The sequence below is a fragment of the Nonomuraea sp. NPDC002799 genome, from assembly GCF_053592075.1.
This window is the reverse complement of the sequence record NZ_JBSFVA010000058.1, coordinates 1-43,908: the sequence shown is the minus strand read 5'-3', so window position 1 is coordinate 43,908 and position 43,908 is coordinate 1. Positions and strand designations below refer to the sequence as shown.

Here is a 43,908-nt window from a genome sequence, read left to right as displayed (position 1 = left end):
AAGGCGTGACTGACGGTGAGTTGGCGGGTGCGCACGCCGCGTGCGGCGAAGTGCTCGCCGATGGCCAGGACGTCGTGGGTGTCGCCGGAGATGACCACGGATGTGGTGGTGTTGACGGCGGCGAGGGCGACGGTCGGGCTGAGGTGGGGCCGGATGTCGTGCTCGGTGGTGTTGATGGCGAGCATGGCGCCGCCGGGGGGCAGGGTTTGCATGAGGTGGGCGCGTGCGGTGATGAGGGTGCAGGCGTCGCTCAGGGTGAGGGCCCCGGCGATGTGGGCGGCGGTGATCTCACCGATGGAGTGGCCTGCCAAATAGTCGGGGGTGAGGCCGTGCTGCTGGAGCAGGTGGTAGAGCGCGGTTTGGTGGGCGAAGAGGGCGGGTTGGGTGTGGCCGGTTTGGTGGAGTTGTTCGGGGTCTTCGGCCCACATGATGTCGCGGAGCGGGAAGTCGAAGTGGTCGCAGACGTCGTCGAGCGCGCGGGCGAACACCGGATGGTGCGCATACAGCTCGCGGCCCATGCCGGGGTGCTGGGCGCCTTGCCCGGTGAACAGGTACGCGACCTTGCCGCCGTCGCCGGTGGTGATCGGCGCCTCACCGTTGGCCAGCGCTGCTAAGCCGGTGAGGTAGTCCTGGCGGGTGGATGCGGTGACGGCGGCGCGGTAGCCGAACTGCGAACGCCTGAACAACGTGTGGGCGACGTCGCCGAGATGAAGGTCCGGCTGCGCTTGGACACGGTCGGCGAGATGGCGGGCTTGGGCGCGCAGGGCGTCACTCGTTTTCGCGGACAGCAGCCACGGTAGTGGCTGGGGTGTTGAGGGCGTGGCGGGCTCGGGCGGCTTGGTGGGTTCTGGTTCGGGTGGTTGTTCCAGGATGAGGTGGGCGTTGGTGCCGCTGATGCCGAAGGAGGAGATTGCGGCGCGGCGGGGGTGTCCGTTGGGTTGCCATGGCTGGGCTTGGGTGAGCAGGTTGACGGCGCCAGAGGTCCAGTCGATGTGGGGGCTGGGCTGATCGGCGTGCAGCGTCCGGGGCAGGGTGCCGTGCCGCATCGCCATGAGCATTTTGATGATGCCGGCCACACCTGCGGCGGCTTGGGTGTGGCCGATGTTGGACTTGATCGAGCCGAGCCACAACGGCTGGTCGCGGTCCTGGCCGTAGGTGGCGAGGATGGCCTGCGCTTCGATGGGGTCGCCCAGGGTGGTGCCGGTGCCGTGCGCCTCCACCACGTCCACGTCGGACGGGGTCAGCCGGGCGCTGGCCAGGGCCCGCTGGATGACACGCTGCTGGGCCGGACCGTTCGGAGCCGACAATTGGCTGCTGGTCCCGTCCTGGTTGACGGCGCTGCCCCGGATGAGGCCGAGGATGGTGTGGCCGTTGCTCCGGGCGTCCGACAGCCGTTCCAGCAGCAGGATCCCGGCGCCTTCACTCCAGCCGGTGCCGTCGGCGAGCTGGGAGAACGACTTGCAGCGGCCGTCCGGCGACAGCCCGCGCTGGCGGCTGAACTCCACGAACACGCCGGGCGTGGCCATCACGGTCACACCGCCGGCGAGCGCCAGTGAGCACTCGCCGTTGCGCAGGGCCTGGGCGGCGAGGTGGACGGTGACCAGGGAGGACGAACACGCGGTGTCGACGGTGACGGCGGGCCCGCGCAAGCCGAACGTGTAGGCGATGCGGCCGGAGGCGATGCTCGACGCGCTGCCGAGGCCGAGGAACCCCTCCAGCTCGGCGGGCGGATTCGTCATCCCCATGCCGTAGTCGTCGTACATCGTGCCGATGAAGACGGCGGTGTCGCTGTCCCGGACCGACCGTATGTCCAGTCCGGCGTTCTCGAGCGTCTCCCAGGTCGTCTCCAGCAGCAGCCGGTGTTGCGGATCCATCGCGGCGGCCTCACGCGGATTGATCCCGAAGAAAGCAGCGTCGAATTCGCCGGCGTCGTAAAGAAAACCGCCGCGAGTTGAATACGTATGACCGGGCCTGTCCGGGTCCGGGTGGTAGATGTCCGTGCTCCATCCCCGGTTCTCGGGGAAATCGGAGATGGCGTCGACGCCGCCGGCGACCAGCTCCCAGAGTTGCTCCGGCGATCGCACTCCGCCGGGGTAACGGCAGCCCATGCCGACCACCGCGATCGGCTCGTCGCGCTGTTCGCGTATGGCTTGAAGTTGTTGTCTGGTTTCGTAGAGGTCAGCCGCCACGCGCTTGAGGTAAGTGCGCAACCTGTCCTGATCCGTCACCGCGATCAACTCCTCATAACAGCCGGCGTCGGCAGGGTAAAAGCGGGGGCTAATAAGCGCCTTACCCGGTCCTAAAGCGGACGGCTCGGCAGGCGCTTCAGAACGGCTTTAGGGCACCTTAAGCGGTCTGTTAGGCGCTGCCCTGATGCTCGTCATGTCCCGGTCGGCGGCACGAACGCGTTACGCCGGAGCACGTTGCTCACTTGGTCTGGATTGCGTCGGGCGAGTAGAGAGGTTTCGATGCTGAGGCGAGCATGATCCGCTACGCTCGGTGCGCGACAGAGAGGTCCGACAAGGGAGCGGGTGAGTCAGATGAAAGACTACGGGACACGCAAGTGGTGGGTAATCGGCATGCTGTCGCTGGCCATCCTCATCACCGGTCTCGATATGACCGTGCTGAATCTGGCGCTGCCGACACTGGCTGCCGAACTGGGCGCGTCCATTGGGCAGTTGCAATGGATCGTCAACGCTTATGTGCTCGTGGAAGCGTCACTGTTGTTACCTATCGGCCTGCTCGGTGACAGACTGGGCCGTAAGAAAGTCTTGCTGATCGCACTGGCGTTGTTCGGGGTGGCTTCGTTATTCGCCGCCTATGCCACTTCCGCGGGTGCGTTGATCACCGCCCGCGCGGTGCTCGGCCTCGGTGCCGCGGCGCTGGTTCCGCTGCCCTTCGCCATGGTTCCGGTGATGTTCACCGAAGCGGAGCGGCCGAAGGCGATCGGGCTGCTGACGTTGATCACCACCGTGGCCTTCCCCCTCGGGCCGATCGTGGGCGGCTGGCTGCTCTCGCACTTCTGGTGGGGATCGGTGTTCCTGATCAATGTGCCGGTCGTCATCGTGACCCTGGTGACGCTGATCCTGCTGATGCCCGAGTCACGCAGCGAGCATCGCCCGCGGATCGACTTCGTGGGCATGCTGATCTCCAGCGCCGGTCTGGCGATCGTGACGTTCGGCGTGATCCAGGCGGGCGAACGCGGCTGGGGCGACCCGCTCGCGCTCACGGTCATCGTGGCCGGCCTGCTGACGCTCGCGGCTTTCGTCGGGTGGGAACGGCGCATCAGCAGGCGCGGCCAGCCCCTGATCGAGCTCGGGCTGTTCCGCTCCGCCAGCTTCACCTGGGGCACGATCCTGACGATCACCGTGTTCTTCGCCATCTTCGGCCTGCTCTTCACACTGCCGCAGTACTTCCAGGAGATCCAGGGCACCGACCCGATGGGCGCCGGGTTGCGCCTGCTCCCGGTCATCGGCGGGCTCGCGCTCGGCACCCTGCTGGCCGGGTTCCTGGCCCGCGCCATCGGCTCGAAGTTCACCGTGGCGGCCGGCTTCGTGTTGATGGCCGTCGGATTCGTGCTCGCGGCGATGACCGGCCTGGACACCGGATACGGCTATGTCGCCCTGTGGTCGGTGATCATCGGCGCCGGATTCGGCGTAGTGATCACCACGGCGATGGACGCGGCACTCGGCGAGTTGTCGGCCGAGCGCAGCGGTGTGGGATCCGCGCTGATCCAGGCGATGCAGCGGGTGGGCAGCGCGTTCGGCGTGGCGATCCTCGGCTCCGTCCTCAACGGCGTGTACCGCAACTCCGTCGATGTCGGCGGGCTGCCGCCCGCGGCCGCGGAGGCCGTGAAGGAGAGCCTGGCCAGTGGTGTGGCGGTGGCTCAGGAGCAGGGCTCGGCGGCGCTGCTGAGGTCGGCGTCCGCGGCCTTCGTCGACGGCATGACGACGTCGTTTCTGCTGGTCGGCGCGGTCTCGCTGGCCGGCATCGTGCTCGCGGTCGTTTTTCTGCCGCACCGAGTAGTCAAGACCCAGCCCCCGGAGTCCGTAGCCACGACCACGATCGGTCCGCATACGGAGTAACCGGCAAGCAGATCAGGGAGAAGCACGCCTATGCCTGAGATGTCCCAGGAGACGGTAGCCCTCGTGGAGGGGTCCTCTCTAGCCGAGATCCGCAACCTGGACTTCGACGATGTCATGGACTACGTCCACAAGGACCTCAAGAAACTGCCGGACTACATCGACCTGTATCGGCGCTACTACCGTCAGCGGTGGGACGTCTACGACCTCGACTTCAGCCAGGACGTCGTGGACTGGAACACCCGGATGCCGCAGGACGAGCGCGACGCGTTCGCGGCCATCGCGGCCGGGTTCCACCACGGTGAGCGGCAGGTCGAGGTCGAACTGCCGGTCTTCATGCTGGCGGGCAGCGAGGAGGCCAAGATCTACCTCGCCACCCAGATCGAGGACGAGGCCCGGCACACGGTGTTCTTCGACCGGTTCTACCGCGAGGTCGTCAAGCTGCCCGGCGAATCGGTCCAGGATCTGCTCGACTCGTCGTTCGAGTTCGTCTCGGAGACCTTCGTCGGCCCGTTCGGGCTCCTGGCCTACCTGGCGGACGACCTCAGGCGCGATCCGGAGGACCCGGTTCGCCGGGTCCGCTACGGCACGGCGTACTTCCTGTGGACCGAAGGGGTTCTGGCGCTGACGGTCATGAAGGTCACGCTGACCTACTGCCGCCGGCGCGGCTACCTTCCCGGCTACTACACGGGTTTCACCGCGTCCTGCCGGGACGAGGCGCGGCATGTGCAGTTCGGCATGCGGTTCCTGCGTGACTCCGTACAGGAGGATCCTCGGCTGCTCCGCGAGATCCACGACACGCTGCGCGCGGAGCTGAGCGTCAACGGCGCGGCGAGCAGGCCCGTCCCGCTGGAGCCGCTCGGCTGGTCACCGCCGGACGTGCAGCAGGTGATGATGCGGCAACTGCGGATGAAGTTGTCGGATGTGGGGATCGGCCTGCCGCCCGACATCGAGGCCATGGTGTCCAGGATCCAGCCGGAACTGGCGGGAGGCTGACGATGAGCGTGACAACCCAGAACACGACCTTGCGGTTCTTCGGCGAGGAGTGGGCGGAGGCGGCCCGCAAGGCGGTGGACGACGGCCCGGACGAGGCGGAACGCGCGACGAAGCTGCCGACCTACTGGGCGTGGATCGAGCGGGCGCGTACGTCCTATTCGTACTCCTGGGCGCTCGGCGTCCGCGGCAGGCCGGAAGATCTCGACGGACCGTCCTATCTGTACCTGAGATGGCAGGACGGCCGGTGCGCCGAGGCGTCGATCATCGGATCGGGCGAACCGGTCGCGGCCGACTACGTGCTGGTGGGCGACTTCGCCGTCTGGCAGGGTCTGCTGGCGGGTGAACGCGATCCGCAGCGGCTGGTCATGTACCGGCAGCTGAAGCTGCAGGAGGGCAGCAACACCCTGCTGTTCTTCCGGGGTGTGTACTTCTTCGTCGAGTCGGTCGGTTTGATCGGCCGGATACCCGCCCACTTCTGACACCGCACGCCTCTGCGGTCGCCGGACGGCCTGCCGGCGTCACTGTGTGTCGTGATGTCGCTGCTCTTCGTGGCTTTAGGGATGGGTAAGCCCGGCGTAAGAGACGTCGGCCACTCTCCCTGGAGAGGTTCCACGGAACAACGGGTGAGGAGAAACACCGTGCAGCAGACGCCCAGGAAGTCCGACGGCTCCCACTTACCTTCGCTGACCGGAATGCGATTCGCCGCAGCGTTTCTGGTCTTCTTGTCGCACGCCTTCGTGGTGGAGGCGCTGCTGGGCGATCCGGCGCTGACCATGGCGATCTACTTTCCCGGTCTGGCGCTCGGATTCGCCGGCGTCGGCTTCTTCTTCGTGCTGAGCGGTTTCGTGCTGGCCTGGTCGGCCGTCGAGAGTGACTCGCCACGGAGTTTCCTGCGCAGGCGCTTCGTCAAGATCGCTCCCAACCATCTGGTCGCCTGGGCGGCCGCGGTGCTGCTGGCCGCGTGGGCGGGCGAACAGGCCGGTCTCTGGACCAACGTCGCGAGCTTCTTCCTGGTGCACGCCTGGGTGCCGGGGATGACCGCGATCAACGGGCCGACCTGGTCGCTGAGCGTCGAGGTGGTGTTCTACCTGGCGTTGCCGTGGCTGTTGCCGGTGGTGCGGCGCATCCGCCCGCAACGGTTGTGGTGGTACGCGGGCGTGGTGGTCGCGGCCATCGTGGCGGTCCCGTTCCTCGCGCAGCTCATCCTGCCCTCGGAGCCCAGCTTCCAGGGCGCCCCCATGTCGCTGGTGCAGAACTGGTTCGTCTACATGTTGCCGCTGACCCGGGGCCTCGACTTCACGCTCGGGCTGCTGATGGCCAGGATCGTCAGGCACGGCCTGATGGTGCGCGTGCCGCTGAGCGCGGCGCTGCTCGTTCTGGCCGCCGGTTTCACGTCGCAGGTGCTGCTGATGCCGACCATCCACAGCCTGGTCGCGCCCGTGGTCGTGCCGCTCACCCTCGTGGTGGCCGCGGCCGCCGACGCCGACCTGCGCGGGACCTCGTCGCTGTTCCGGCACCGCGCCATGATCTGGCTGGGCGAGATCTCCTACGCGTTCTTCGTGGTGCACTATCTGGTCCTGCACTTCGGGCACCGGCTGATCGGCGTCGGGACGAAGTGGGACACCGCGACCGGGCTCGCCCTCATCGGGGGGTCGCTGATCGTCACGACGGGGATCGCCTGGCTGCTGCACGTGAGCGTCGAACGGCCCTGCATGCGGCGCTGGAGCCGGCCACGCCGCAAGTCCGTCCCGCTCGACAGGCCCTCCGCCGCCACCGCCTAGCAAGGAGATGACACGGTGCACCAGATTCTCGACGCGATCCTGGCCGGCGACCATGCCGGGATCGGCTCGCTTCCCGTGCCGGAGAGTTATCGCGGCGCGACGATCCAGGCGGACGACAGCGACATGTTCCGCGGTGTCGAGGCCAAGGACCGCGATCCCCGCAAGTCGCTGCACGTCCGGGAGGTGCCGACACCGGAGCTCGGCGCGGGGGAGGCGCTCGTCGCGGTGATGGCCAGCTCGATCAACTACAACACCGTGTGGTCCTCGATCTTCGAGCCGGTCAGCACCTTCGCGTTCCTGCGCAGGTACGGCCGGATCTCCCCGGCGGCCCAGCGGCACGACCTGCCGTACCAGGTGCTGGGCTCCGACCTTTCCGGCGTCGTGTTGCGGACCGGTCCCGGCGTGACCCGATGGGCGCCCGGCGACGAGGTCGTCGCGCACTGCCTGAGCGTCGAGCTGGAGAGCCCGGACGGCCACAACGACACGATGCTCGACAGCGAGCAGCGGATCTGGGGCTACGAGACCAACTTCGGCGGCCTGGCGGAGCTGGCGCTGGTGAAGACCAACCAGTTGATGCCCAAGCCGCGGCACCTCACGTGGGAGGAGGCCGCGTCGTCGGGGCTGGTGAACTCGACCGCCTACCGCCAGCTGGTCTCGCGCAACGGGGCCGGCATGAAACAGGGCGACGTCGTGCTGATCTGGGGGGCGAGCGGCGGTCTGGGCTCGTACGCCACCCAGTACGCGTTGAACGGCGGGGCCATTCCGGTGTGCGTGGTCTCCAGCGAGGCCAAGGCGGCGGCCTGCCGGCGGCTGGGCGCGGAGCTGGTGATCGACCGTTCCGCCGAGGGCTTCCAGTTCTGGCGCGACGAGCACACGCAGGACCAGCGCGAATGGCGCCGGTTCGGTGCCAAGATCCGGGAGCTGACCGGCGGGGAGGATCCGGACATCGTCTTCGAACATCCGGGCCGTGAGACGTTCGGCGCCTCCGTTTACGTCACACGCCGGGGCGGGGCGATCGTCACGTGTGCCTCGACGTCCGGGTTCGTCCACCAATTCGACAACCGCTATCTCTGGATGAACCTGAAACGGATCATCGGGTCGCACTTCGCCAACTACCGGGAGGCGTGGGAGGCGAACCGGCTGATCGCCAAGGGGCGCATCCATCCGACGTTGTCGAGGAGCTACCCGCTGACGGACGTCGGCCAGGCGGTGCTGGACGTGCATCGCAACGTCCACAAAGGAAAGGTCGGGGTGTTGTGCCTGGTGCCGGGCGAGGGTCTCGGCGTACGGGACGCGGAACTGCGCGCCGAGCACATCGACGCGATCAACGTGTTCAACGTGGCCGGGTAGTTCCGGGGACGGGCGCGGCCCAGCGGACGGCGATGGGGTGACGAATCCATGAGCGCGACCACCACGCCCGCCAGGAAACCGGCTCGGCGGCGGGCGGTGATGTACGGCCCGGCCTTCGTCGCCGCCATCGCCTACGTGGACCCCGGCAATTTCGCCACCAACTTCGCCGCCGGTTCGGAATTCGGCTATCTCCTGTTATGGGTGATCATCGCCGGAAATCTCATGGCGCTGCTCGTGCAGATATTGTCCGCCAAACTCGGCCTGGCCACCGGTCATGACCTCCCGCAGATGTGCCGCCGCCGCTTCCCCCGCCCGGTGGTGCTCGGACTGTGGGCACAGGCGGAGCTGGTCGCCATCGCCACCGACCTCGCGGAGGTGATCGGCGGAGCCATCGCCTTGAACCTGCTCTTCGGGCTGCCGCTGCCCATCGGCGGGCTCATCACCGGCGCCGCCGCCTTCGCGCTGCTGGGTCTGGAGTCGCGCGGATACCGCCGCTTCGAAGCGGCGGTGGCGGGGCTGCTCCTGATCATCATCCTGGGATTCATCTTCGACGTCGCGCTGGCCGGCATCGACCTGCCGGCGATAGCCGGAGGGGCCGTGCCCGCCTTCTCGGGCACCCAGAGCGTGCTGCTCGCCACCGGAATCCTCGGAGCGACCGTCATGCCCCACGTGATCTACCTGCACTCCAGCCTCACCAGCGCTCACACGCGGGGTCTCGCCCAGGCCGACCCGGCCTTCGAGCGCCGGCCGCTGCTGCGGTCGGTAAGGCTGGACGCCCTGGTCGGCCTGGGGATAGCCGGGTTCGCCAACGCCGTGATGCTCATCATCGCCGCCAGGCTCTTCTATCCCGCACAACCCGTGACCACCCTCGGCGACGTGCACACCGGGCTGGACGCCATGCTCGGCCACCCTGCGGCGCTCGCCTTCGCGCTCGCCCTGCTCGCCTCCGGTTTCGCCTCCTCGTCGGTCGGGACCTACGCCGGTCAGGTCATCATGGCCGGCTTCCTCGGCAGAACCCTGCCGCTGACCCTGCGCCGCGCCATCACGCTCGTGCCGGCCCTGGTCATCCTGTTCGCGGGCGTCGACCCCATGGACGCCCTGGTCTGGTCGCAGGTCGTTCTGTCGTTCGGCATTCCGTTCGCCCTCGTCCCGCTCGTCCTGCTCACTCATGACCGCGAGCTCATGGGACCCCTGGCCAACCGGCGCCTGACCACGGTCACGGCCGCCGTCGTCGCCGTGCTCGTGATCGGCCTGAACCTCTACCTGATCACTCAGATCGTGCTCGGCTGAACATGGTCAGAAGGGGTAGCGCGGCGGTTCGCCGCGCATGGTGATCCAGCGGGTCTCGGTGAACGCCTCGATGTTGGCCGCGGCCCCGCCGAAGCGGGCGCCGGTGCCGGAGGCGCGGACACCGCCGAAGGGGGCGTTGGCCTCGTCGTTGACGGTCTGGTCGTTGATGTGCACGATGCCGGTCGGGATCTGCTCGGCGAGGGCCAGGCCGCGCATCACGTCCCGGGTGACGATGCCGAGCGAGAGGCCGTACTCACCGGCGGCGGCCAGCTCGGCGGCCTGCTCCGCCGAGGAGACGGGAGTGACCGGGGCGACCGGGCCGAAGACCTCCTCGGCGAACGCGGGCGCGGTCAGCGGGACGCCGGCCAGCACCGTCGGCCGGTAGAAGAGCCGCTCGTAGGTTCCGCCGGCGGCCAGCGTGGCGCCCGCGCCGACGCTGGCGGTCACCAAGCGGTGGATCTTGTCGCGCTGGCCGGCGTCGATCACGGGGCCGAGCGCCACCTGGCCGCCGGCCGGGTCGCCGACCGGGAGCGCGGCGGCCTTGGCGGCGAGCCGTTCCACGAAGTCGTCGTAGAGGCGGGCGGCCACCAGGTGGCGGCCGGTGGTCATGCAGATCTGGCCCTGGTGGAAGAACGATCCCCAGGCGGCCAGGTTCACCGCGGCGTCCACGTCGGCGTCGTCCAGCACCAGCAGCGCGGAGTTTCCGCCCAGTTCCAGGTGGGCGCGCTTGAGGTGCCGGCCGGCCAGCTCGCCGATACGCCGGCCCACCGCCGTCGAGCCGGTGAAGGAGATGACCCGTACGTGCGGATCGGTGATCAGCGCCTCACCCACGCCGGCGCCGCCGGGCAGCATCTGCAGCACGCCGGGCGGCAGCCCGGCCTCCTCGAACACCCGCACCAGCAGCGCGCCGCCGGTGACCGCGGTACGCGGGTCGGGCTTGAGCACGACGGCGTTGCCGAGCGCGAGCGCCGGGGCGACCGAGCGGATGCCGAGGATGATCGGCACGTTGAACGGCGAGATCACCGCGACCACCCCGGCCGGCAGGCGCCGCGCCATGGACAGCCGTGGTTGCTCCGACGGCAGGACCTCGCCGATCGCCCGGCCGGGCAGCGCGGCGGCCTCGTAGCACTCCTCGGCCGCCACGTGCAGGGCGAAGCCGGCCATGCCGGGGACGGCGCCGACCTCGCGGACGTTCCAGCCGCTGATCTCCTCTGCGTGTTGTTGCCACAGGTCTCCGGCCTTCCGCAGGACGGCGGCGCGGGCCGGGTGCGGCAGCGCGGCCCACTCCCGCTGCGCGGCGGCGGCGCTCGCGGCGGCCTCGGTGACGTCGTCGGCGGTGGCCAGGCCGATCCGGCCGAGCTCGCCGCCGGTGGCGGGCTCGGTGACCGCGTAGTCGCCGCCGTGTCCGGACGTCCAGCCGCCGTTCTTGAAGATCTTTCCCTGCCAGTCGACGCTGTCGAGCAGTCCCACGGGCGGTTCCTCCTTCTGGTTGTCGTGTCAGTGACTCATGCGCGGTACGAGAGGGCGGGGCTCGGTGGCCTCGATCGCGGTCAGGAACCGCTCGGTCAGCTCGGCGGGTGACAACGCGCCCGCGGCCATGGCGGCGGCCTCACGCAGGGTCATCGGAGCTCCGTACGTGATAGCCGACGGGGAACAGGCTCAGCCTGGGCACCAGGCCCCACAACCCGCGCGGCAGCCACAGCGCGGCCGCGATGCCCACCGTGCCCAGCAGCACGAGGTACCACGAGCCGAAGTCGGCGAGCACCTGCTGCAGCGCGAAGAAGACGACCGCCCCGAGCAGCGGGCCCTCGATGGTGCCGATGCCGCCGATCACCACGATGAAGATCATGTACGCCGACCACTGCACGCTGAAGATGGAGTCCGGGTTCACGCTGAGCGAGCCCAGCGTGATCACGCCGCCCGCGGCGCCACAGCCGGCCGCGGAGACGAGATAGACCAGCAGTTTAGCCCGCCGCACGTCGATCCCGGCTGAGCCGGCCGCGGTCTCCTCGTCGCGCACGGCCATGAGCGACAGGCCGAGCCGGCCGCGCAGCAGCAGGTAGCAGCAGGCGATCGTGGCCAGCGCCAGCGCGAGCGCCACCCAGTACGTCAGCGCCCCGCGCAGCGTCTGGTCGATGCCGGACAGCCCGGTCAGGCCCTTGCCGCTGGCGCCGCCGAGACTGTCGACGCGCACGACCAGCAGCCGGTAGACCTCGGCGATCACCCAGGTCCCGACGGCGAAGTAGTCGCCGCGCAACCGGAAGGCCAGCCACGAGGTGGGCAGCGCGAACAGCGCGCAGGTGAGGGCGGCCAGCGGCACCGCGAGGTAGGGCTGCACCCCCAGGTCGGCCAGGGCGATGAGGCTGTAGGCGCCGATGCCGATGTAGGCCTGCTGCCCGACCGACACCAGGCCGCCGAAGCCGGCCAGCAGGTTCCACATGCCGGCCAGCGCGATCAGCACGAACAGGTTGATCAGCGTGTCGGTGACCGTGCTGAAGACCAGGAAGGGCAGCGCCGCCAGCAGCGCGGCGGTGGCCGCCATGACCGCCGCCGGCAGTTTGGCGGACCGGGCGGCGCGGCTGACGTGCAGGTTCGCCGTCGCGTGCGTGGCCAGGAGGTGGGAGAGCGTCATGCGGTCCGTCCAGCGAGCAGGCCCTGCGGCCGGAAGGCCAGCACGGCGAGGAAGACGAGGTGGCCGGCGAGCAGGGTCAGCGCGGGGTCCACCTGTGCGCTCAGCGACTGGGTGACGCCGAGGACGACGCCGCCGAGCAGGGTGCCCCACAACGAGCCGAGCCCGCCGATGACGACGGCCTCGAAGGCGAAGATCAGCCGGGAGGGGCCGATGGACGGGTCGAACGACGAGCGGATGGCGAACATCAGTCCGGCCAGCGCCACCGTGGCGAAGGCGATGGCGGTGGCGATGCCGTACACGTGCCGGCTGTCGGCGCCCATCAGGTTCGCGGTCTCGCGGTCGTCGGAGGAGGCGCGCAACATCCGGCCGAGCCCGGTGCGCGACAGGAAGAGCTGGATGCCGGCCAGGGCCGCGCACGCCAGCAGGAACGTCGTGAGCGCCAGGTAGCCGACGGAGACGGAGCCGGAGACCGCGAACGATCCGGTGGCGAACGAGCCTCCGTCGAGGGTGCGGGTGTCGGCGGAGAAGACCTCGAGCAGCACGTTCTGCAGCACGATGGACAGGCCGAACGTGACGAGCAGGGTGGCCAGCGGCCCCGCGGCCAGGCTGCGCTGGAGCAGCACCCGCTGGGTCAGGTAGCCGAGCGCCGCGAACAGCGGCACGGTCACCACCAGCACGATCCACAGGGGCAGCCCGGTGCCGCTGACCAGGGCCAGCGCGAGGAACGACGCGACGACCGCGAGGTCGCCGTGGGCGAGGTTGACGATCCGCATGACGCCGAACATCAGCGACAACCCGGTGGCGAACAGCGCGTAGAGACCGCCGAGCAGCAGTCCTTGGACGAGGGCGTTGAGCCAGCCCATGTCAGGGTCGTCCCTCCTGTACGGGGAGCGTCGCTCCGATGCCGAAATACGCGTGTTCGACCTGCTCCGCGGTCAGATCCCGGGGACGTCCCCGCAGCACGGAGCGGCCTTCGAGCAGGCAGTGCACGCGGTCGGCGACGCGCATGGCCTGGGAGACGTCCTGCTCGACGATCAACGCGGTGGTGCCGGCGCCGACGATGCGCGGCAGGGTCTCGTAGATCCGGCGGACGATCACCGGGGCGAGACCCAGCGAGAGCTCGTCGATCAGCAGCAGGTCGGGGTTGGACAGCAGCGCCCTGCCGATCGCCACGGCCTGCTGCTCCCCGCCGGACAGCTGGGCGGCGTTCTGCCTGCGGCGTTCGGCCGTCCACGGGAACAACTCGTGGACGGCGGCGACCGTCCAGGGGCCCGGGCGTTTGCGGTAGGCGCCGGCCAGCAGGTTCTCCTCCACGGTGAGGGAGCCGAACAGCCGCCGGCCCTCCGGCACCAGCGCGATGCCCGCGGGCACCCGCTTGTGGGCGGGCAGGCGGGTGATGTCGCGGCCGTCGAGGTGGATGCTGCCCGACGTCGGCGGGTTCAGCCCGGCGAGGGCGCGGAGCAGGGTGGACTTCCCGGCGCCGTTGGCGCCGATGATGGCCAGCACCTCGCCCCTGCCGACGTCGAGGCTGAGCGCGTCCAGAGCGCGCAGTTGCCCGTGGTGGACGGTGAGGCCGCGGATCGACAACAGAGTCATGGCCCCTCCTCCCCGGTCCTGCCGTCGCCGGTCCCGTCCTCTCCGGACCCGTCCTCGCCGGCCAGGCCGGTCTCGGGGCCGCCGCCCAGGTAGAGCTCGCGTACGCGCTGGTCGGCGAGCACGCGCATGGGCTCGTCGTCGGCGACCACGTCGCCCCCGGCCAGGCAGATCATCCGGCCGACGGTCTTGATGAGCGCGTGGACGACGTGTTCGATCCAGACGACGCCGAGCCCTTCGGCGTGCACGTCCTTGATGACCGCGACGAGTTCGGCCACCTCCGGCTCGGTCAGGCCGCCGGCGACCTCGTCCAGCAGGAGCAACCGGGGGCCGGTGCCCAGGGCGCGGGCCACTTCCAGGCGCTTGCGCTGCAGCAGCGGAAGCCGTCCCGCCGGGGTGTTGGCGAGAGCGGCCAGGCCGGTGCGGTCGAGCACGCCCATGGTGTGCGCGTGCGCCCGCCTGCCTTTGAGCGCCGCGCCCTGGTGGGCGCAGACCAGGACGTTCTCGAAGACGGTGAGGTGCTCGAAGGGACGCGGCACCTGATAGGTGCGGCCGATGCCGGCCCGGGTGCGGGCGTGCGGCGGGCTGCCGGTGATGCGCCGCCCCTCGAACCACACCGCGCCGCTGTCCGGCCGCAGGTCGCCCGAGATCATCGCGAACAGGCTGGACTTGCCGGCGCCGTTCGGTCCCACGATGCCGAGCGCCTCGCCCGGCTGGACGGACAGGGTCAGGTCCTTGGCGACGGTCACCCTGCCGAAGCTCTTGGTGATGCCGTCGAGGTGCAGCAGTGGCGTGCTCATCAGGAGCCCGGGTTGGTGGGCTGCAGGTCGCCGCCGACCGGGACCTCCTTGTTGGCGGAGTTGTCGACGATGACCACGTCCCAGGGGAACTTCTCGCCCTTGCGCCACTGGCCGCCGACCGGGTGCTGGATGGCGATGCCGGGCTGCGGGCCGGTGGTGAAGTCGAGGTTGCCGCTCATGCAGTCGATCTTCATGCCGCGCAGCTTGGCGGCCACCTCGTCGCGGTCCTGGGGATCGCTCACGGCCTTGAACGCCGCGACCGCGATCTCGAACAGCGAGTAGACCGAGCCGAGCGCCTGGGTCCACTGCTTGCCGCTGGACGCGGCGAAGTCGTCGGCGAGCTGACGAGCGGTCTTGCCGTCCAACGTGGACTTGTAGGGATGAGCCGGGCTCCACCAGACGTCGGTGGCGATGTTGCCGGTGAGCTGTCCGAGCGCTTCGGCCTCGGAGGGGAAGAGCATGACCTTCGCGACGGTGGCCAGTTTCGGCTTGAAGCCCTGCTGCCTGGCCTGCTTCCAGAACGTCTGGAAGTCCGGCGGAATCGGGGTGCAGGTGAACAGCTCGGCGTCCGACTCCTTGAAGGTCGCGATCTGCGCGGTGAAGTCGGTGACGCCGTTCTGGTAGGCGCCGCCGTCGATCGCGGTGTAGCCCGCCTTCTTCATCATGGGCGCCAGGCCCCGGCGGAAGGCATTGGCGTCGGTGTCGTTGGCCCACAGCGCCGCGACGTTCTTGTTCGGCACGTCCATGCGCTCCCACATCGGGATGAAGCAGTCGGCGAACTCCTGCATGCCGAAGAAGAACAGGGTGGTGTACTTGAAGCCCTCGCCCGCCTTGCCGCCCCGGCCGTTGAACCACGCCTCCCAGGGCGCGATCGTGGTGACGTTGGGGATGCCGTTGGCCTCGCACTGGTCGGCGACGGGGTTGGTGGTGTCGGGCGTGGAGGAGCCGACGATGAGGTCGACCTTGTCGGTGTTGATGAGTTGCCGGGTGACCTCGGTGGCGCGGTTGGGGTTGGACTGCGTGTCCTTGACGACGATCTCGATCCGGCGCTTCTTGCCGCCCGAGGTGAAGCCGTCCCGCAGCGCCTCCTGGATCTGCTTGACCACGAAGTTGTCGGCGGTGGCGAACCCGGCCAGCGCGCCCGTCTGCGGGCTGACGTAGCCGATCTTGAGCACGTCGGACGACGAGGTCCCCGTGCCCTTCAGCCCGCCGCAGGCACCGACCAGCGAGGTGCCGCCGACGGCGGCGGCCGTTCTGAGGAAGGAACGGCGGTTCAGGCCGCCCGTCTGGGTTTCGCTCACGCCGAACTCCTCTTCACCGCGGCGTCCGCACGACCTGTCCTTCGTCCCGGGGAAACGCCGCGATTGCTCTGGGGGGATATGAGAGGTGCTATCGGGATCGCCCCCCACGCGGCCAGGAGCAGCACGGCTGGGGTGGCGGAAAGTTGAGGCGACGCTACGGTCCCGTCAACACCAGAGCAACATGCGGTTCGGAACAGCCGAACGCGACTTTCCCCTTTGGAACGCCGGCTAGGAGGCGGGCCGGTAACCGAGACGTTTGGAGATCTCGGCGGCGGTGCGCCGCAGCGGCGGTTCGATGCGTCCTGCCAGTGCCTCGGCCGTGGCGGGCGCGACGGTCAGGTGCACGGCGACGTTGACGGCCGCGACGACCTCGCCCGAGCGGTCGCGCACCGGCGCCGCGAACGACCGCAGCCCCGGCGCGAGCTCCTCGTCGTTGACCGCCACGCCGCTCTGGCGCACCTTGGCCAGCGCCGCGGTGAGCTGCTCGCGGTTCGTGATCGTCTTGGGGCCCCGGCGCGCCATGTCGGTGCGGTCGAGGATCTGCCGCAGCGCCGCCGCGTCCTTGAAGGCCAGCAGCGCCTTCCCCATCGACGTGCAGTAGGCCGGCAGCCGTGACCCCACGTGCAGGTTGAGGTCCATGGCCAGCGAGCTGCGCCGGCCGCTGCGCCTGCGGTCGACGTAGACGACGTCGGGGCCGTCGGACAACCCCATGCTGACGGTGTAGCCGGTCTCGTCGGCCAGCGCCTGGAGCAGGGGCCCGGCGACCTTGGCCAGCTCCATGGAGTCGATCGCGGCGAAGCCCAGGTCCGCCGCGCGCGGGCCGAGGAAGTATTTCCTGCTCTCCGGGTCCTGCTGGACGAACTCCAGTTTCGTCAGCGTGGCGACGTAGCGGTGCGTCGTGCTCTTGTTGAGCCCCGCGGCCCTGGCCAGGTCGGCGATCCCGAGGACGGACCGGCTGCCGGTGAAGGCGGACAGGATGCGCAGGCCGCGCTCCAGCGAGACGGAGAAGGAGGAGTCCGCCGCCGTGCGGCCGCGCGGGCGGGGGGAGTCGTCGTCGGTCACGATGGTCAGAATACGGTCTTACAGTTCTACCTATTCGAACCGTGCTTGGAAGGGCCGCGCCGATGATGGCACCCTTCTAGGCCGGACGCACCGATGACGTGAGCGAGGAGAGCGAGCTGCATGGCCGGAGCGGAGCCCACCGGGAGCGGCTGGCGCAAGCCACGTGTCGGGCACTTCATCGGCGGTGACTGGCGGGAGTCCGTCTCCGGACGCTCGTACCCGAACCGTTCCCCGTGGTCCGGCGAGACGCTCGGCGAGGTCGCCGCCGGCGACGGCGAGGACGCCGACAGGGCCGTCGCCGCCGCCCACGGGGCGTTCGGCGGCTGGGCGCGGGCCCTGCCCCGGCAGCGGCAGCAGATCTTCCTGCGCGCGGCCGACATCCTGGAGCGGCGCGGCGGCGAGGTGCTCGGCGCGCTGGCCGCCGAGACCGGCTGCGGCCACCACTTCGGCCAGGTGCAGCTCGACTTCGCGCTCAAGCTGCTCCGCCAGGCCGCCCACCTGGCCTACCAGCCGGCCGGGGAGCTGCTGCCGTCGGACGTGGAGGGCACCCGGGCGATGGCCGTCCGCCGTCCCGTGGGCGTGATCGCGGCCATCGCGCCCTGGAACGCCTCGCTCACCCTCGCCGGGCGGGCGATCATCGGGCCGCTGGCGCTCGGCAACACCGTGGTGCTGAAACCGTCGGAGGAGTCGCCGTACACCGGAGGCGCGCTGTGGGCGGAGATCCTCCAGGAGGCCGGCCTGCCCGCCGGGGCGTTCAACGTCGTCACGCACGCCCCCGGCGAGGCCGGCGCCATCGCCGACACGCTGCTGGCCAGCCCGCTCGTCAAGCGGATCAACTTCACCGGCTCGACCCCCACGGGCCGGCGGCTGGCGGAGAAGGCCGGCCGGCACCTCAAACGGGTGGTGCTCCAGCTCAGCGGCCAGAACCCGCTCATCGTGGCGGGCGACGCCGACCTGGAGTACGCCGTGAACGCCGCCACCTACGGCGCGTTCATCCACCAGGGGCAGGTGTGCATGTGCGCCAGGCGCGTCTACGTCGAACGCCCGCTGGCCGCGGAGTTCGCCGAGCGGTTCGCGGCCAGGGCCGCGGCGCTGCCGACGGGCGACCCGCGCGATCCGGCGACCGTCGTCGGGCCGGTGATCAACGAGTGGGCCCTGGCGCTGCTCGACCGGCGGGTCAAGGAGGCGGTCGGGCTCGGCGCGCGCGTCCTGGCCGGTGGCGTGCCCGCGCCGCCGTGTTACCCGGCCACCGTGCTCACCGACGTCCCCGACGAGGCCGAGATCGCCCAGGGCGAGACGTTCGGCCCCGTGGTGGTGCTGGAGGCGGTCGGCTCGGCCGAGGAGGCCGTCGCCCGCGCCAACGACTCCGACTTCGGCCTCGCCGCCTCGATCATCACCGGTGACAGCCGCCGTGGCCTGCGGCTGGCCGCCGCGCTGGAGGCCGGCATCGTGCACGTCAACGACCAGCCCGTCAACGACGAGCCGCACATGCCGTTCGGCGGGGTCAAGGACAGCGGGTGGGGGAGGTTCGGGCTGGGGTTCGCCGCCGAGGAGTTCAGCGAGCTCCAGTGGGTGACCGTCCGCGACCAGGAACGCCCGTTCAGCTTCTGACCCTCACGACGCCGGATACGCAAGGGCGCCGATCTTCGCTTACTGTGCATCTCGGGGGAGCGCTGCGGGAGAATGTCCGGATCCGTACGCACGGACGCGCGGCAGGCCAGGGGAATCACGGAGGATGACGTCGGGAATGAGCACTCAGGCGCAGGAACATCTCGGCCCTTACCGGGTGGTCCGGAAGATCGGCGAAGGCGGCATGGGGGTCGCTCACCTCGGTCTCGACGCCGCGGGCCGCGAAGTCGCGATCAAGGTGCTGCATCCGCACGTGGCCGCCGATCTGAAGGCGCGCGACCGGCTGCTTCGCGAGGTGCAGACCATGCGGCGGGTGCGCAGCCCGTACGTGGCCGAGGTGATCGACGCCGAGCTGACCGGCGGGCGGCCGTACGTGGTGACCCGGTTCGCCGCGGGCCGCACGCTGGAGGAGACCGTGCTGAGCCAGGGCCCGCTCGCGGCGCGCGAGGTCCTGCGGCTGGTCGAGGGGCTGTGCCAGGCGCTGGTGGACATCCACGCGGCCGGCGTCATCCACCGGGACCTCAAGCCGTCGAACGTCATGCTGGTCCACGGCGAGCCGCTGGTCATCGACTTCGGCATCGCGCATCTGGTGGACGCGGCCCGGCTGACGCAGAGCGGGATGTTCGTCGGCACGCCGGGTTACCTGGCGCCGGAGATCATCCGTGACTCGCTGATCACCCAGGCGGCCGACGTGCACGCGCTGGCCTCGACGGTGTTCTTCGCCGCCACGGGGTTACCGCCGTTCGGGACGGGGACGTTCGAGACCGTCTGCTTCAACACCATGGAAGGGCGCGCGCAGCTCGACAAGGCCCCGGCGTGGTTGCGGGACTGGCTGGGCCGGGCGCTGCAGGTGGATCCAGCGGCCCGGCCGGGCGCGCGGGAGTTGTTGCGGACGGCCAGGGTGCTCGATCCGGCGGCCCGCCCGGCGGGAGCGGGGAGGCTCGCAGGCCGTACGCTGACCATGGACATCGTCACGGACCTGCTCCCGCCGGTCGACTACGCCGCCAGGCGCCCGGAGCAGCCGCCGCCCTACGTGCCCGCCCCGGCGCCGACCCTGCACGCCGATCGCCCGGCGGAGCGCCGCCCGTCCCCGCCCCCCGCCCAGCCCTTCGAACTCCGCCGGTTCCTGGCCGGCAGCGGCTTCGCCGGCGTGCTCGCGCTCGTGACGCTGGTGGCGCTGACCGTCATGACGCCGGTCGTCGCGGGCCTGGCGGCGGCGGCGCTCTCGCTGGCGTTGCGCGCCCGCGACCACTTCGCCACCGAGACCCGGCGGACGTTGTCCACGGCCGCGCTCGTGGCGCTGGGCCACGTGCTGCTGGCGCTGGCGTCCGGCCTCGCCGCCGCGAGCTTCCTGCATCTGGCCGGCCGGGTGAGCGTCAGCCACGCGGAGTCCCTGGCCGCCGGCGTGTTCACGCTGGGGCTGTTCGTGCTGCCGGGCACCGGGCCGGTGCGCCGGGCCGCCGCGCGCACCCTCGGCCGCGTCCTGCCCGGCCACAGCGCGACCGTGGTGTCCGTGGCCGTGATGGGGCCGGTCGCGCTGACCTCGGTGATCGTGGCCCTGGTTCAGGCGCTGTAGCCCGGCCCGTCACTGCGGGACATGAGATCGGCCCGGAAAGGCTCTTTACGGATGGCCTTTTCTGGGCCAGATCACGGTTTGTGGTGCGCCGTGAACAAAGTGCATGAGATGCGCGCGCGATGGGGATTCGAGAAATATCCTTATTGCCAAGTGGGAGAAGACTCTCGGGGATGCATGGGGGCATGCGTGCGCTTGGGGCTCCAGGAGCGCCGAACTTTCAGGACATTGCCAGACACCGGGTGCCGCATCCATAACCGCGTCAGAAACTTCTCAGGGCCGTTCTCCGTTCTGCGGGATAAGAAAAACGGAAACTGCGAGGAAATGTGCGTGTCACTCCATCCCTCAGGTCCCTTTTCACCCTGGCCGTGACTGCCGGCGCGGTGCTCGTCCCGATGCCCGTGCCCGCGCACGCCGCGCCGCCCTCCGACGTCAAGCCGGTGCGCGTCGTCATCCTGGTCGACGAGTCGGGCAGCCTGAGCGGGCCTGACGTCGCCCGTGAGCGGGCCGCGGCCCAGCTCATCGCTCTCAGCGAGTTGTCGCCGCGGTCCCAGGTGGCGGTGGTGGGCTTCGGCAGCTCCAACGGTCCAGGCCAGTCGGCGGTGGACATCGTCTGCCCGCTGAGCGGGGTGCAGACGGCGCAGGATCGCGAGTCGCTGAGCCGGTGCGTGGAGAAGCTGCGCCGCCGCGCCACCGAGGACGGCAACGACACCGACCACGCCGCCGCCCTGGAGCAGGCGCTCGACATCATGAGCAAGCCCGACGACCAGCAGCGGACCAAGATCGTCTTCATGCTGACCGACGGCGTCCTGGACGTGCGGAAGAGCCCCCAGTACGGCGCGGACCCCCAGGCCCGCGACCGCAACGCCCAAACCCAGATCGTCCAGAGCCTCAAGAGCGCCGAGCAGGGGAAGGTGCAGATCTGGCCCCTGGGCTTCGGCGCGGCGGACAAGGCGAGCCTCGACGCGTTCGCGGCGGGCGGCTGGCGGCAGCCCTGCGGCGACCAGGAGTCGGCCACGCCGCGGGCCCGGGTGGTCGCCAGCTCGGCCGACGTGGAGCGCTCCCTGCTGGAGGCGTTCGCCTACGCCAGGTGCGCCGGCATCGAGAAGTCGGTGACCGACTCGCTGGACGCAGGCGCCACCGTCAACCTGCACGTCAACATCCCGATCATCGCGACCGACGGCTCGATCGTGGTGGTCAAGCGCGACCGGCGCATCCAGGTCGCCTACTTCGACCCCGACGGCACCCAGGTGCCCAAGCAGGGCGACCAGAACGACTCGACCTTCGAGGCCGCCGGGCAGGCGGGCCCGGTGGAGTCCCTGCGCATCCGCAACCCGGTGCCGGGCACCTGGCGCATCCAGCTCACCTCGCCGCCCGGCGCCGACCGCCAGGACGTCAGCGCCACCGTCGTCTGGCAGGGCGCGCTGCGGGCCTCGATCTCGCTGAGCAACCCCCGGCCGCGCCCCGGCGAGCAGGTGGCCGTACGCCTGCGCCTGCAGACTCGGACGGGCGTCATCACCGACCCGGCCGCGCTGGAGCAGCTGCGCTTCACCGCCCGCATGTCCGGCGAGGGCTTCCAGGAGCTCCCGATCGACCTGGGCGACACGGGCGGCGGCCCCGACCGGGGGCAGGGCGACGGCGAGTACTCCGGGCAGGTCACCGTCCCGGCCACGGCCACCGGCGCGCTGTCCTTCCTCGGCACCGTGAGCGGGCCGGGCGTGGCCGGCGACCAGCGGCCCTATGAGACCCGCGTCGCCGGGCCCGCCGACAGGCTGCGGGCCCAGGTGCAGCTTGAGCCGGCCACCCTGGAGCCGGGCGGCGAGATCTCCGGGACCGTCCGCGTCACCAACGACGCCGAGCCGGTGCCACTCGCCCTGCGGCTGGTCGACGTCCCGGGCACGATGAGCCTGTCGGCCCAGCGGCTCCAGGCTCCGGCGGGGACCTCCGAGCACACCTTCGCGCTGCGCGTCGGCGCGGACGCCGCCGAGGGCCGGGTCGGCGGCATGGTGCAGGTGCTCGACCCGGCCGGGCAGGTGGTGGCCGAGGAATTCGTGGACGTGGACGTGCAGCCGCCGGCGTCGTTAGGGGAGCGGGCCCTGCAGGCGCTGCTGATCCTGCTCGTCATCCTGGCGGTGGCGCTGCCGATCCTGCTGGCCAGGCGGCGGGCGCGGCGCCGGGCGGCCGACCCGAGCGACCTGACGCTCTTCCTGTTCGACCGGCCGGACGAGCCGTACATCAGCCGGTTGCAGGCCCCCTTGGGCGAGGGGCCCGAGTTCGCCTTCGAGGTCACGGGCGGCCGCCTGGTGCGCACGTACGGCACCGGCTACACCGTGCGCCGGGGGAGCGGCCAGGCCGTCGTGGTCCGCCACCCGTCGGGGCAGGAGCTGGAGCCGCTCCTGCCGGGCCGGCCCATCGCCCTGCCGAACGGCATGTACCTGGGCGTGGACGACGGCCGGGCCCGGGGAGCGGGCGCGGGCGCGGAGCGACCCGTATACGGCTCACCCGAGCCGCACGAAAGCAGGACCCACAGGCCGATGCCGGGTGACGATCTGTTGTGAGGGGCGCATGAGGATCTTTGATCCGATGATGTTCGTGGGGCTCGGCGGCACCGGCTGCCGGGTCGGAGTGGAGCTGGAGCGCTGGCTGCGTGACGAGCTGAGCGGTCCGGACGGCATGGACCTGATCAGGAATTTCAGCTGGCAGAACTACCTTCCCTACGAGCTGCCCTCCTGCCTGCAGTTCGTCTACGTCGACCTCAACGAGGCCGAGCTGACCCGCACCCGCCGCCGGGTGGTGCCGACCGAGCGGGAGTTCCCGGCGGCCGCTCGCACCGCCCACCTGATCCACGACGTGGTGCCGAAGTTCGACTCCTACCCGGAGGTGGCCCGCAGCCTGCGGGCCACGCTGGGCGACGTGGTCAAGGACTGGCTGCCGCCGCGCGAGCAGGAGCCGCTGGTCGCGCCGCTGATGCGGGGGGCGGGACAACTTCCCACGGTGGCCAGGGCCGCGTTGTTCGAGCGCATGCGCTACGGCACCGGGCCGGTGATGCAGGGCATCGAGGACGCGATCGGCGCGATCAGCAACTCGGGCAGCGAGCTGGCCGCGCTGGGCGGCCGGCTACGGCGCAGATGCGACGTGTTCGTGGCGTTCTCCGTGGCGGGCGGCACCGGCAGCGGCATCTTCTACGACTACCTGCACCTGATCGGCGAAGCCTTCGCCCGCAACCACATCAGAGCACGGATCTACCCCCTGGTCGTCATGCCGTCGGCCTTCGTCGAGGGCATGGGCGGCGGGCGCCGGGCCCGGCTGAACGCCGGCGCGAGCCTGCTGGACCTGTTCCGGCTGGTGGACGACCAGAACGCGCCGCAGGCGGGCACACAGGTGGACGAGCAGGGCATCGTGGGCGAGCTCGGCGTGCGTTACCCGGGCAAGGGCGAGGTACGCCTGGCCACCGGCACGGTGCAGACCGCGTTCCTGTTCACCATGCCGCCCGGCGTCGAGCGCGACGACCTGCACCGCTCGATCGCCTCCCTGATCGTCTCCCTGGCCGGCACCCGGCCGGGCAGCGCGAGCGAGGCCCTCGGCGGCATGGAGAGCCGCGGGGAGGCCTCGTTCGCCGACGACTTCATCAACCGCGCCGTGGAGCGCGAGGTGCCGGCCGCCTCCGGCATCGGCAACCGGGGCGTCTCGACGGCGTTCGTCTCCTCCATGACCGTGCCCGTGGAGGACCTGGCCGACCTGGTCAGCTCACGGCTGCTGGCCCGGGCGGTGACGCAGCTCGACGCCATGCCGCCGGGCGCCGCCGAGAGCAACGTCGATGAGATCCGGCGCATGTTCACCACCGCCAACCTCGAACCGCTCAACACCCGCGAGCCGCTGCCGCTGCCGGAGGCCCGCGCCGCGGCCGGCGCGGCCGACATCCAGAAGTCGCTGGCCAACCGGATCCGCGCGATGGAGGACAACCTGACCTCCTTGGAGCGGCGGCTCAACCGCAGCGTGCCGGTCATGGCCCAGGAGATGGACGTGCGCCGCGGCGCGCTCGAAGGGCTCGGCCACGTCGACCCGTTCCGGTTGCGGCGGGTGGTGGTCGGCCTGCCCGGCGACGTGCACGAGGCCGACCGGCTGGGCTTCGCCGGGCTGCTCGACCACCGCAGGGCGCAGCCGCGCAAGCCGTTCGAGACCATGACCGAGGCGCCGCCGCAGCCGCGGCCGATGCGCGACCGGCTGCTGCGCAAGACGCAGTGGGCCGATCCCGCCGTCCAGGCGTCCCTGCACGACCAGGAAAGCTGGTACCTGTGGCGCAGCCAGGCGCTGTGGCACAAGGCGTGGGCCGACCAGATGCCCCGCTGGGAGCCCCGGCGCAAGCAGCTCATCCGCGAGGTGCGCGAGTTCACCCAGGTGTTCGCCGAGCACGCCGAGGCCGACGCCGAACGCTTCGCGCGCCGCGCCGGCGAGCTCTACGAGACCCGCGTCGGCGTCTACCACCTGCTGCCGCCCGCCGGCGCCGAGGCCTTCTACGACACGGTCCTGCGCCGCTTCGTGGACGTGTTCGTCGCCCGGCAGGTCCTGCGCCCCACCGACGGGGAGGCCGGCGTGGTCAACGCGCTGCTCGGCCCGGACGGCTGGCGGCACGCCTACGACCTGGCCTGGCGGACGGGCAAGCCGGCCGATGCGCTCACCTGGGTGCGCGAGCGGCTCAAGCTGGAGGTCAAGAAGCTGTTCAAGGACCGCGACGAGGCCGCCGCGCTGGGCGAGCAGCCGCTGCTGCCCGCGCTGGCCGACATCCTGGCGGCGGCCGCCGTGGGCGGCGACGACCCGCACGTGCGGCAGTTCCAGCTCAAGCTGGCCGACCTGGTGCCGGGCGGCTTCACCCCCGACGGCACGGGCGACCTGAAGGTGCTGGTCTCCTACCCGGCGCCGGCCAAGGCCCCCGACCTGGAGCGCTTCCTCAAGGACCGGATCGACCTGCCGGAGGCGCCCGACTTCCGCAACATCGACGCCGACTCGGTGACGGTGGTGCAACTGCGTACCTCGATGAGCGTCACCCAGGTGCGCGAGCTGCGCGAGGTGCTGCACAGCTGGGCCGACGCGCTGCACCACGAGCAGCCGCAGGACCACCTGAAGTGGCGCCAGCGGCTCGGCTACGACTTCGGCTACCTCGCCACGACGGAGGAGCACCGGGCGCGCATCCTGCACCGGCTGCTCTGCCTGCTCTGGAACGGGCAGGTCCAGGTGGTGGAGGGCGAGCCGGCCTCGCCGGCGCGGATCCGGATCGACGTCGCGGGCGGGTCGATCACGCTCCCGCTCACCGGGTACGGCAAGGCGTCCTCGTGGCCGAGCATGCTGCGCGCCTACGAGCAGTGGGTGATCGCCGGCGACGAGGAGTTCCGCGGCCTGGTCAGCGAGCAGCTCATGAACGCCACCCCGAACGGCCTGGCGGGCACGCTCAGCGTGCCGCACCCGCTCTTCCACCAGGTCACCGGGATGGCCGCCGACCAGCTCGGCCTGCTGGAGATCATCGTTCCCAAGCTGCCGCCGGGGGCGCGCAACCGGGCCGACCAGCTCATCGGCTTCTGGGCGCACACCCTGCCCACCGCGCTCGACCTGCCCTTCGAACGGGTAGCCGAGGCCGTCGCCTACAACCTGCGCGACCTGGACGCGCTCGTCGGGGAGTGAGCATGGTCGTCGTGGTCGACCTGCGCAAGGGCGAGCCGGAGCGGCTCGGCGGCCGGATGCTGGTGGTCACCGACACCGAGCGCCTGGCCGCCTCCCAGCAGGTGCTGCAGCAGGTGCTCAGCTCGCGCCTGGTCAGATCGGTGCTGGTCGTCGCGGTGGGGCCCGTGCCGCGCCTGCCCCCGGCACTGGACGGCGAGAGCCGCCGGGTGCTCTGGGTGGGCGACCCCTGCGGCATCCTCTGGGGCGCCGACACCGGCGAGGCGGCGCACGGGCCGGAGGTGAGCTCGGAGTCCATCCTGATCGACCTGCTCACGCAGCCGGAGGTCTTCGACGAGGTGGTCAACAGCCTGGGCTCCATCCCGTACGGCGTCGCCTCGCCCGGCTGGCGCATCGTGGCCGGCCGCATCGACCCCGAGGTGCTCTCGCAGGTCTTCCTTGAGGTGGCCGAACGCTTCGACGGGCCACTCCAGCAGGACACCGCCGCGCTGAACTCGCCGCTGGCCACCGCGCTGCCGGTGCTCAGCGGCAGCGCGGACCTGCCGGCCGACCTGCTCGACGCGCTCATCCCCGAGGGCCGGACGGAGCGGCTCTACCGGCGGGCCGCCGACCAGGTGGACCGGGCGGCCCGCGCCCTGGACGATCTGAGCTACTTCCACGGCGCCCCGGCCCGCGCCGAGATCGCCGACGAGGTGGTCGCGGCGGGCCGGGCGCTGGCCGAGTTCCGCGACACCGTCGCGCGGCTGTTCGCGGAGATCGACCACACCGACGAGGGCGCGGCCGAGACGCTGGCGGCGTACGGGATCAAGTCCGCCACCCCGGCGGGCATGGGGCACCGCGAGATCGTCGGCGAGTTGCGGGCCGACGTGGAGACGGCCCTCGCCGAGCGGAAGAGCCTGCTGCGCCTGGTGTCGCGGCTGCGCCTGCTGGCCGACCAGAGCGCGCCCATCGGCAGCGCCGCCTTCGTCGACGATCTCTGGCGCATCTGCCCCGACGAGCTGCTCAACGCGCTGCACGCGCCCGCCCCGTTCCCCGTCAAACTGATCGACCGCTTCGTCTTCTGGCGGCGCTCGCGGGCCTGGTGGCGCGAGCGACTCTCGCTCGGCCCGGCCAGGACCGCGCTCGGCGAGCTGCGTTCGCGGCTGGAGCGGGTGGCGGCCAGCGAGTGGACGCTCGGCGAGGCGCGCACGCACACCTCCGACACCGCCCGCACGCTGGCCGCCGCGCTGCTCGAAGTCTGCACGCGGGTGGCGGGGACCCTGACCGACTGGAGCAGGACCGAGGCCGGTCAGGCGGCCGCCGGCCCGGCGCTGGACGAAGAGGTCACCGTGCGCCTGCGCGACCGCGGCGGCCAGCTCCGCGAGGTCATCACCGGCGACCTGCTCGACGCGGTGACCGGCTGGCTGGAGCCCGGCTGGACCGCGCTGGAGCACGGCGACTACCGGGACGTCCAGACGGGCCTGGAGCGCCGGGTCGACGAGACGCTGCGGCACTACCGCTACCACATGGCCCACCGGGGCGTGCAGGAGCGGCCCGACTTCGGCACCGGCGACACCGGCCGCCAGGAGCTCGTGGACGCGGTGTGGCGGCAGTCGCAGCAGGTCGTGCGGGCCCTGCGGGCCGAGCCCGGCGGGCAGATGTTGCAGTTGTGCGGCGACCGCGACCTGCCGGCGCTGCTGAGGCAGGCGTACACCGTCCGCTTCGCGCCCAGGGCGGTACGCGGTCAGGGCAATCCGCCGGACGTCGTGTGGACCAGGTCGGGCCAGTACGCCGGCACGCTGCGCCTGGTGCCGCTGCGCCCCGGGACGGTGGAGGAGAACTGGAGTGCGGATGGAACCTGAGCCGCTGACCTTCCGCACTCCCGAGGGCGACGAGGTGACCTGGGAGGTGGAGGCGGAGCCGTACCACGACCCGTTCGAGCGGCGGCTGACCCTCGTCGTCATGGGCACCAAGCTCGTCCAGCGGCGGGTGCCCCGCGCGGAGGGGCGCGAGCGCGACCACCTCTACGACCTGCTGGAGAACGAGGCCCGCATGGGCGCCAGGCTGCTCACCCGGCTCGGCCGGGCCTACCCGGCCGAGCTGCCCCGGCTGATGGGCCACAACCTCGACGTGGCGGAGCCGTTCATCCTGCTGTCCGACCACCGGGGTGAGCCGGTGACCCGCTATTCCGGCGCGCTGCTGACCGCCGAGCAGCGGGCCTTGCAGGCGAGCCTGTTCCGCGCGGTGCGCATCCTGTCGGCCTGCGGCATCGTGCACCGGCGCATCGAGCAGGGCACGGTCCGCTGGGACGGCTCGGCCGTGCAGCTCACCGACCTCAGCCACGCCACGCTGATCGGCAGCCACCGGGTGCGCCTGGGCGAGGCGCCCTACGCCTCGCCCGCCCAGCGCGCGGGCGAGGGCCTGGCGTCCACCGCCGACGACCTGTGGAGCGCGGGCATGGTGCTCTACCGCACGGTCACCGGCCGCGAGGTCGCCGACCGGCCGGACCTGTCCGCCGCCCCGGCGCTGCAGCCCATCCACGACGTCTTCTCCGGCGCGCCGCCGTCGGCTCTGGAGGTGCTCACCCGGTTGCGGGTGCCGGACCCGATGGCCGCCATCCCCGCCGAGCCGGACGTCGGGCTGGAAGAGGGCCGCGCCGCCTTCGACCGGGCCCGGGAGGCCCGGCGCGAGACACCCGTGGCGAAGGCCGCCACCCGGGTCGAGCCGGTGCCGGCGGAGCCGCCGCGGCCCTGGTGGGCGCGCTGGCTTCCGCTGGCCGTGGTGGTCGGCCTGCTCGTCGTCCTGTGGGTGGTGACCCGATGATGCTCTGCCCGATCTGCCTGCACGAGTTCGCCTGGAGCGAGGACGAGCTCTACGAGCGCACGCCGGCGGGCCAGTACCAGCGGCTCTCCCTGGAGCACGTGACCGGGGCCCGCCGCACGGACCTCCTGCGCGCCGCCCACGTACGCTGCCCGGCGCCGGTGACCGACCCCAGCCTGGAGCACCACCTTCCCTACACCTATGTCCAGCACGGCCGCCCCCTGGTGATCGGGCTGGTCGGGGGACCGGAGACGGGCAAGACCCATCTGCTGGCCGCGATGATCGGCGCCATCGAGCAGGGCGGGCTGCGGTCCTACGGGCTGACCGCGGACGCGGTGGACATCGAACGGCACGCCGAGTACGTCAACGCGTACGTGCGTCCCCTGATGGTGGAGCGGACCGCGCTGTCCCGCACCACCCACCGGGCCACCGCCGAGCCGGTCGACGCGCTGCTCGTCAGCGACGGCCGCCACACCACCGCCGTGGCCTTCTTCGACATCGCCGGCGAGCTGCTGCGCAGCAGCTCGCACGAGGCGACCAGGTTCATCCCGGCGGTCGGCGGGCTGCTGTTCGTGATCGACGCCGCCACCCAGCCGGCCAGGATGGGCGACGAGGCCTTCCGCGCGGTGCTCGACCGGCTGCCCAAGACCGGCGGCCGGCTGGACATCCCGGCCGCCATCGCGGTCACCAAGAGCGACTCGGTACGTTTCCAGGCCCCGGTGGACACCTGGCTCTACGACCTCCCCGGCGGGCTGGACCCGGCGGACGTCGTGAAGGAGAGCCGCGACGTCTACGCCTTCCTCCACCGGCGTGGCGCGCAGGCGTGGCTGAGCCCCTATGACAAATGCCGTAAGTGCACCCTGCATTTCGTCTCGGCGACGGGCGCCGAGGCCACCGACGGCCGCTTCCCCAGGGGCGTCCGGCCGCGTCGTGTCCTCGCGCCCCTGATCTCGCTCTTCGCCATGACCGGCGTCCTGCGTGGTTTTCCGGAGGTGGGGACCTGATGGGCCGTTACGCCAGCATCGACTGGATCGAGTTCGAGTGGGACGAGCGGCGCACCGGCCTGGGCCCCGTGCGATCCTCCCTGGAGGACACCCGCGTCTGGGAGCACGAGCTCGGGCCCTGGCTCGATCCCGGGCCTGTGCCGGGGTCGAGCGTGTGCCGGCTCAAGGTGAACGGGCGCGTGGTGGTGCTGGCCAGAACGCGGACCGGCGGGTCGGACAGCAGGCGGACCATCCAGGGCACCGCCTACCTGGGCGGCTCGGCCACGTCGTCCTCCGCCATGCCGAACCCGCGCCAGGCGCTCGCGCTGGCCGCCGGCTGGGCCGCCCGGCCGCCCGGCGACCGGGAGCCGCTGGATCTGGCCCGCCTGCTCGATCCCTTCGCCGAGGCGCGCGACCTGCTCGACCGGCAGGCGCGGGCCGGAGCGGGAGAGCTCGCCCCCATCGTCTCCCAGGCCCTGCGCGGCCCCCGCGAGGCCCTCTCGGTGGCCTCGCACGGGAACACCGTCGTGCAGCTCTGGGGGCTGATGGACATCCTGCACCTGGTGCTGGGGCGCTGTCCTGAGACCTTCTCCACCTACGAGAGCGATGACCTCAAGCGGGGGGCGGAGGTCATCTTCCTGCGGCAGTGGCCCGGATTGTCGTCGCAGGGCTCGCACCGGGCCCGGGTCGACCTGCGGGCGCCGGAGCAGGACGACGCGTACGGCGAGGTCGCGGCGCTGGTCGTCGAGGCGTACGCGGACGGGCGGCTGCCGGCGCTGGTCAAGCGGCTGGGGATCACCGGCGGGACGCCGGCGGCGGAGCGGATCCGGCTGCTCGCGAACTCCTCGTACGAGCCGGCGGCCCCCGCGGCCCAGCCGGACCAGGTGGACACCTGGGCGCCCCGGCCCCGGCAGCGTCAGGTGCTGGAGCCGGCGAACCCCACGCCCGCTCCGCCGCCTTCCCCCCAGCCATCCCCGGCGCCGCCGACGGCGCGACCGCACCCGGTCGCCCACGCGCCGGGCCCGCCATCGGGGCCGCCACCGGGCCGGGCATCGGGGTCGCCATCGGGGCCGGCATCGGGCTCGCCGGCGGCGTCACGGGCGGAGGCCGGGCCGTCCCAGCCGGAGATCAGGCCGCCGGCGCCGTCCTTCGCGACCCGCGACGTCTTCGAGGACTTCCGTGCCGACCTGGCCGACGCGGCCACCTCCGAGGAGACCCGGGCCATCATGAAGGACGTCCGCGACTGGGCGGCCACCCGCACGCCGGCCGAGGTGCGCTCCCGGCTGCCGGTCCTGATCGCCGACCTGGAGCGGCTGCTGCCCGAAAGCCAGGTCAACCGGGTGCTGCTCGACGTGCTCGATCCGGAGGCCCGGGCGGAGGAACCCCGGTCCGGCTGGCTCGATCCCCGGTGGATCGTCCTCGCCGCGGGGCTGGGGGTCGTGCTCGTCCTCCAGGTCGTGCTGCTGGTCTTCCGCTGACCCGCCGGACGGCGACGCCCGGCCTCCTCCGTCGCCGTCGGGTACCGTGACCATGGGCGTCCGTGCGCGCCCGACTTCCGGCGGCCGCGGGAGGCGACCATGACCGAGCAGGCCGGTCTCGACCGGCTGGCGGCGGCTCTGCATGTCAGCAACGGCGACGCCACCGACCTGCCCGGGACCGGAATCGCCCCGCGGGTGCTCTACTGGCGCGACGTCCTGCACGAAGGGCCGGTGCCCGCCGTCGGCCCCGAGGAGCTGCGCCGGATCAGAGCCGCCTTCCTCGCCGGATCGCAGGCGGACGACCGCGGCGAGGGCGCCGCCATGTTCGCCGAGCGGGACCGCGTCCTGGAGGCCAACCGCGACGGCGAGTACATGCTCTGGTTCGAGGCCGATCTCTACGATCAGCTCCAGATCATCGAGATCCTGGCCCGGCTGGCCGGCCTCGGCGTGCCCGCCGAGCGCGTCACCCTGATCTGCATCGGCGAGCACCCGGGCATCGCCCGCTTCGGCGGGCTCGGCGAGTTGACGGCCGGGCAGTTGCGCGAGTTGCCAGCGACGGGCGTGGCCGTCCGGCTGACCCCGGACACGATGCGGCTGGCGACCACCGCCTGGGCGGCCTTCCGCGCGCCGGCGCCGGACGGCATCGGCGCGATCGTCGCGGCCCGCTCACGTGAGCTGCGTTTCCTGGGTGAGGCGTTCGACCGGCTCAGCCGGGAGTATCCGTCGACCCGCGACGGGCTGTCGCTGACCGAGCGGCGGATCCTGGCCTCCGTCGCCGGTGGCGCCGGCGACGCCGGGGCCGCGTTCGTCCGCGCCGCATCACGCGAGACGCGCCCCTACCTCGGCGATGACCGGTGCTTCGCGATGATGGACCGGATGGTGCGGGCGCGGGTCCCGCTGCTCGCCGTCCAGCCGGCCGGCCGTGAGGTCGACCGGTCGGCCCGGCTGCTGCTGACCGGCGCCGGGGCTCTGGTGCTCGCGGGCGAGGCGGACCACGTCACCCTGAACGGCGTCGACCGGTGGATCGGCGGTGTGCACCTGCGCGGACCGCAGGCGCGCTGGCGCTGGGACGAAGGCACCGAGACCATCACCGGGCCGATCGGCGGACCGTAGGGGGTCCCGCTCGCCCGGGGCCTGGGTCACGGCAGGCTGGTCGCCGGGGCCTGGGTCAGGGCAAGGCTGGTCGTCTGGGTCACGGCAGGCTGGTCGCCGGGGTTGCCGGGGCGGCGGGCAGGGGGTAGGTGACGCCGGTGAGATCCGCCGACAGGTCCCACAACCGGGTGGCCGTGACGGTGTCGCGGATGGCGCGCTCCCGGGTTCGCCGCGTGGGCCGGCCGCGCAGTTGCAGCGGCCCGTCGGGAACGATGTAGCTGCCTCCCGGCAGATCCGGGACGGTGGCCGCGTACAGGGAGGTTCTGGCCCCTTCCGGGGTGGGACGGAAGACCGCCCGCACGAGCAGGCGCGTGGCGGTCGCGTAGAGCCGCCCTCTGGCGCTGTTGGCACCGCCGGTGAGCACGTTGGTCCGGGTGAGTCCCGGCGCGACGGCCATGCTGCGCAGCCGCACTCCGGCGGCCTCGGCCCGGCGCTGGAGTTCCATGGCGAAGTAGAGGTTGGCCCGCTTGGACTGCACGTAGGCGAACGCCGTGCGGTAGGAGCGCTCGGCGTTGAGGTTGTCCAGCTCGAAGCGGGCGAAACGCTGGCCCTCGCTGCTGACGGTGACCACGCGCGGATCGGGCGCGGTGAGCAGACGGGGCAGCAGCAGGCCCGTCAGGGCGAAGGCGCCCAGGTGGTTGATGCCGAACTGCGACTCGAATCCGTCCGCGGTCCGGGCGTAGGGCACCATCGCGACGCCGGCGTTGTTGACGAGCAGGTCGAGCCGGTCGTGCTCCCAGCTCGCGGCGAATGCCCGGATGGAGGTCAGGCTGGACAGGTCCAGGCGGCGCAGCTCCAGACGGGCGCCGGGTGTCTCGCCGCGCATCCGGGCCAGCGCGGCCTGCCCGCGCGCCGGATCACGGCAGGCCAGCACGACATGGGCGCCGCGGCGGGCCAGCTCGCGGGCGGTGACGTAGCCGATGCCGCTGTTGGCCCCGGTCACCACCGCCACGCGCCCGGACTGGTCGGGAACCGAGTGGAGGGTCCAAGAAGGGGGATTGCGCATGATAGTCACTCCTAGAGCTATCGCAACTTTGTGTTGCGATAGCTTCATCCTGGCTGTGGCGCGCAGATAAAGCAACTTGGAGTTGCGATGGGATCCGATGTCATTCCCGGCGTGGTTCAACTCTTGAAGGCATCAAGAGTTGGCGCTATAAAGGGATAGTGCGTGAAGAGACGACTGAAGACACGTTCTTCCGTGAGCTCGGCGGCGCCTGCGCGGAGGTGCGGCAGGCGTTCGCCCGGCACGTGGGCATGGGCCCGCATCGCGTGCAGGTGCTCGTCAGGCTGTGGCGTGACGGCGAGACCAGCCACAGCGACCTGCGCCAGGCGCTGGGCGTCGACGGTGCCAGCATCACCCGGCTGGTCAAGGAGTTCGAGGTCGAGGGGCTGGTCGGCCGGCGCCTCGACCCGGCGGACAACCGCTACACCCTGGCCGCGCTGACCCCTGCCGGTGAGCGGGTGGCGGCCGACCTGGCGCGGGCGCACCAGGCGTACCAGGAACGGCTGCTCGACGGCGTCGCCGCGGCAGAACAGGAGATCGTGCTGCGCGCCCTGCGGCGTGTCCGCGCGAACATGAACGATCAGGAGAGTCCATGACAGACGACGTGCGGGCCGCGGCCCACCGCATGTACGCGGCGTTCAACGCCCGCGACCACGCCGCCGCGGCGGACATCTTCACCACGGACTTCTACAGCCACCCCCTGGGGACCACCGGGCCGGACAGCGTCGCCCAGTCGTGGCAGCGCTTCCACGAGGCGTTCCCCGAGGTCCAGGTCGTCGTCGAGGACATGGTCGTGGAGGGGGACACGGCCGCCGTCCGCACGAGCGTGCGCGGCGTGGCCGGCCGGCGGCCCCCCACCATGCTGGAGATCTTCCGGGTGCGCGACGGGCGCATCGCCGAGTTGTGGGGCCTGTCCTCGCTGGGGCGTGACGCGTGAGACGGCGGTTCGGTGCGCGGGCGCGGCGGTTACGGCCCCAGTGTCCGGCCGGTGCGCAGCCGCGGCTCGCGACCATCGTGCCCGCCTGATGGGCGGCGTGACGGAGGAGGCCGTGGACGCCCCCGCGCGCGGCCGGGCGCTCAACGCCGCGCTGATCGTCGTGTGCCAGAGCATGCAGGCCCTCTGTTTCGGCGGCATCGCGCTCTTCCTGCCCCTCATCCGTGCGGACGTGGGGATCAGCGCCTCGCAGGCCGGCCTGCTGGCCGCTGCCGGCACGTTCACGTACGCGCTCATGCAGATCCCGTCCGGCTACCTGTCGGACCGTTTCGACCCCAAGCGCCTGTTCGTGATCGGGCTGCTCGGCACCAACGTGCTCTCCTTCACCTTCGCCCTGCTGGACACCTACGGCTGGCTCATCGTCAACCAGGCGGTCTCGGGCGTCTTCCGGTCGCTGGTGTTCGCGCCCGGCCTGCTGCTGATCAGCCGGCAGTTCCGGGCGGACCGCAGGGCCACGGCCATGGGCCTGTACGTCGCCGGCGGCTTCTCCTCCAACATCGTGCTCAACGCGCTCGGCCCGGCGCTGGTCGGCCCGCTGGGCTGGCGCTGGCTGATGGTGCTCTTCGCCGCCAGCGGCGTGCTGGTCCTGCTGGCCTTCGCCCGGCTGGGCGACTCGGCCCGGAGCAAGGCCGGCGCGACCCCGCCGACGTGGGCGGACGCCCGCGAGATCCTGTCGCACCGGGTCGTGTGGCTGAGCGGCTTCGTGCAGTTCGTCCGGCTCGCGGTGGTGACCGGGATCGCGTTCTGGCTGCCGAGCCTCATCGTGGAGGACAAGGGCTACTCGCTGGGCGTGGCCGGCGCCGTGGTGGCGATCGGCGCGGCGGTGACGGCTCCGGCGAACTTCTTCGGCGGCTGGGTGTCCGACCGTCTCGGCCGGCCGCTGGCCGTGATCGGCCTCTCCCTGGCCGCGCTGGCCGTCACGATCTTCCTCATCCCGTTCGTGGACGCCCTGCCGGCGCTGATCGCGGTGATCGCGGTGAACTCGGTCTTCCTGCAGCTCTACTTCGGGCCGCTGTTCGCCGTGCCGCTCCAGCACCTCGGCACCGTGAACGCGGGCCTGGTCACGGGGTTCGGCAACTTCTGCGCCAACCTCGGGGGAGTGGCCTTCTCCTTCGGGCTGGGCGCCTTCAAGGACGCGACCGGCTCCTTCGACGCCGGCCTGTGGCTCCTGGCGGGCATGTGCGCCGCGGGGCTGGCGGTCACCTGGCTGATCTCCCGCCTGCCGGCCGGCGGCGCGGACTAGCGGACTAAACGGTCTACCGGCGGCGGCAGATCATCATCTCGGTCGTGGGGCTCTCCCGGAGCAGGTGGACCAGCCGCCGTTCGAGCGGGAACAGCAGGGCGCCGGCCACGTCGCCGCCGCGCTCGCTCCTGGTGACCGCGCGCAGCAGGCCGCCCCACAACCGGCGCCAGACGGGGTTCCCGTCCACCTGGGCGTTCATCAGGACGAGCATCGGCACCCGGCCCATCACGTCGAAGCCGGCCTCGTCCAGCGCCCTGGTGATCCACGTGAGGGTGTGGTTGACCTGGTGGTCGCCGCGCTGCTCCGGTCCGTGCAGGAAGTTCTCCGACAACACGAAGATGCCGCCGGGGCGCAGCGCCGTGGCGATGGACCGCAGGGCCATCCGGTAGCGCGCGTCGTCGGTGATGTGGAAGAGCATGTCCATGGCCGACACCGCGTCGAAGGAGCCCGGCTCGAAGGTCTCACCCGGCTCGGCGATGTCCACGTCGTGAAAGCCGACGCTCGGGAAACGCTCGCGCAGCCGGTGCACGGCCGCCTGGGTGAGGTCGCAGCCGGTGATGGACCTGACGCCGTGCGCCTGCCAGCGGCGAACGTAGAATCCGGTGCCCGAGCCGACGTCCAGCACCCGCGCGGAGGGCAGGTCCAGCGGCAACGAGGTGGCCTCCCGGTCGAAGACCTCGGCGCGTACGCGATACATCCACCGGTTGAAGGCGCGGCCGAGAGCCTTGTAGCCGACGCCGATCTCGTTCCAGTCGCTCCGCAGGCGCTCTTCCCAGAAGCCCTTCAGCTCACCGTGTGTCTTCATCTGTCACCCTCCCAGAAGGGGAGGGTTACCCGTTGTCCGGGCGGCCAGTCATCGTTCGTTAAGGTTTCTCCCTTTTTCCTCAGATCCAGGGAAAAAGGGAGCCTCCCGGCCCGAGGAGGGCCGGGAGGCGGCGTCCGCTACGAACTAGAGCGGGCGCGAGCAGGCGACGCCGCCGCCTGCGTGGTTGATCAGATCCTGGTAAACGACGCTCTTGACGATCGGGGTGTTGCTCTTGACCGTCTGGATGACCTTGCCGTCCCGCTTCAGCTCGAAGACGGGGGTCGTCCCCGGCACCATCGGCGCCTTGAACGACACCATGCCGGGCCCGGTCACCTCCTTGGTCTGCACGTCGTCGCCCTGCTTGATGGTCAGGGTGCCCGCTTCCTTGACGAAGGCGAGCAGCTCGACGTTGTTGGTGGCCGCGTCACCGTACGGGATGGCGATCGGGCCGATGGTCTGCTTCGTGGCGTCGAACGGCGCGTCGGTGCGGTGGCTGCGGTGGAAGTAGTACAGCGCGTCCCGCTTGACGCTGGGCTCCTTGCCGGTCTTGAACCAGGTCGTGTAGTACGCGACCACGTCGGCGGGCGCGTACCCGCGCTCGACCGACGGGGCCAGCCACGACTCGGCGTAGTCGTTCCAGGTCAGCAGGTTGACGATGTCCGCGTCACCCTCCATGGCCTTGACGAACGACTGGCGCAGGGTGCCGCTGTTGGACGGCTCCCAGTAGCGCTTGTCACGCGGGCGCACGTCCTCCAGGGCCGCCGGGGCCATGTAGAACTTGCCGCGCTTGGCCGCCTCGATGCCGGACTTGCGGTAGCCGTCCGTCGAGGTCTGCCAGCGCACGCCCCAGGAGGAGTAGCCGGCCACGGAGTCGTTCCACTCGGTCTTGCCCGTGCCGCTCCAGTCCAGGAAGATCGGCACCAGCACCGTCTTCATGCCCTGGGCGGCCAGCTTCGTCCGCAGCGTGTCCCACCAGGCCGGGGACTGGCGCTCGGGGTAGAACGGCGCGAGCGGGATGGTCCCGTCGGGCAGCGTGTACAGCGACGAGTGCCCCTTGGCCATCAGGATGTCGGTGATCACCTTGTCGGGTGCCGCGTCCTTGGTGGTCGGGAAGTCCGGGCTGAGCATGATCCGGAAGCCCGGGTCCACCGCCTTGGCCGCCGCCAGCAGCTTGGGGAACTGGTTGAAGCGCTGGTCGCTGGCCGAGGTGTGGTGCTCGTAGATGAAGCCGTCCACGCCCATCGCGATGGCCTGGCGCACTTCGACCTCGAAGTCCGCCTGCCGCCAGTCGCCGGTGCGCACCGGGCGGGTCAGCGGCCGGTCACGCGAGTGGCCGCCCTGTGCGGCGTACATGCCGCTGGAGCCCGCGGGGTCCAGCCATGAGGCGTACTGGTCTTTCGCCGGGTCCTTGTTGTCGACCGACAACGGGTAGGGCGGGAAGTAGAAGGCGAAGACCTTCTTGTCGTACGAACGCAGCGTCGACGCGGCCGGCTTGTCGAACGGCAGGCAAGGCACGCTGCCCGTCGCCGTCGGGCTGGCGGTGGGGGTCGCCGTGGCGGTGGGGCTCGTCGTCGGGGTCGGGGTCGCGGTCGGGCTCTTGGTGGGGCTCGCGGTCGGGCTCGCCGTCGGGGTGGCCGAGGCGGGCGTGTAGGTGACCTTGAGGCTCGGGCCCTTGCCCGTCGTGCGAGTGGAGTACAGCACCGCCACCACGCCCTTGGACGCGGTGAGGCCGAAGGAGTACGTGCCGTTGCCGGTGTACGCCTTGGAGACGTCCAGGCTGGCCACCTCGTTGGCGGTGAAGCCGGTGTGGGTCGTCAGCGCGGTGCCGAAGGTCGGCCGGGAGTTCCATGAGGTGGCGCTCTGTGACCAGGTGCCGGTCACCTTGTGGGCGCTGACCGTGGTGTCGGTCGTCCGGGTGGAGCGTACCTGGAGCGTCAGCTTGACGTCCGTGGCGCCGGCCGGGATACCGGAAACCTTGAAGCCCATCAGGGCTCTGCGCTCGGCGTTGGTGGCGTCGTTGCAGGTCTTGACGCAGACCGACATCCACTCAGCGCTGCTGTAAACGGTTTCTGGAGCGGCCTGACTAATGAACACGTCGTTGGTCGAGGGGACCACGACGCTCACCGGCGCCGTGGAGGCCGACGCTTGCGTCACGCCTGTGCTGAGGACACAGGCCAAGGCGACGAGGACGGCGGGCACCGTCCGTCGATGGGATAACAAAGGGCCTCCAGTCGAGGGGTTCCCTGATGCGAACGGTGATCACGATAGCTGTGCCCCAGGGGAACCGGGGGCCAATCCTACTATTTGTTCATGTCCGGAAATAGTGTGATATGACCTCTAATCCCATTGGAGCGCGCCATAATCCGGGACATCGTGCTCCCCGTCGCCGCTCCTCGTCTCGGAGCGGCTGATCACCTGTCCGTGAGATCGTCGTCGCTCGCCGGTATGAGTACGATCGGGGGATCAGGTCCCGCACCCACCGGGTGGCGACCCACTTCCGAAGGGCGGCTCAAGACGTTCCCAGGCCCTCTGCAAGGGTAGAGCTGCGGTAATGCTCACAGTGGGAGCACGGTGGGTTCACGGTGGGTTCACCGTGGAGCGGCGGCGACCGCCGCGCCGGACGGGGACGGGTGCACCCTGATGTCCCGTGCCGGCCGGACGCCGGACAACATGTACAGGGGTCGGGGCTCGGGTGGATCGAGGCCCCTTCCCGGCAGATGATCAGTAGCAGGGGGTGTCGAACCAGGTGTGGGAGTTCGTGAGGAGTCGGCGATGACCATGAACGCAACCGGCGGCGAGGTCACCTTCGCCGATCTGGGGCTCCGACCCGAGCTCCTGGACGTGCTGTCCGCTCTGGGGTACGAAGAGCCCACTCCGATTCAGAGAGAGGCGATTCCCCCGCTGGTGCAGGGGAGTGACCTGCTCGGGCAGGCGGCGACGGGAACGGGGAAGACCGCGGCGTTCGCGCTGCCCGTCCTGCAGCGCATGTCCGGCTCCGCCGACGGCGCCGGGCCGGTGACGCTGGTGCTCGTGCCCACGCGTGAGCTGGCCATCCAGGTCTCGGAGGCGTTCCATCGGTACGGCCGCACCCTGGGCGCGCGGGTCCTGCCGATCTACGGCGGAGCGCCGATCGGCCGGCAGCTGCAGGCGCTCAAGCGCGGGGTCGACGTCGTCGTCGCGACACCGGGACGGGCCCTCGACCACATCGGCCGGGGCACGCTCGACCTGGAGGGGCTGCGCACCGTCGTCCTCGACGAGGCGGACGAGATGCTCGACATGGGGTTCGCCGACGACATCGAGGCGATTCTCGCCGCGACCCCGGAGCAGCGCCAGACCGTGCTGTTCTCCGCGACGCTTCCGCCGCGCATCGACGGGATCGCCCGCCGCCACCTGCGCGACCCGGTACGGCTGGAAATGGGGCGCGCGACGGCAGAGGGCGGCGAGACAGGCCCCGCGGTCGAGCAGAGCGCCTACCTGGTCGCCAGGGCGCACAAACCCGCGGCGCTCGGCCGCCTGCTCGACATCGAGGCGCCGACGGCCGCGATCATCTTCTGCCGCACCCGTGAGGAGGTCGACCAGCTCACGGAGACCATGAACGGGCGCGGCCACCGGGCCGAGGCCCTGCACGGCGGCATGGAGCAGGAGCAGCGCGACCGGGTGATGTCACGGGTGCGGGCCGGCACCGCCGACCTGCTCATCGCGACCGACGTGGCCGCGCGCGGCCTCGACATCGAACAGCTCACCCACGTCGTCAACTACAACGTCCCGTCCGCGCCCGAGGCGTACGTGCACCGCATCGGCAGGGTGGGCCGCGCCGGTCGCGGCGGGGTGGCCCTGACCCTGGTGGAGCCGCGCGAGCACCGCATGCTCAAGGCGATCGAGCGGGTGACCAAGCAGCGGATCGCGGTGGAGCGGCTGCCGACCGTCGCCGACCTGCGTATGCGCCGGATGGAGCTGACCCGTGCGGCGCTGGAGGAGTGCCTCCTTCAGGACGATCTGGAGTCCTTCCACGTCGTGGTCGAGTCGCTCACCGACGAGTTCGACCTCATGGAGGTGGCGCTCGCCGCGGTCAAACTGGCGCACGAGGCCGGCGGCGGCACGCTCGACGAGCAGGAGATTCCCGAGATCGCCCCGCGGACCATGGACAAGCAGCGCGGGCAGCGACCGGCCCCCCAGGACGGCGAGCGCTACGGTCGTGCCCCGGCGGGCGGCATGGCCCGCCTGTTCTTCAACGTGGGACGCAGCGCGGGCATCCGGCCGCAGGACCTGGTCGGCGCGATCGCCGGCGAGTCCAGCCTGAGCGGGCGCGACATCGGCGCGATCGAGATCGCCGACCGGTTCTCGCTGGTGGAGGTGCCGCAGGCCGCGGCCGACGAAGTGATCGCCGCCCTCCGGCGGGCCACGATCAAGGGAAGAAGGCCGATGGTCCGCCGCGAGCGTGACACGCGGAGCAGACGAGAACGATGACGAGTGGCCGCCGCCACGCCTCTCCGTCTCCGGGCGGATCGCCCGCGCCCGACGAAGATCAGGCCGTGGGCCCGTCGTGGCGGCGGCGCTGCCCGGGTGAGAGACGCCCCTAGGCCGTCCGGTCCGGGCGTCCTAGGGATATCCCGGACCCGGTCCCCGGTCCGGGCGTCCGCCGGCTCTTCTACGCTGGGAACGATCCAGGACGTTGACTTTCCGCAGAGGCGGAGGGAGACGGCAGATGACGGACACACCTCCTCGGCCCGCTGCCGTACCGAGCCAGGTCCGGCCGCGTGGCCGGCTGTCCCCCGGATCGGTGCCGCGGCAGCTCGACCGGGTTCCCCTCGACGGCCAGGACATGAAGGCGATCGACCTGGTGATGCACGAGTACGACGCCATCCGCGCCGAGATCACCACCGCGCTCGGCGCCCAGGTCTCCGTGCTCAGTTTCGGCGCCGCCACGACCGGCCTGCTGGTCGCGGCGGCAGGCGCCCTGTGGGCGGACGAGGGGTTGTTGTCCGGTCTGCTGCTCCTGACCGTCGTTCCGGCCGGGTGCTTCCTGACGCTCGTCATCCACGCGGGAGAGCTGGTCCGCCTGACGCGCGCGGGGCTGTTCCTCCATGTCCTGGAGACGCAGATCAACAACGCCTACCGCACGTCGAACGCGGTGCGAGGCAGTGTGCTCGTCTGGGAGCACTGGGACATCCGGCACGGGAGCGCCGACGTGGACCGGCATAACCGCCGCGCCATCAGCGGCGTGTTCGCCCTGCTGGCCTACGGATTCATGTTCGCCGGCGCCTGGCGCCTGTCCGACCTGTCCGAGCACGCCGTCGTGCCGGCCCGCTGGGCCTTCACGGCCTGCGTGCTGCTCAGCTCGCTGGCCATCTACTGGGTCTGGCGTCTGTACAAGTACGCCTACGCCTTCCGGGCCGAGTACGAGACCGGGTAGTCCCGATCTTCCCGTCCGCTCGCCGAGACCTTCCCCGGTGATCTGGCTCCTCCCTTCTCGCGCAGGTTCACGCGAAGTGATGAATACCGTCCCTGACCGTGCGACGACTTTGTGAGAAGTCACGAAGACACCGGCAGGCGATGAGCCATACCGTCCAGAGACCTCCGTCCCGCATAACAACGGGCAAAGCAGCGATCGGCGGAGGAGCCGGTTCTTTCGCGGAGGATGCTCGTGGACGGTCCGCAGGTGGAGAAATGCAGGCAACGGGTGGCGGTCGGCCGCGCCGGCGAGCTGCCGGCGTGGTTGCTCGACGGCATGTTCCGCCTCCGCCACGAGGTGTTCTACGAACGCCTCCGCTGGGAGGTCGCCAGCCTCCACGGCAGGGAACGTGACTTCTACGACGACTACGATCCGGTCTACGTGATCAGCTATCTGGAGGACTGCCGGGAGGTCACGGGGTGCTGCCGGCTGCTGCCCACCGACGGCCCCTACATGCTCCGCGACGTCTTCTCCGAGGCGTTACGCGGTGGCCGGGCTCCGCACGATCCGGCCGTCTGGGAGATCAGCCGCCTGGCGACCGGCCGTACCTGGTCTCGTGCGGTGGCGGCGGGTTTCGGCCCGTTCGCCCTCGCGCTGCTCTGGGAGGCGTTCCGGTGGATCGATCGGCACGGTGACAGCGTGGTCGCGGTTTCCAGCGTGGCCGTGGAACGGCGGCTGCATGCCATGGGCGTGCCCAGCCGGCGCCTCGGTGACGGCAGGACGACGCGCCTCGGCAAAGTCGTCTGCGCCGCCTACCTCACGTCGGTCAAGGACTTTCTGGAGAAGGCGCCCCCCGTGGTGGAAGCGGAGCTTTACTGCCAGGCGGCCGGCCTGCGCGGAGAATCCTCCGGCTCGTGTGCGATCGACTGACCCGGAGGCGGCCGGAGCGCCGTTGGTGACAGCGCTCCGGCCACCTCCGATATCACGGTTCGACGAATGTGGACGGGGTGCCCTTACCGGGGCTTCTGGTCTAGCATCCGTTCTCTTGGAAAAGGCCGTAAAGCCACGCGGCATACTGGAGGTTGCCCTGTGTCATGTTGTAGACCACTCCGTAGGCCAGATCCTTGCAGTCGTCGGCTGCGGCCGGAGTGCCGGCGGCGATCGTGATCGCGACGGGTAGCACGAGAACGGCTCCGGCGACGGTGGAGATTCTTCGGAACATCGATATACCTCCTTGAACAGTCCGGCGGGCTATTCCGCAGGAACGTCATAGTTTTCGGCGCGATATGTCCGGCCTCGGCGGGACCCGGCTGGATGGGCGCCGCCGATCTGTCCGGCGGAGGCCGCCCCGCGGCGATCCACGTGCGGGTGCTCGCCGGGTCAGGGCGTTGTGCAGCCGAGTGTCACCAAGGCGTGGTAGGTGAGCGGGAAGCCGGGGCGCACCCCGCCCATGATGATCGGATCGCCCAGGAGGGAGCAGTCCTCGGCGGTGTATCCCGCGGCCGAGGCTTGCACCTGCGCGTCCGCGATGGCGGCGGTCAGCGCGGCCTCCTGGGTCGGGCCCGATCCGAGGCCACCGAACTGCTGCGTCGCGGGAAGCACCTCCGGTGTCCCAAGGGTGGGCGCCACGGCGGACGCCGTCCCCGCCCCGGCCAACGGGATCACCACGCCCGCCGCGGCGACGGCGATCAGCTTGCGAAGAAATGTCATCGCGCAAGAACCTTTCTCGGTGTTCCTGTCGTCGGCCTTTGTCGTGCGGGCGGTTCATTTCTCGCAGGACAGGGTGACCGAGGCGAACCAGGTGGTGTGGTATTCGGGGATGACATAAAATTCCACGACTCGGCACTCACGGAATCCGGCCGCTGCGGCCTGCCAGCGCGCTTCGAGTTCGGCGAGGTTGTACGCTACCTTCTTGTCGACGTCCCGCGCCTCCCCGATGAAAACGCCTGGCTCGTACCTGACCGGGAGTGCCGACGCCGGGCCGGCATTGGCTTGCGACGGCGAGGTGACGCCGATACCGGCGAACGACAGCGCCATGACGAGCACGCCACCGTTCAGCGCGCGTTTCATCGCAGACATGACATTCCTCTGGGCTGGACCATCGAGAACAACTGCGGTTCGGCTTGATTATCAGCGACGGCCGGAGAAAGTGAACAGAACAATCGAACTGATCTGATCGGCCCCCGGAAAAGGCCGAACTAATACTCCAGCCGCACTTATCGATCTTTGAGGCGTTGACGCTGGTAGTGGCTTCGACGGGCGCGGGCCTGATGGCGCCGTCGCCAGTATGACCAGCG

The 43,908-nt window shown here is 70.9% G+C and carries 36 protein-coding genes; 21 read left to right on the top strand and 15 right to left on the bottom strand.

The annotated features are described in order from the left end of the window. On the bottom strand, positions 1-2,228 hold a 2,228-nt coding region (locus ACWD0F_RS48630; protein WP_449889461.1), incomplete at its 3' end, for a type I polyketide synthase. Positions 2,229-2,579: 351 nt separating this feature from the next. Between ACWD0F_RS48630 and ACWD0F_RS48625 the strand changes: the two genes are divergently transcribed. The 6 genes from ACWD0F_RS48625 (at position 2,580) to ACWD0F_RS48600 (ending at position 9,499) form a co-directional block, all read left to right on the top strand. After that, on the top strand, positions 2,580-4,085 hold the full coding sequence (locus ACWD0F_RS48625) for a DHA2 family efflux MFS transporter permease subunit (protein WP_449889459.1): 1,506 nt from the start codon (positions 2,580-2,582) through the stop codon (positions 4,083-4,085). 30 nt (positions 4,086-4,115) lie between these two features. Further along, positions 4,116-5,078: a ribonucleotide-diphosphate reductase subunit beta gene (locus ACWD0F_RS48620; RefSeq protein ID WP_449889457.1), complete on the top strand. Its 963-nt coding sequence runs from the start codon at positions 4,116-4,118 to the stop codon at positions 5,076-5,078. A gap of 2 nt (positions 5,079-5,080) precedes the next feature. Continuing rightward, positions 5,081-5,557 (top strand): hypothetical protein, encoded by a 477-nt coding sequence (locus ACWD0F_RS48615; protein ID WP_449889455.1) that lies wholly within the window; start codon positions 5,081-5,083, stop codon positions 5,555-5,557. A 213-nt stretch (positions 5,558-5,770) separates the two neighbouring features. After that, complete coding sequence (locus ACWD0F_RS48610; protein WP_449889453.1) at positions 5,771-6,859, top strand: acyltransferase family protein; 1,089 nt, start codon at positions 5,771-5,773, stop codon at positions 6,857-6,859. A 15-nt stretch (positions 6,860-6,874) separates the two neighbouring features. Next, the gene (ccrA, locus tag ACWD0F_RS48605; RefSeq protein ID WP_449889451.1) at positions 6,875-8,209 is read left to right on the top strand and encodes a crotonyl-CoA carboxylase/reductase; all 1,335 of its coding nucleotides are present in this window, start codon (positions 6,875-6,877) and stop codon (positions 8,207-8,209) included. A gap of 48 nt (positions 8,210-8,257) precedes the next feature. After that, a complete protein-coding gene (locus ACWD0F_RS48600) occupies positions 8,258-9,499 on the top strand; it encodes an Nramp family divalent metal transporter (protein ID WP_449889449.1) in 1,242 nt (413 codons plus the stop codon). A 6-nt stretch (positions 9,500-9,505) separates the two neighbouring features. On the opposite strand, the gene ACWD0F_RS48595 is transcribed toward ACWD0F_RS48600, so the two are convergent. The 8 genes from ACWD0F_RS48595 to ACWD0F_RS48560 all read right to left on the bottom strand — a co-directional run bounded on the left by ACWD0F_RS48595 (position 9,506) and on the right by ACWD0F_RS48560 (position 16,887). Next, positions 9,506-10,969, bottom strand: a complete 1,464-nt coding sequence (locus ACWD0F_RS48595; protein WP_449889447.1) for an aldehyde dehydrogenase family protein — start codon at positions 10,967-10,969, stop codon at positions 9,506-9,508. Between the two features lie 27 nt (positions 10,970-10,996). Continuing rightward, complete coding sequence (locus ACWD0F_RS48590) at positions 10,997-11,122, bottom strand: hypothetical protein (RefSeq protein WP_449889446.1); 126 nt, start codon at positions 11,120-11,122, stop codon at positions 10,997-10,999. Continuing rightward, positions 11,109-12,131 carry a branched-chain amino acid ABC transporter permease gene (locus ACWD0F_RS48585; protein ID WP_449889444.1) on the bottom strand — a complete coding sequence of 341 codons (1,023 nt, stop codon included), beginning with the start codon at positions 12,129-12,131 and terminating at the stop codon, positions 11,109-11,111. The genes ACWD0F_RS48590 and ACWD0F_RS48585 overlap by 14 nt, the downstream gene beginning before the upstream one ends. Then, positions 12,128-12,994, bottom strand: a complete 867-nt coding sequence (locus tag ACWD0F_RS48580; protein WP_449889442.1) for a branched-chain amino acid ABC transporter permease — start codon at positions 12,992-12,994, stop codon at positions 12,128-12,130. Before ACWD0F_RS48580 ends, ACWD0F_RS48585 begins: the two co-directional genes overlap by 4 nt. Position 12,995: 1 nt before the next feature. After that, positions 12,996-13,727, bottom strand: a complete 732-nt coding sequence (locus ACWD0F_RS48575; RefSeq protein ID WP_449889441.1) for an ABC transporter ATP-binding protein — start codon at positions 13,725-13,727, stop codon at positions 12,996-12,998. Further along, the gene (locus ACWD0F_RS48570) at positions 13,724-14,524 is read right to left on the bottom strand and encodes an ABC transporter ATP-binding protein (protein ID WP_449889439.1); all 801 of its coding nucleotides are present in this window, start codon (positions 14,522-14,524) and stop codon (positions 13,724-13,726) included. Before ACWD0F_RS48570 ends, ACWD0F_RS48575 begins: the two co-directional genes overlap by 4 nt. Then, complete coding sequence (locus ACWD0F_RS48565) at positions 14,524-15,825, bottom strand: ABC transporter substrate-binding protein (protein ID WP_449889437.1); 1,302 nt, start codon at positions 15,823-15,825, stop codon at positions 14,524-14,526. Before ACWD0F_RS48565 ends, ACWD0F_RS48570 begins: the two co-directional genes overlap by 1 nt. Positions 15,826-16,053: 228 nt before the next feature. Next, the gene (locus ACWD0F_RS48560) at positions 16,054-16,887 is read right to left on the bottom strand and encodes an IclR family transcriptional regulator (protein ID WP_449889435.1); all 834 of its coding nucleotides are present in this window, start codon (positions 16,885-16,887) and stop codon (positions 16,054-16,056) included. Between the two features lie 120 nt (positions 16,888-17,007). On the opposite strand from ACWD0F_RS48560, the gene ACWD0F_RS48555 reads away from it, so the two are divergent. The 9 genes from ACWD0F_RS48555 (at position 17,008) to ACWD0F_RS48515 (ending at position 32,135) form a co-directional block, all read left to right on the top strand. Continuing rightward, positions 17,008-18,498, top strand: coding sequence for an aldehyde dehydrogenase family protein (locus tag ACWD0F_RS48555; RefSeq protein ID WP_449889433.1), 1,491 nt, complete (start codon positions 17,008-17,010; stop codon positions 18,496-18,498). A 136-nt stretch (positions 18,499-18,634) separates the two neighbouring features. Then, positions 18,635-20,092, top strand: a complete 1,458-nt coding sequence (locus ACWD0F_RS48550; protein ID WP_449889431.1) for a serine/threonine-protein kinase — start codon at positions 18,635-18,637, stop codon at positions 20,090-20,092. Between the two features lie 365 nt (positions 20,093-20,457). Then, complete coding sequence (locus ACWD0F_RS48545; protein WP_449889430.1) at positions 20,458-22,647, top strand: vWA domain-containing protein; 2,190 nt, start codon at positions 20,458-20,460, stop codon at positions 22,645-22,647. Between the two features lie 7 nt (positions 22,648-22,654). Further along, positions 22,655-25,765, top strand: a complete 3,111-nt coding sequence (locus ACWD0F_RS48540) for a tubulin-like doman-containing protein (RefSeq protein ID WP_449889428.1) — start codon at positions 22,655-22,657, stop codon at positions 25,763-25,765. Between the two features lie 2 nt (positions 25,766-25,767). Continuing rightward, positions 25,768-27,603 carry a hypothetical protein gene (locus tag ACWD0F_RS48535; protein WP_449889426.1) on the top strand — a complete coding sequence of 612 codons (1,836 nt, stop codon included), beginning with the start codon at positions 25,768-25,770 and terminating at the stop codon, positions 27,601-27,603. After that, positions 27,593-28,564: a hypothetical protein gene (locus tag ACWD0F_RS48530; RefSeq protein WP_449889424.1), complete on the top strand. Its 972-nt coding sequence runs from the start codon at positions 27,593-27,595 to the stop codon at positions 28,562-28,564. The genes ACWD0F_RS48535 and ACWD0F_RS48530 overlap by 11 nt, the downstream gene beginning before the upstream one ends. Further along, positions 28,561-29,565 (top strand): hypothetical protein, encoded by a 1,005-nt coding sequence (locus tag ACWD0F_RS48525; protein WP_449889422.1) that lies wholly within the window; start codon positions 28,561-28,563, stop codon positions 29,563-29,565. The genes ACWD0F_RS48530 and ACWD0F_RS48525 overlap by 4 nt, the downstream gene beginning before the upstream one ends. Next, on the top strand, positions 29,565-31,022 hold the full coding sequence (locus tag ACWD0F_RS48520) for a hypothetical protein (protein WP_449889421.1): 1,458 nt from the start codon (positions 29,565-29,567) through the stop codon (positions 31,020-31,022). The genes ACWD0F_RS48525 and ACWD0F_RS48520 overlap by 1 nt, the downstream gene beginning before the upstream one ends. A 99-nt stretch (positions 31,023-31,121) precedes the next feature. After that, the gene (locus ACWD0F_RS48515; RefSeq protein WP_449889419.1) at positions 31,122-32,135 is read left to right on the top strand and encodes a hypothetical protein; all 1,014 of its coding nucleotides are present in this window, start codon (positions 31,122-31,124) and stop codon (positions 32,133-32,135) included. Positions 32,136-32,214: 79 nt separating this feature from the next. Here the strand turns inward: ACWD0F_RS48515 and ACWD0F_RS48510 are convergent, their stop codons facing one another. Continuing rightward, positions 32,215-33,180 carry an oxidoreductase gene (locus tag ACWD0F_RS48510; RefSeq protein WP_449889417.1) on the bottom strand — a complete coding sequence of 322 codons (966 nt, stop codon included), beginning with the start codon at positions 33,178-33,180 and terminating at the stop codon, positions 32,215-32,217. Between the two features lie 158 nt (positions 33,181-33,338). Here ACWD0F_RS48510 and ACWD0F_RS48505 point away from each other — a divergent pair, with 158 nt between their 5' ends. The 3 genes from ACWD0F_RS48505 to ACWD0F_RS48495 all read left to right on the top strand — a co-directional run bounded on the left by ACWD0F_RS48505 (position 33,339) and on the right by ACWD0F_RS48495 (position 35,414). Further along, positions 33,339-33,773: a MarR family winged helix-turn-helix transcriptional regulator gene (locus ACWD0F_RS48505; RefSeq protein WP_449889416.1), complete on the top strand. Its 435-nt coding sequence runs from the start codon at positions 33,339-33,341 to the stop codon at positions 33,771-33,773. Continuing rightward, complete coding sequence (locus tag ACWD0F_RS48500; protein WP_449889414.1) at positions 33,770-34,114, top strand: nuclear transport factor 2 family protein; 345 nt, start codon at positions 33,770-33,772, stop codon at positions 34,112-34,114. Before ACWD0F_RS48505 ends, ACWD0F_RS48500 begins: the two co-directional genes overlap by 4 nt. Positions 34,115-34,211: 97 nt before the next feature. Then, positions 34,212-35,414, top strand: a complete 1,203-nt coding sequence (locus ACWD0F_RS48495) for an MFS transporter (protein ID WP_449889412.1) — start codon at positions 34,212-34,214, stop codon at positions 35,412-35,414. A 13-nt stretch (positions 35,415-35,427) separates the two neighbouring features. On the opposite strand, the gene ACWD0F_RS48490 is transcribed toward ACWD0F_RS48495, so the two are convergent. Continuing rightward, the gene (locus tag ACWD0F_RS48490) at positions 35,428-36,219 is read right to left on the bottom strand and encodes a class I SAM-dependent DNA methyltransferase (RefSeq protein WP_449889410.1); all 792 of its coding nucleotides are present in this window, start codon (positions 36,217-36,219) and stop codon (positions 35,428-35,430) included. 144 nt (positions 36,220-36,363) lie between these two features. Further along, on the bottom strand, positions 36,364-38,373 hold the full coding sequence (locus ACWD0F_RS48485; protein ID WP_449889408.1) for an endo-1,3-alpha-glucanase family glycosylhydrolase: 2,010 nt from the start codon (positions 38,371-38,373) through the stop codon (positions 36,364-36,366). Between the two features lie 618 nt (positions 38,374-38,991). Here ACWD0F_RS48485 and ACWD0F_RS48480 point away from each other — a divergent pair. From ACWD0F_RS48480 to ACWD0F_RS48470, 3 genes are all read left to right on the top strand, one after another. Then, on the top strand, positions 38,992-40,686 hold the full coding sequence (locus tag ACWD0F_RS48480) for a DEAD/DEAH box helicase (RefSeq protein ID WP_449889406.1): 1,695 nt from the start codon (positions 38,992-38,994) through the stop codon (positions 40,684-40,686). A 238-nt stretch (positions 40,687-40,924) separates the two neighbouring features. Next, positions 40,925-41,632 (top strand): hypothetical protein, encoded by a 708-nt coding sequence (locus ACWD0F_RS48475; protein ID WP_449889404.1) that lies wholly within the window; start codon positions 40,925-40,927, stop codon positions 41,630-41,632. A 231-nt stretch (positions 41,633-41,863) separates the two neighbouring features. After that, positions 41,864-42,541, top strand: coding sequence for an acyl-homoserine-lactone synthase (locus tag ACWD0F_RS48470; protein ID WP_449889402.1), 678 nt, complete (start codon positions 41,864-41,866; stop codon positions 42,539-42,541). A gap of 100 nt (positions 42,542-42,641) precedes the next feature. On the opposite strand, the gene ACWD0F_RS48465 is transcribed toward ACWD0F_RS48470, so the two are convergent. The 3 genes from ACWD0F_RS48465 to ACWD0F_RS48455 form a co-directional block, all read right to left on the bottom strand. After that, entirely contained in the window at positions 42,642-42,833 is a 192-nt protein-coding gene (locus ACWD0F_RS48465) for a hypothetical protein (protein ID WP_449889401.1), read from the bottom strand. A 158-nt stretch (positions 42,834-42,991) separates the two neighbouring features. Next, entirely contained in the window at positions 42,992-43,321 is a 330-nt protein-coding gene (locus tag ACWD0F_RS48460; protein ID WP_449889399.1) for a hypothetical protein, read from the bottom strand. A gap of 54 nt (positions 43,322-43,375) precedes the next feature. Further along, on the bottom strand, positions 43,376-43,681 hold the full coding sequence (locus tag ACWD0F_RS48455; RefSeq protein ID WP_449889398.1) for a hypothetical protein: 306 nt from the start codon (positions 43,679-43,681) through the stop codon (positions 43,376-43,378). Positions 43,682-43,908: the final 227 nt, after the last annotated feature.

Bases quoted from the DNA above. Each gene is read 5' to 3' on its own strand.
- ACWD0F_RS48455 (WP_449889398.1), bottom strand. From the start codon at position 43,681: ATGAAACGCGCGCTGAACGGTGGCGTGCTCGTCATGGCGCTGTCGTTC.
- ACWD0F_RS48590 (WP_449889446.1), bottom strand. From the start codon at position 11,122: ATGACCCTGCGTGAGGCCGCCGCCATGGCCGCGGGCGCGTTGTCACCC.
- ACWD0F_RS48580 (WP_449889442.1), bottom strand. From the start codon at position 12,994: ATGGGCTGGCTCAACGCCCTCGTCCAAGGACTGCTGCTCGGCGGTCTC.
- ACWD0F_RS48610 (WP_449889453.1), top strand. From the start codon at position 5,771: ATGCGATTCGCCGCAGCGTTTCTGGTCTTCTTGTCGCACGCCTTCGTG.
- ACWD0F_RS48525 (WP_449889422.1), top strand. From the start codon at position 28,561: ATGATGCTCTGCCCGATCTGCCTGCACGAGTTCGCCTGGAGCGAGGAC.
- ACWD0F_RS48625 (WP_449889459.1), top strand. From the start codon at position 2,580: ATGCTGTCGCTGGCCATCCTCATCACCGGTCTCGATATGACCGTGCTG.
- ACWD0F_RS48475 (WP_449889404.1), top strand. From the start codon at position 40,925: ATGACGGACACACCTCCTCGGCCCGCTGCCGTACCGAGCCAGGTCCGG.
- ACWD0F_RS48555 (WP_449889433.1), top strand. From the start codon at position 17,008: ATGGCCGGAGCGGAGCCCACCGGGAGCGGCTGGCGCAAGCCACGTGTC.
- ACWD0F_RS48550 (WP_449889431.1), top strand. From the start codon at position 18,635: ATGAGCACTCAGGCGCAGGAACATCTCGGCCCTTACCGGGTGGTCCGG.
- ACWD0F_RS48570 (WP_449889439.1), bottom strand. From the start codon at position 14,524: ATGAGCACGCCACTGCTGCACCTCGACGGCATCACCAAGAGCTTCGGC.
- ACWD0F_RS48515 (WP_449889419.1), top strand. From the start codon at position 31,122: ATGACCGAGCAGGCCGGTCTCGACCGGCTGGCGGCGGCTCTGCATGTC.
- ACWD0F_RS48460 (WP_449889399.1), bottom strand. From the start codon at position 43,321: ATGACATTTCTTCGCAAGCTGATCGCCGTCGCCGCGGCGGGCGTGGTG.
- ACWD0F_RS48465 (WP_449889401.1), bottom strand. From the start codon at position 42,833: ATGTTCCGAAGAATCTCCACCGTCGCCGGAGCCGTTCTCGTGCTACCC.
- ACWD0F_RS48500 (WP_449889414.1), top strand. From the start codon at position 33,770: ATGACAGACGACGTGCGGGCCGCGGCCCACCGCATGTACGCGGCGTTC.
- ACWD0F_RS48530 (WP_449889424.1), top strand. From the start codon at position 27,593: ATGGAACCTGAGCCGCTGACCTTCCGCACTCCCGAGGGCGACGAGGTG.
- ACWD0F_RS48575 (WP_449889441.1), bottom strand. From the start codon at position 13,727: ATGACTCTGTTGTCGATCCGCGGCCTCACCGTCCACCACGGGCAACTG.
- ACWD0F_RS48480 (WP_449889406.1), top strand. From the start codon at position 38,992: ATGACCATGAACGCAACCGGCGGCGAGGTCACCTTCGCCGATCTGGGG.
- ACWD0F_RS48540 (WP_449889428.1), top strand. From the start codon at position 22,655: ATGAGGATCTTTGATCCGATGATGTTCGTGGGGCTCGGCGGCACCGGC.
- ACWD0F_RS48615 (WP_449889455.1), top strand. From the start codon at position 5,081: ATGAGCGTGACAACCCAGAACACGACCTTGCGGTTCTTCGGCGAGGAG.
- ACWD0F_RS48600 (WP_449889449.1), top strand. From the start codon at position 8,258: ATGAGCGCGACCACCACGCCCGCCAGGAAACCGGCTCGGCGGCGGGCG.
- ACWD0F_RS48510 (WP_449889417.1), bottom strand. From the start codon at position 33,180: ATGCGCAATCCCCCTTCTTGGACCCTCCACTCGGTTCCCGACCAGTCC.
- ACWD0F_RS48535 (WP_449889426.1), top strand. From the start codon at position 25,768: ATGGTCGTCGTGGTCGACCTGCGCAAGGGCGAGCCGGAGCGGCTCGGC.
- ACWD0F_RS48620 (WP_449889457.1), top strand. From the start codon at position 4,116: ATGCCTGAGATGTCCCAGGAGACGGTAGCCCTCGTGGAGGGGTCCTCT.
- ACWD0F_RS48490 (WP_449889410.1), bottom strand. From the start codon at position 36,219: ATGAAGACACACGGTGAGCTGAAGGGCTTCTGGGAAGAGCGCCTGCGG.
- ACWD0F_RS48585 (WP_449889444.1), bottom strand. From the start codon at position 12,131: ATGACGCTCTCCCACCTCCTGGCCACGCACGCGACGGCGAACCTGCAC.
- ACWD0F_RS48520 (WP_449889421.1), top strand. From the start codon at position 29,565: ATGGGCCGTTACGCCAGCATCGACTGGATCGAGTTCGAGTGGGACGAG.